Origin of the sequence: Pseudomonas sp. SJZ074 (assembly GCF_007828215.1) — a bacterium.
Classification (GTDB): Bacteria; Pseudomonadota; Gammaproteobacteria; order Pseudomonadales; family Pseudomonadaceae; genus Aquipseudomonas.
The window spans coordinates 60,501-104,866 of the sequence record NZ_VIUE01000024.1 but is presented as its reverse complement, the minus strand read 5'-3'; the positions used below and the strand labels follow the sequence as shown (position 1 = coordinate 104,866).

The window sequence follows — 44,366 nt, the reverse complement described above, 5'->3', positions numbered from 1 at the left end:
CCTCTCCAGATATCTGCACTGCCAAGAGCTGTGAGAGCTTTTGCTGCCTTGAAAAAGAATGGCTAAATAAATCATCCAAGACAGTTGCTCCCACATTGGACTTGCGGTGTACGCAACCTTTGCATACACCACCAGACCCTGTGGGAGCGGGCTTGCTCGCGAAGACGGCGGCACATTCAACACCTCTGTGACAGACACCCCGCTTTCGCGAGCAAGCCCACTCCCACTGGATCCGGAGTGCGCGCCTACCAATCGTCGAGTGTCCCCATTTTCCGCCACAGACTTTTGCTTTCTGCCAATGCCTAATGCCCCCCGACAGGCTGAATCGTTTTAGTGGGCGGAGCCCACGGACGGGCTCTGATCGCTGCTGATCAGGGTGGCCTACCACCGCAGGATCACTCTGGAGGGAACCTTATGCATGTGATCATTACGGCCGTCGGCTCAGCCGGTGACGTTCATCCTTTTGTCGGCATCGGCCGTACGCTCGTGGCGCGCGGGCATCGGGTCACGTTTTGCGCCAGTGCGGCGTTCGCGCCGTTGATCGAGCGCTGTGGTTTCAACTTCCTGCCGTTGGGTACCCGTGAAGAATATGACGAGGTGATGGCCGACCCGGCGCTGTGGCACCCGCGCACGTCCCTGCCGACCCTCTGGAAAACCATCGCCAGCACCCTGCGCGAACAGTACCGGTTGCTGGAGCAGGCCTGTGACAATGAAACGGTCATGCTCGGGTCCTTGTGGGCATTCTCAGCGCGTCTTTTGCAGGAGAAACACGGTATCCCACTGGTCACCGCGCAGGTGTCGCCGTTCGGTTTCTGGTCGGCCGCCGCGCCCTCGACCCATCCACCAGGAGCCAATCTGCCGGCCTTCGTACCCTATCCGGTGAAGCGGCTGCTGCTGGGGATGATCGAACGGGCATTTCTCGACCGGGTCATGGCACCGGAGCTCAACAACTTCCGTCAGGAGCTGGGCCTCGCGCCGACCAAGCGCATTATCAGCCAATGGATTTCCTCGCCTGACCGAGTGCTGGGGTTGTTTCCGGAGTGGTTCGCCCCCGTGCAACACGACTGGCCTGCCCAGACCGTGCTGACCGGTTTCCCATTGTTCGATGAGTCCGGGCTGCAACCGCTCGACGCCGAACTGGAAGACTTCCTGAACGAGGCATCGCCGGTGGTGTTTACCCCGGGTTCGACCATGGTCAATGGCGAGCAATACTTCACCGCGGCGGTGCAGGCACTGAAATTGATCGACCGCCGCGGCGTGTTCCTGACCAGCCAGCCGGTAGACCCTTCAGTGTCCAGCGAAGGCAGGATTCTGGTACGACGTTACGTGCCGATGAGTCGCATCCTACCCCACAGCGCAGCGCTGGTGCATCACGGCGGTGTCGGCACCACGGCCCTGGCCATGGCCGCCGGCGTGCCACAGATCGCCACGCCGTTCGCTCACGATCAGTTCGACAACGCCGCACGAATGGAGCGCCTCGGCTGTGGCTTGCGGGTTTTCCCGCCCGCCTCCGCCGAGTCGCTCGCCGCAGCACTGGACAAGATCCTGAACAGTCGGGAAGTGCGCGCCAGTTGCGACCGCTATCGCACGCTGATTCCGAGCGGTGACAGCGCCAGTGAAGCGGCGGCCCTGCAGATCGAGGCACTCGAGCGCACCGCCAGGTCACGCGCTGCCTGAGGCAAGTATTGCCCAGCGTAATCATGGATGAAACAGCCACCGACAGAAGAACGCCAGCCGTTTTTCCGTGTGGCTTTGAAAAGGACGACGAACATGGACGCGCTCTACCCGCTGACTGCCCCACAACTGGACATCTGGCTGGATCAAGTGCTGCACGGCGACAGCCCGCTGTACAACATTGGCGGGTATGCCTGCATCAACGGCCCGGTCGACGCCGCAAGGTTGAAGCAGGCAATCGATCAAGTGATCAGCCGCCACGACGCCCTGCGCATTCAACTGGTACCCGGCTCGGCGGAGCACCCCCTGCCGCGACAGCGCTTCCTGGAATCGGCCAGCGCATCGCTGACCTTGCACGATGTCTCGACAGCAGCCGATCCGCAGGCCAACGCCCTGGCCTTGCTGCAAGCCAACCTGCAAACGCCGTTTTCCTTTGACGGCGGATTGCTGTTTCGCACGGACCTGATCAAGGTTCGCGAAGACCTCCATTACTTTTTCGTCAACTGTCACCACCTGATCATCGACGGCTGGTCCTTCGCCATGATCGGCCGGGCCATCAGCCAGGCTTACACCGCCGCACTGGACCCGACGCAAGCGCCGCTGCCGGCACCGACCTACCAGGCGTATGTCGAACAGCAGAAGAACGACAAGGCCTCACCGGTCTTCCAGCGACAGCGCCAGTACTGGCTGGACAAATACCGCAGCGTGCCAGAACCCCTGCTCGCACCCCGTCACCCCGGTCGATTCGAGCAACGCCTGGCCCCCAGCCAGAACCACGCCTGGCGCTTGCCGCGGGCGCTCTACAATCGTCTCGGAGAACGGGCCAAGGCCTGCGGACAGGCGACGGTTTTCCACGCCATGGTAGGGCTGCTCTACAGCTATTTCGCGCGCACGGCACAACGCGATGAAATTGTGATCGGCATGCCGGTCCTCAACCGCGCCAATGCCACGCACAAGGCCACCTTCGGCCTGTTCGTCGGCATGAGCCCGGTGCGCCTGAGCCTGGGCACCGAACTGAGTTTCAGTGAGTTGGTGACCCGGATCGCGCTGACACTCAAGCAGGACTATCGCCATCAACGCTATCCGTTGAGCGAACTGAACCGTGAGCTGGGCCTGCAAAACACAGGCCGGCGGCAATTGTTCGACCTGGTGGTGTCCTACGAGCAGGACCAGGACACCTGGTACGGATCCGCGCCCGCCCAGCCGGTCAAGCTCAGCAATGGCTACGAACAGATGCCCCTGGCGATGCACATTCGCGAAGCCGCGCCGGACGACGACGTGTGGATGCACTTCATCTACAACGAGGCCTGGTTCGACGCGGCACAGATCGAGGCCCTGCAACAGCGCTTCATGACCGCGCTGCACGCCGTGGTCGATGATTTCGAAGTACCGGTCAACGCCCTCGACATCATGCCGCCTGTCGAGCGCTACCGGGTGGCGCATGAATGGAACCACACCCCGGTCGACTACCCCAGGGACGTACTGCTTCATCAACTGATCGAAGCCCAGGTGGCCGCGCGTCCCGGAACCACGGCGGTACGCTTCGAAGACCGGACGCTGACCTACGATGAACTGAACCGACGGGCCAACCAGGTGGCCCACGCCCTGCTCGAAACAGGTATCGGCCCCGACGCGCGGGTCGCCATCTGCCTGGAACGCAGCCTGGAAATGGTGGTGGGCCTGCTGGGCATTCTCAAGGCGGGCGGCGCCTACGTGCCGCTGGACCCGGGCTATCCCGCCGACCGCCTGAACCACATGCTGAGCGACAGCACTCCCAGCGCCCTGCTGACCACCCGCGTGTTGCTCGGCAGCCTGCCCGCCGTGACCTTGCCGGTGCTGTGCCTGGACACCGATCTCGAGCAACTGTCGCGGCAACCGCAGCATAACCCGGACGCCGTCGCCCTTGGCTTGACGCCCCGGCACCTGGCCTACGTGATCTACACCTCCGGCTCCACCGGCCTGCCCAAAGGCGTCATGAACCAGCATGACGGCGTGGTGAACCGGTTGCTCTGGGCCCGCGACGCCTATCAGGTCGACGAGCACAGCCGCGTCCTGCAAAAAACCCCGTTCAGTTTCGACGTGTCCGTCTGGGAATTCTTCCTGCCGCTGCTCAGTGGCGCGCAACTGGTGGTCGCCGCTCCCGGCGGGCACCAGGACCCCCGCTACCTGTTGGAGATCATGACCAGCGCCGGCATCACCCTGCTGCATTTCGTGCCGTCGATGCTGCAGGTGTTCCTCGATCAGGTCACGGCGCAACCATTGCCAGCCCTGGAAAAAGTCCTGTGCAGTGGCGAAGCCTTGCCCCATGCGTTGCAGACGCGCTTTTTCGAGCGCCTGCCAGGGGTGCAGCTGCACAACCTCTATGGCCCCACCGAGGCGGCCATCGACGTGACGGCCTGGCATTGCCGGCCCGATGTACACCCGGGCATCGTCCCCATCGGCCGGCCGATCGCCAATACCCAGCTGTACATCCTCGACGCCAACCTGCAACTGTTGCCGCCGGGCATTGCCGGCGAGCTTCACATCGGCGGCATCGGAGTCGCCCGGGGCTACCTGAACCGTGAACAACTGACCGCCGAACGGTTTGTCCGCGACCCGTTCCAGGCCGACCCGAAAGCGCGCCTGTACAAGACCGGCGACCTCGGTCGCTGGCTGCCCGATGGCAGCATCGAATACCTGGGCCGCAACGATTTCCAGGTAAAGATCCGTGGCCTGCGTATCGAACTCGGTGAGATCGAGGCTCACCTGGCGGCTTGCGAAGGCGTCAAGGAAGTCGTGGTCATTGCGCGCCAGGAAACCGACGGCGATGCCTGCCTCAGCGCCTACCTGGTGGGCGAGCCTGGCTGTGTGCTGTCACCCCAGGCCCTGTGTACAACCTTGCGCCAGCACGTGCCCGACTACATGGTGCCCCGGCACCTGATCCAACTCGAACAATTGCCCTTGAACGCCAACGGCAAGCTCGACCGCAAGGCCCTGCCTGAACCTGAGCAGTCCTTCGGCAGCACCGACACGACCGCGCCGCGCAACGCCCTGGAACAGGCACTGGCCGAACTCTGGGCGGACAACCTGCAACGCCCCATACCCGGCGTCCATGACAATTACTTCATGCTCGGCGGCGACTCCCTGAAAGTCATTCACTTGCAGATCAAGGCCCGTGAACAAGGGATTGCCCTGACACTGGCGCAGGTCTATCAGAACCCGACCATCGCTGAATTGGCTCAGGGCCTGCAGGCGCAAACCGTCGCGTCGGCGGACCTGTTGCCCTCGGCCCATGTCGCACCCTTCGCCCAGGTGCCGGAGGCGATCCGCCTGGCCAGCGAAGGTGAGTTCGAGGATGTTTTTGCCGCCTCGCAACTGCAGGTCGGGATGATCTATCACTCGATGATGCATCCGGATTCGGCGATCTATCACGACATCTTCCGCTACCGCCTGCGCCTGCGCTGGGATCCACTTGCCTGGGACCGGGCCTGCCGTGCGTTGATCCGCCGTCATCCGGCATTGCGCATGTCGTTCGACATCGGTCACGCCGAAACCCCCATGGCCAGGATTCACTCAAGCGTCGAGCCGCCGGTGCAGATCGTCGACGCCGTGTCGCTGAGCGCCGAAGCACGGGGCCAGGCGATTGCCGCCTATGTGGAAGCGCGCAAGCGCTACCGCGAAAACTGGCAACGGGCGCCGCTGTATCAGTTCTGTGTGTTTGTCGCGGCCCGGGAAATCGACCTGGTGTTGAGTTTCCACCATGCAATTCTCGATGGCTGGAGCGTCGCCACTCTCATGCGTGACCTGATCACGCTCTATACCTCGGAACCCGATACCGACGCACTGCCCGTGCTGACGACCACGCCCGCCGACTTTGCCGTCCTGGAACTGGACGCCATGGCGTCCGACGTCCACCGGCACTTCTGGCGCGACTACCTGCGCGACGCACCCGCCGCGTCCATGACCAGCTGGGTCTCCGTGGTCGCCCCCGATCCGGCTCCGCACCGCTCGGCCTGGCGCGAACTGCCTCCGGCCGACCTGGCGCGGCTGGAAGCGTTCTGCCACGTCCACGACCTGCCGCTGCGTGCCGTCCTGCTGGCAGCCCACGGGTTCGCCCAAGCCATCCTTTCCAACCAGACGGAAGTGCTGTGTGGCGTCATCAGCCACGGGCGACCGGAGTTCGAAGATGCGGCCTCGGTGCTGGGCCTGTTCCTCAATACCCTGCCCATCCGTTTCAACACCCAGGGCCGCAATTGGCTCGAGGTGATCCGCGCGCTGATGGCCCAGGAGCAGCAGGTGTTCGCTCATCGGCGCTATCCATTCGCACTGATCCATCGCGAAACCTCCGTCGCCCTGGACGTGGTGTTCAACTACGTCGACTTCTACGTGCTCAAGGACATGCTGGCGCAGGATGAGGAAATCCTCACCGAATGGGACACCACGGAAGCCAGTAACTATGACCTGCTGACCACCCTGGGGCGGCATCCCGCCAACGGTTCGCTGATGTTGAAGATGGACTACTGCACGGCGCGGGTCGCCACCAGCCAGGTCGAGGCCTACGCCGATTACCTGCTGCGTACCCTTGAGCTGATGATTTCCGGACCCGGCTCCACGCCGAGCATACCGGCCTGGCTGCCCGCCCCCGTCCAGGTCATGCCGACGGCGGTCACGGCAATGCCCCATGACAATCTGTCGAGCTTGTTGCTGGACAGCCTGGAGCATTACGACGAACAGATCGCCGTAAGCTTCGAGCAGACCCGCTTGTCCTATCGCCAACTGAGCGACAGCTGCGCGCAACTGGTGAGCTGGCTGCACCGGCAGGGTATCGGCCAGGGTGACCGGGTGGCGATCATGATGCCCCGCTCCCCCGAACTGATCGTCGCCCTGCTCGGCGTGGTGCAGGCCGGCGCGGCGTATGTGCCGATCGACCTGAGCTACCCCCATGAACGTATCCGGCTGATTCTCGAAGACTCGCGGCCGAGCCTGCTGCTGTTCGCCGACGCGTCGGCCACCCTGGCCACCGCCCTGGCCGGCCAGACGGTCAAACGGCATTGGAATGAAGTGGCCGCCGGGTTCGACAACGATCTAGCGCGCGGCCATGAGCTGGTCGCCGCCATTGCCGCAGGCATTGCCGGCGAAGATAACGCTTACTTGCTCTATACCTCGGGCTCGACGGGACGCCCCAAGGGCGTGGCCATGCCGCACCGTGCATTGACCAACCTGGTGCTCTGGCAGAATCGCCAGCAGGACGTCGGTATAGCGTTGAAGACCCTGCAGTACTCGCCTATTTCGTTCGACGTCTCGTTCCAGGAGATTTTTTCCACTCTGTGCGGCGGCGCAGAGCTGGCCATGATCGATGAAGGGCTGCGCTACGACTTCATCCGGCTGCTGAAATTCATCCAGTCGCAGGACATCAATCGGCTGTTCCTGCCCTACGTCGCCTTCCAGGGGCTGGCGGAAGTCGCCCAGCAACTGGATATCCGCCCCGTCTCGCTGCGCCAGATCAGCGTGGCCGGCGAACAGCTGAAGATCACCGCCGAGATCCGCAACCTGCTGGACGGCCTCGACGACTGCCGAGTGGAAAATCACTACGGTCCAACCGAAGCCCACGTGGTCACCCGCCTGAGACTGGAGGGTGCCGCCGCGTCCTGGCCGAGCATGCCGCCGATTGGCGCGGCCATCGACGGGGTCCGCATACATGTCCTGGATGCCACGGGCAACGCCTGCCCGGTCGGGGTCACGGGAGACTTGTTCGTCGAAGGCATCTGCCTGGCGAACGGCTACTGGAGTCGACCTGACCTGACTGACGAGCGCTTCATCTATCGCCAGCTGGAAGGCAAGACCCGGCGTCTTTATGAAACCGGCGACATCGGTTTCTACCTGCCTTCGGGCGATCTCGTTTACCAGGGCCGCAGCGACGCGCAGGTGAAGATCCGCGGCTATCGGGTCGAACTGGGGGAAATCGAAGTGGCCATGCTCGGCTCCAGCCGGTTCGGCGCCGACATCCAGCAGGTGGCGGTCATCGACAAGGCGGCAGCGGATGGCAGTCGCTATCTGGTGGGTTTCGTCCAGGCCATGCCGGGGCGCGAGCCGGACCTGGATCGGCTCAAGGCCGAAATGCGCCTGGCGTTGCCCGACTACATGGTGCCGAACACCCTGGTCGGCATCGCGCGGATACCCCTTGGCCCCACCGGCAAGATCGATCGCCGGCAACTGCAGAAGATCGAGGTGCAAACCACCCTGCTGCGCCCCTTCACTGGGCCCAGGAATGCCACGGAGGACTTGCTGCAAGCCTACTGGCAAGAAGCCCTGGGCCTGGAAGACATCAGCGTGCACGACAACTTCTTCGAACTCGGCGGCAATTCCCTCAAGGCCGTGCAGCTGGTTGCCATGTTGACCCGGCACCAGGGGCTGGAGCCGTCATTGTCCGACTTCATCCAGGCCCCGACCATTGCCGAATTCGCCCAGGTCCTGCAGCGAACCGAAGCCGCGTCTTCCGACACCGGTGCGCTGGTGGACTTCAAGAATGCCTGCCGGGCACCGACGCTGTTCCTGGTCCACCCCATCGGCGGGCATGTGTTGTGCTACGCCGCCCTTGCCCGGACGCTCAAAGACCAGGTTCATCTCTATGCGCTGCAAGCACCAGGAACCTGGGACGCCCGTGAGCCGCTGCAATCGGTGCAGGCCCAGGCCGTTTGCTACGCGGATGCCATTGAACAGGTCGCGCCCCAGGGCCCGCTGAACATCGGCGGCTGGTCCTATGGCGGCATCGTCGCCTACGAGCTGGCGAGCGAATTGCGGCGACGCGGACGGCGCCTGCATAACGTGTTCCTGCTGGACACCATCGTGCGCGTCAAACAGGGCGAGGTCCGGATAGAACGCAGCGAATTCATGAACTGGTTCATGTGGGAGTTGCTCAGCGGCGACGGCCAGAAGGAATACGACTACCAGGCCCTGGACTTCTCCTGCATGAGCGACGCGGACGCCTTCGATGCGATCAAGCAGCACGGTATCGAGCAAGGCATTTTCGACAACAACATCAGCCGGACCGCCTTGACGCAACTGTTCCAGGTGTTCCATGCCAACTGGCAATCGCTGCTGGGCTACCGCTTCCCGCCGCTGGACCTGCCGATCACGCTGTTCGCCGCGGATGTCGAGCTGCCCGACGTGTTGCAGGCGCCCCATGAGCTGGTGGGCACGGCCTTCCACGACCCGTATCGCGGCTGGCGGACGATTGCGCCCCAGGTGCAGCGGGTGGCCGTGGAAGGCGACCACCTGACCATGATGCGCGAGCCGTACATCGAGCGGGTGGGCGAGATCATCCGCTCACGCATGGACGCGGCCCGGGCCACACATACGGGCTCAATCGCGGCGATGGTCTAGCTGATCAAAACTGATCTGTGGCGAGGGGATTTATCCCCTCGCCACAATGATTCATACAAACCTCAAGTGAATAGCACCACGGAACAGGTGAACCAACATGACACAACCCAGGAAAGCCATCGTGGCAGGCGCCGGTATCGGTGGACTGACCGCGGCCATTGCCCTGCAACGAGCGGGCTGGCAGGTCAAAGTCTTCGAAGCGGCCCAGACGCTGCGCACCGGTGGCACCGGTTTGTCGATCATGGCCAATGCCATGGCGGCGCTGCATTCGATCGATGCCCACGTTCCGGTGGAACAGGCGGGCCAGGCGATCCGGCACTTTTTCTTCAAGAAGCACAACGGCGAGCCCATCACCCGCATGCCGATCCATGAGGTCGGCGAACAATTGGGTCACGCCAATGTGAATATCCAGCGCCCGTTGCTGTTGCGTGCCCTGGCCCAGCAGCTCACGCCGGACAGCCTGGTCACCGGGTTGCGCTGCGTGGGCTACAGCCATCGCCCGGATGGCGTAACGGTGCAGTTCGAAGATGGCAGCAGCCAGGAGGCTGACCTGCTGATCGGCGCCGATGGCCTGAACTCGGTCATCCGCCGGCAGATGCTCGGCGAGACTCCGACACGCCCCTCGGGCTATATCGCCTGGCTGGCCGTCACGCCGTTGCATCATCCGATGATGACCGAGGGCTACGTGGCGCATTACTGGGGCCGCGGCAAACGGTTCGGGTTGTGTGACGTAGGGGATGGCCACGCGTACTGGTGGGGAACCTGCAACCGCGCCAATGCGGCGGATGACGCCTTGAACGTCAGCAAACAGGAAGTGCTCGGCGCCTATGCCGGCTGGGCACCGGAAGTGGTTGCCGCCATCGAGGCCACGCCCGAGAGCGCCCTGTTGAAAATGCACGCCCGGGACCGTCATCCCGTAAAGCAATGTCGCGACGGCCACGTGGTGCTGCTGGGCGATGCCGCCCACCCGATGCTGCCCAGCCTGGGCCAGGGTGCGGCACAGGCCATCGAGGATGCCGTGGTGCTTGCCGATTGCCTGGCGCAGACGCCGGACCTTGGCGGCGCGCTGACGCAGTACCAGGCGTATCGACTCCCCCGGGCCAACGGCATCGTCAACGCAGCACGCTTCATGAGCAGCATCGAACAGGCCGAATCGACATTCGCCTGCTGGGCCCGGGAATGGTACTTCCGCCTGACGCCACAGAGCAGTTGGCGCAAGAAGAACCTCGACATCCTGTCGTTCAAACCCCGCCTACAACCGGCCGCGACCTACGTCAATGACTGAAATCGACTCACACATAGACAAAAAATGAAAAAAAATTCAAAAATAGGAGGCGTCCTACAGAATTGGAACTTTAATTCCGGACATTTCCCCCGGGAAAAAAGTGCTTTCGGGGCGCTGAAAACCAGGCACAGGAGCCAGATAACGACCCAGATACATCTGTAACATTTTGTTTTTAATAGGAATTTAAAAATCAGTCAGTCAGGCCGGATGCCCGTACTGACCAGGCATTTTGCAAAGAGAGAGGTTTTCTCTGGGAATCGTCAGCTAAAACAGGAGCGTCGAACTGTCCCTGTTTTCCCTTACAGACTTTTCCTACATGAGAATGCTTAATAGTCCCACCGGCTGAATCGTTTTTCATGTGGATGGATTCACAGGTGATTTTGATCCTCAGGTCTTAAATCCAGAAAAGGCTTCAGCATTTTAGGAAGCGATCGGATTTTTCTCCGTCGACGGTCACTGAGATGCAAAGCAGTTTCGATATGCAGGATAAGCATATGAATCGACATGCGGTTTTTGGAGGTGCGCAAAACACGCACATCTACGCGGAGCTAGGGAAGCTGATTTCAAGTGTCGGACACGAGAGTTTTTTGACCAACATGCACCAACTGATCGAAACATCGGTGCCTGTCAGTCGGCTCGAACTGAGCGAATGGACAATTGACGATGCCCAGGCGACGGTCCTCGATGTGCAGTTGCTCGGGGATGCAGGCCAGCCAAAAAGCCCGCAGATGCAATCTGTCTGCCCTACCACCGCGATACAGCGCAACGACCATCCCCTGGTGAAACGGGTGCTGGAAGTGGACGACGCCCTACTGATCCACCTGGGCGCGCGGATGAAGAATGAAAAGGACAACAACTGCCTGGGTACCTCCCATCAGTGCAGCCTGATTTCGCGCAAGGGCAATCGCCGCTGTGTGATCTCCTTGCATCGCCCCCAGGCTCAGCGCGACTTTTCCCTGCAGGAACTGTCCTTTTTGAAATACCTCTCCGAGACACTGCTACCGCTGGGAGAGCGCCATGCCCACCTCAATCGGCAGTCGTCCATCAGGAACCCGGGCAGCGCTACGTCTCATCCGCTGAACATCGCTGACCAGACACAATTGCAACGGGATTTCGATGAACGATTGAGCCCTTGTGACGTGACCCTTTCGGTGCGGGAAAAAGAGGTCTGCCTGGGACTCCTGGCAGGCGGTACCGTCCCGGAAATAGCGGAAAAGCTGCAGGTCAAAAACAGTTCCATCGAAACCTACCTCAAACGCGCCGCCGCCAAGCTTGGTGTCAGCGGACGGCATGGGCTGGCGAAATGGATGATCGGATCCTGATGCGCAGGTACCGGCGAGCACGGATCTAACCGAACCCCTGCCCGTGCCACCGGGGCCTGGCAGGCATCACGATGAGACAGGTCGATGCGTAAACTCCTGAGCCCCTTGACGGCCGCGACACTCCTGCTCGGCGGTTGCTCGCTGATCCCGGATTACCAGCGCCCCGATGCCCCCGTCGCGGCGCAATATCCCCAGACGTCAGCCTACGCCCCGGCCCTGTCGGGACCTGCCGCGGCCGATCAGGGCTGGCGCGACTTGTTCCATGATCCGGCGCTGCAGCAAGTCATCGAAAGCGCGTTGATCAACAACCGTGACTTACGCGTGGCGGCCCTGAACGTCGAGGCCTACCAGGCGCAATACCGAATCCAGCGCGCGGACCTCTTCCCGGCGATCAGTGCCAACGGCACGGGCTCGCGCCAGCGGCTGCCGGGCAGCCTGACGGGAACCGGCAAGCCGGGGATCAGCAGCTCATATTCCACCACGTTGGGCATCAGCGCCTATGAGCTGGACCTGTTCGGACGCATACGCAGCCTCAGCGACCAGGCCTCCCTCATCTACCTGTCCAGCGAAGAAGCACGCCGCAGCACTCAGTTGAGCCTGGTGGCCAGTGTCGCCAGTGCCTACCTGACCTGGCGTGCCGACCAGGAGTTGCTGGCCCTGACCCGTGACACGCTGCAATCCTATGAAGAAAGCCTGCGCCTGACGGAACGAAGCAATCAGGTGGGCACCGCCTCGGCCCTGGCCCTGAGCCAGTCACGCACTTCGGTGGAGGACGCCAGGGCCCGCCTGGCCCAGTTCCAGCGCCAGGTGGCCCAGGATTTCAACAATCTCACCTTGCTGGTCGGCACCTCGGTCGCGGATGACTTGCCCGCCCGCCCCCTGGCCTCCGAGCTGCTGAGCGAGGTGCCGGCCGGCCTGCCTTCGGACCTGTTGCAACGCCGCCCGGATGTGCTTGAGGCCGAGTACCTGCTGCAAGCGGCCAACGCCAATATCGGCGCGGCCCGTGCCGCCTTCTTCCCGAGCATCAGCCTGACCGCCAACGCCGGCACTTCGAGCAACGAGTTGTCCGGGCTGTTCAAGGGCGGGTCGGGCACCTGGTTGTTCCAGCCCCAGATCAACCTGCCGATTTTCAATGCCGGCAGCCTTCGGGCGAGCCTGAACTATTCGAAAATCCAGAAGGATATCCGCGTCTCCCAGTACGAGAAATCGATCCAGACTGCCTTCCGGGAAGTCTCCGATGGCCTGGCGGCGCGCAAGACCTACAAGGAACAACTGGTCGCGCAGTCCGATCTGGTGCAGGCCAACCAGGACTACTACAGGCTGGCGGAGCGTCGCTATCGCATCGGCGTCGACAGCAGCCTGACGTACCTCGATGCACAACGCTCGCTGTTCAGCGCCCGGCAGACCCTCATCGTCGACCGGCTGTCGCAACTGCTCGCCGAGGTCAATCTGTACAAGGCGCTGGGTGGGGGCTGGGTCGAACGTACAAACACGATCACAGTGAGGTGAATGAAGATGGGCACATTCGAACCGGGAACACTTGTCCGTTTACGCTCGGGAGGCAAGACCATGGTGGTCAAGCCTGCCTCATCGATCGCCCAGTTACCCGATACCTTGCTGCTGCTTTGCGAGTACCGGGCGAAGAATCGGCTGGTGCAGGGCTTCTATGCCGTGCGCGACCTGATCCCGGCGTCCACGGCACCCGATGGTGAAAGAACCTGACCTGGTTTGGCATGTTCACCATCCATGCAAGCTGATCCACCGCTATCGCGAGCAGGCTCGCTCCCACAGAGGATTGGCGCCAGACGCAAATAGCGGATGCACCCCGGATATTGTGGGAGCGGGCTTGCCCGCGAAGGCGGCAGCACATTCAGCATCGATGCAGGCTGATCCACCGCTTTCGCGAGCAAGCCCGCTCCCACAGGGGATTGGCGCCGGACGCAGATACCGGATACGCCCCGGATAATGTGGGAGCGAGCCTGCTCGCGATGACGGCGGCACATTCAGCATCGTTGCAGGCTGATCCACCGCTTTCGCGAGCAAGCTCGCTCCCACAGTGGGAGCTTCATCACTGTCTTACACCGTTCGCGAATACTGGACCGCCGGGGCTGCTTCCAGGTAGGCGTCGAAGGCCATGGCGACGCTGCGCATCATCAGTTGCCCCTGGGGCAGCAGTACCAGCGCGTCGGGGTGGATTTGCAGTAATCCGTCGCGCACTTGCTCCTGGAGCCCGGCCAGCGCATCGGCGAAGTATTCGCTGAAACAAATGCCGTGACCGGCCTCGATGCGACCGACATCCACGCGCCCATGGCACATCAGTTCGCTGATGACTTCACGCCGCAAGCGGTCGTCGTCGCTCAGGCGATAGCCGCGCTGCACCGGCAACAGGCCCTGGTCCAAGCGAGCGTAATACTGGGACAGCTCCTTGACGTTCTGGTTATAGCTGTCGCCGACCTTGCCGATCGAGGACACGCCCAGGCCGATCAGGTCGCAGTCGGCGTGGGTGGAATAGCCCTGGAAATTGCGTTGCAGGGTACCTTGGCCACGGGCACGCACCAGTTCATCGTCCGGCAGCGCAAAGTGGTCCATGCCGATGTAGATATAACCCGCCTCGCTCAACCGATTGATGGTCAGTTCGAGCAGCTCCAGCTTGCGCTCCGGCGGCGGCATGTCTTCAGGGCGGATCATCCGCTGCGCCCTCACCCGCTGCGGCAGATGCGCGTAGCTGTAGGCCGCAATCCGGTCGGGACGCAGGGCGATGATCTTGTCCAGGGTGATATCGAAACTGGCGAGGGTCTGCAATGGCAGACCGTAGATCAGATCGACGCTGACCGACTTGAAGCGCGCCTCGCGGGCCGCCGCCACCAACGCTGCGACCTGGGCTTGGCTTTGTACCCGGTTGACGGCGGCTTGCACCTGGGCATCGAAATCCTGGATGCCGAAGCTCAGGCGGTTGAAGCCCAATTGCCGCAATCCCCTGACCTGCTCGGCATCGATGGTGCGCGGGTCGACCTCGATGGAAAACTCATGGGCGTCGCTGTCATCCATGTCGAACGACTGGTGCAGGCAGTCCATCAACTCGGCCAGTTGCCCGTGGGTCAGATAGGTCGGCGTGCCACCCCCCAGATGCAGTTGGGTCAGCTTGCGCGTGCGATCGAACAAACTCGCCTGCAGGACGATTTCCCGCTTGAGGTACGTCAGGTATTCGGCGGCGCGATGGCTCTTGCGGGTGATGATCTTATTGCATGCGCAGTAGTAGCACAGGCTTTGGCAGAACGGGATATGGATGTACACCGACAGCGGCTTGGGCACCAGGGCCTGGTTGCTGCGCCGGGCGGCCTCGCGGTATTCGTCCATGGCAAACGCCTGATGAAACTGCGGAGCCGTGGGATAGGACGTATAGCGTGGGCCCGGGCAGTCGTATTTCTCGACCAGGGCCCGATTGAACGCGGATGGGGAATTCATGATGGATTCAACCTTTCAAAAAGCCTGGTCGGTGTAGGTTCGAAGGGCACGGCGACTGTATCGTCAAAGCATGGGTCGAACAGATTACAGATCGCGTCCACGCTCAACCGGCCGGCCGGCAGGATGCCGATGAAACGGCTCGACAACTCGATCAATCCATCGCTATCCAAGGCTTCCAGTTGCGGCCAGATCGACGCGAAATGCTCACGGAAAACCAGTCCGAAACGGGCTTCGATGGCCCGAATGTCCAGTTCCAGGTCACAGGACAGCTGTTCAGTCACCGTCGCCTTGACCTGATCCTCGGCCTCACAGCGCCAGCCACGACAGACCGGCAGTTGCCCGGCCCCGAGTTGCTGGCGGTACTGCAACAGATCGTCGGTGTTCTGCACGTACAGATCGTCGATCTGGGTGATGGCCGCCAGCCCGAACCCCACATGATCACAGCAACCATGCCGGGTGAACCCCTGGCAGTTATGGTGCAAGCGTCCATGTTCCTGGGCGACCGCCAGGTCATCGTCAGCCCGGACGAACAGTCCTTGGCCAATGTAGTGATACCCCGCGCCGATCAATTGTTCGCAGCTGACCCGACGCATGGCCTCCTTGTCCGCCTGGCTGCAAAAGCTGCCGGCCATTGCGGCGTCCGTCGAACGGTAGCGACACGGCGCCCGGGCATAGTCGAAGACATGCAGCCGGTCCGGCTCCAGTTCGATCAAGGTGGCCAGCTTCAGCGCGAAGCTGTGGGGCGTCTGCCAGGCGTGACCATAACCGAGGTCGATGCTGATGGAGCGAAAGCCGAAGGTCCGCGCCGCGTCGATCAATGAATGGATCGGTGCCGGGTTCTGGTAGCTATCCACCGACAGGTCCCGGTCGGCGCCCATGTCGGGGACACCGATACTGACGTGGGTAAAGCCCTGGTCGCGAATCAGGCCCATGGTTGACCAGTCGGTGTGATGCAGGTCCAGCTCGATGCCCTGGTCGCCGCTCTCGGAAAAGTCGAAGCGCTTGCGCAATTCGTCCATCAGCCGCTGTAAATGGACGATCACCGGTGTGCCGCCGGTCAGCCAGAACTGATCGACCCGTCGGCCCGTCCCCAGGTGACAGCCGACCAGGCCGATCTCGTGCATCAGCGATTGCAGATAGACGTCGATCCCGGCGCACTGGCAAACGCTGGCAAGGGAGGAACACGACGCGTGTCTCAGGCGCGACGGCAGGTGCACCGCCAACGAGAGCGGTCGTCGTTTCTGGCGACTGTGGCGCAACCCCCGGAGCAGATCGAGGGAGCCGACGCCTCCGTGGAATTTATGTAGCGGGTCGAACATGACAATCTCCGAGTGGCTGCGCGGGGATATTGTCCGGCTTCACCCGCCACGCCACCTTGACCTGTATCAAGCGCCTTGGACCCACACCAGCGCTGTTACCAGTTGATGTAGAACATGCCCTTGGCCAACAGCACGATTGCCACCAGATGCAGGAACACCCGGGTGTGGATGACCTGGACGTAACGGGCGTTCATGCGTCCACGCCTGAACAGCCACATGGCCCAGAGAAAATGCCCCAGCACGCTGCCCGCCAGCAGGATCTTCAACCCCAGCAACAGACCGAACGACGATTGCCACGGCGCTATCAACACCGGCCAATAGCGCATCCAGACCATCCCGCCACCCGCACCGAACAGCACCAGCAATACCCAGGGCATCAACTGGCGGGCGCGTCCACTGATGCCCTGTTCAAGCAGCACCATGACTTTGGCGGGCAGTTGCCGGCGGATGCTCTCCAGGAACAGCACCTCGAAGAACACCGTGCCGATGAACACCAGGGCGGCGAAAAGGTGCAGGGTCAGGAGCAGCGGATAGATCATGGGACGCTCTGTCAGGCGCGTGGGCTTTATTCGAGGCTACCGCCCAAGACAGATGTTGAGGTTGATACCAATCAACAAAGCCGTAAATGCCATGCGGCGATTCCTCCTGTGGGAGCGGGCTTGCTCGCGAAAGCGGTGGATCAGCCAATCCAGCAGTGACTGACATGACGCTTTCGCGAGCAAGCCCGCTCCCACAGAGGAAACGGCGTCAATGAAACGTAACTTTCCCGAACAAGGTTCCCGACCGCTGATCAGGTAGTTCAGCTTTTTGACACTTGCCCGACATTCGGTCACAACTTTCCCGCTCCGTCAGGTCATAACCCTGTGGTCGCCGATGGAATATTGGCATCTACCGTGGTTCCAGCCCGATACGGAGATAAGCTCATGATTTTCAACGTACAAAATTTTGGCGCCAAAGGAGACGGTATTACCGATGACACCGCGGCCATCCAGGCAGCGATTGACGCGGCGGCAGCGGCAGGTGGGGGCGAGGTGTATGTGCCGGCCGGAACCTACATCGTTTCGGGGGGTGAGGAACCTTCCGACGGTTGCCTGATGCTCAAGAGCAACGTCCACCTGTATGGCGACGGCATGGGCGAGACCACCGTCAAGGTGGCCGACGGCTCCGACACCAAGATCACCGGCGTCATCCGCTCCGCCTATGGCGAAGAAACCCATGATTTCGGCATCAGCCAACTCACCATCGACGGCAACCGCGACCACACCACCGGCAAGATCGACGGCTGGTTCAACGGTTATATTCCCGGCGAAGAAGGCTACGACTCCAACGTCACCATCGACAGCGTCGAGATCAAGGACTGCTCCGGGTACGGCTTCGACCCCCACGAGCAGACCGTCAACATGGTCATCAAGAACAGCGTGTCCCATGGCAATGGCCTGGACGGCTTCGTGGCCGACTTCCTCAGCGACAGCACCTTCGAAAACAACGTCGCCTACGACAATGACCGGCACGGCTTCAACGTCGTCACCAGCACCCACGATTTCACCCTCACCAACAACGTTGCCTATGACAACGGCGGCAACGGCATCGTGGTGCAGCGCGGCAGCGAGAACATCCCCTCCCCTAGCAACATCACCATCACCGGCGGCGAGGTGTACGGCAACGGCGCCGAAGGCGTGCTGATCAAACTGTCCAGCGAAGTGACGGTCACCGGCGTCGACATCCACGACAACGCCAGCGCCGGGGTACGCATCTACGGCAGCAACCACGTCGAGATCCTGGACAATACCCTCAACAACAACTCCCTGGGCGGCGCGGTCCCGGAGATCATCATCCAATCCTACGACGACACCCTGGGCGTCTCCGGCAAGTACTTCAACGGCAGCGATAACACGATCCAGGGCAACCTCATCAGCGGCAGCGATCTGTCGACCTATGGCGTGGCCGAGCGCAACGAGGACGGCACCGATCGCAACGCGATCATCGCCAACACCATCAGCCACACCAGCAAGGGCGCGACGCTGATCTATGGCGATGGCAGCTACGTCAGTGCCACGGAACCGATGACCACCGTACAAGGCACGGCCGGCAACGACACGCTGCTGGGCACCAGCGCCAGCGAGATCTTCTATGGTGGCGCCGGCAACGACACCATCAACGGCGGCGCCGGTGGCGACATCCTGGTGGGCGGCGCGGGCGTCGACAAACTCACCGGCGGCACGGGCGCCGACACGTTCCGCTTCGCCAGCCAGTCCGACAGCTACCGCAACGCGACCACCAGCTTCGATGACACCATCACCGACTTCGACGTCACCCAAGACAAGATCGACCTCGCCGGCCTGGGCTTTACCGGCCTGGGCAACGGCCGGGGCGGCACCCTGCAGGTCAGCTACAGCGCCAGCAACGACCGCACCTACATCAAGGACTTCGACGCCGATGCCAGCGGCAATCGCTTCGAACTGATTCTTTCCGGCAACCTCGCCAGCACCCTGACGGCCAACAACTTCATCTTCAACCGGGTGATCACCGGCACCAGCGGCAACGACTCGCTGGCGGGCAGCGACTCGGCCGATACCCTGCTCGGCCTGGCGGGCAACGACAGCCTCAGTGGCGGCGCCGGCGATGACAAGCTCGACGGCGGGGCCGGCATGGACACCCTCACCGGCGGTGCCGGGGCGGACACCTTCGTGTTTTCCAACCGTCTGGACAGCTACCGCAACTACAACACCGGCGGCGTCAACCTGGGCGACCTGATCACCGACTTCAATGTCGCCTCCGACAAGATCGACCTGTCGGCCCTGGGCTTCACCGGCCTGGGGGACGGCAAGAACGACACCGTGTACCTGGTGCTCAACAGCGCCGGCACCAAGACCTACATCAAGTCCCTGACCGCCGACGCCAATGGCAACCGCTTCGAAGTGGCACTGGACGGTAACTACCTGAACACGCTGACCAGTGCCAACTTCGTCTTCGCAACGTCATCGCCGACCAACCATGCGCCGGTGGTGGCGACCCCACTGCTGGACCAGAGCGCGACGGAGAACACACCGTTCAGCTACGTAGTGCCGGCCAACAGTTTCAGCGACCCGGACAACGACAGCCTCAGCTACACCGCCAAACTGGCCGACGGCAGCGCCCTGCCCAGCTGGCTGGTGTTCGATGCCGCCACGCGCACGTTCAGCGGGACACCAAGCGACACCGCTTCGGGCACCTACTCCATACAAGTCACCGCCACGGATGGCAGCAACGCCACCGTCAGCGACAGCTTCACCCTCGCCGTGCAGGATGTACCCACCTCCGTCGTCATCAACGGCACGCCGAACAACGACACGCTGACCGGCACCGCGGCCAACGAACAATTGTTCGGTGGCGCCGGGAACGACACGCTCAATGGCGGCGCCGGGAACGACATCCTGGTCGGTGGTACCGGGGTGGACAAACTCACCGGCGGCACGGGTGCCGATGTGTTCCGCTACACCTCGAAGCTCGACAGCTACCGCACCAGCTCCACCAGCGCCAGTGACCAGATCCTCGACTTCGACGTGGCCGCCGACAAGATCGACGTCTCGGCGCTCGGCTACACCGGCCTGGGCAACGGCCTCAATGGCACCCTGCAACTGACCTACAGCGCCTCGTCCAACCGCACCTACCTCAAGGACCTGACCGTCGATGCCAACGGCAACCGCTTCGAAGTGTCGCTGGCGGGCAACCTGGTCAGCAGCCTGACGGCCAACCACTTCGTGTTCGCCGACCAGAACAGCCCCGGTAACGTGGCGCCGGTGGTGGCCATTCCGCTGCTCGACCAGACTGCCAGCGAAAGCACGCCGTTCCGCTACACCGTGGCCCACGACAGCTTCACCGACGCCAACCAGGACGTGTTGACCTACACCGCGACCCTCGCCGACGGCAGGGCCCTGCCCGCGTGGCTGACGTTCAATGCCACTAGCCTGACCTTCAGCGGCACGCCGACCAGCACCGCATCCGGTAGCTATGACGTGCTGGTCAAGGCCACCGATCCTTCGGGTGCTTCGGTCAGCGACAACTTCGCCCTGGTGGTGGCCGACGCACCGGCCAACACCATCACCGGGACCAGCAGCGCCGAGACCCTCAACGGTACCACCGGCGCGGACCTGATCCTCGGCCTGGGCGGCAACGACACGATCAAGGCCGACACCGGCGCGGACATCGTCGACGGCGGCGCCGGACGCGACTCGCTGTACGGCGGCGATGGCGCCGATACCTTCCGCTACACCAAGGTGCTCGACAGCTACCGCGACTACGACACCGGTGGCGTGACGGCCACCGACACGGTCTATGATTTTACCGTGGGCGTGGACAAGATCGACGTGTCCAGCCTGGGCTTCACCGGCCTTGGCGACGGCACCAACGGCACGCTGTACATGACCCTGAACTCGGCCGGCGACAAGACCTACATCAAGTCCGCCGAAGCCGACGCCGATGGCAACCGCTTCGAGATCGCCCTCAACGGCAACTACCTCAACACCCTGACCGCCAGTGATTTCGTGTTCGGCGAGCGCGCCCAGCAAGACATCCTCTACCTGCCGACCCTCGGCCAATCCAATGCACGCCTACTGCGCATGACCGAGGATGACGATCAATCCGGCACCTCGATGCTGGTCAAGGACCTGGACCGCTACACCACCTATGACGTACGCAGCCAGTTCACCGACGCCGACGGCAATGGCATCGATATCGCGGTGGGCGGCAGCACCGTCAACGGCTTGTCGACACTGAGCCCCGAAGAGCTGAAGCTGTGCTGGTGGCTGACCGACACCAACCAGCCCGGGCCCGCGCTGTTGCGCGCCGTGACATTGCTCAAGGACCAGCTCAGCGAACTCAAGGCCATCGATAACGTCACCATGGGCATCATCTGGGGCCAGGGCGAAGAAGGCGCCCAGGAGATTGCCCGCGCCACCGACAAGCAGGCAGCGGCCGCTGCCTACAAGGCCGCGACACTGAAGGTGTTCGACTACCTGCATGCCCAGCTCGGCAATTTCAACGTGTACCTGATGGAAACCGGTCACTACGAGCAGGATGCGGCGCGAGCCCGTGGCTATTCCGAGGAAAAGATTGCCGCGATTGTCGAAGGTGTCGGCTATGTCCGCGCCGCCCAGGAAGCCATGGCGGCCGAGCGCGCCGACGTCAAGCTGGCGGTGGACTACACTGACCTGCCGTTGCGCTACGAAGTCGATCCGCTGGTGTACCCGGACGACGTCTGGCATCTGCACGAGGAATCGGCGGAAGTCGTCGGCCAGCGACTGGCCGACTACATCGCCGACGACCTGGGCTTCCATGGCGATCCCAACGACAACAACAGCGTGCAGGACATTTTCGACCACGCCAACCAGGGCGGGATGATCTCAGGTACCGACCAGGCGGACACCCTGGTGGGCAGCTCGGGCAACGACACCCTGGATGGCGACCTGGGGGCGGACTCCCTGACCGGTGGCGATGGCAATGACATCTACGTGGTCGATAACGCCTTCGACAGCGTGGTGGAAACCAACACCTCGACCTCACAGATCGATACGGTAAAGGCCTCGGTCAGTTGGACACTGGGGGCCAATCTCGAGAACCTGGTGCTCACCGGCGTCTCGGAGATCGATGGCACCGGCAATGAACGACGCAACTTCATCACCGGCAATATCGCCAACAACGTGCTCGACGGAGCCGCCGGCAACGACAGCATGAGCGGTGGCGATGGCAATGACACGTACTATGTCGACAATACCGGCGACACGGTGATCGAGACCAACAGCAATGCACTGTCCGGGGGCATCGACAGTGTGCACAGCCGCCTGGCGACCTACACCCTCACCAGCAACGTCGAGAACCTGTATATCGACACGCCCGATGCGGCCAACGGCACGGGCAATACGCTGGATAACACGTTGTTCGCCGGCGCCGGAAACAACGTGCTGGACGGGCGTGAAGGCAACGATACGGTGTCCTTCGCGCAGGCGCTGGCGGGGGTGACCGTGACGCTCTCGACGTCGGCGCAACAGAACACCGTAGGCTCGGGCCTCGATACGTTGAAGAACTTCGAGAACCTGACTGGCAGTGCCTACGCCGACACCCTGACCGGCAACAGCGCCGGGAACATCCTGGATGGCGGCGCGGGCAACGATACGCTGGTGGGTGGCTCGGGGGATGACCGCTTGATCGGCGGCGCCGGGACCGACAACCTTACCGGTGGCACCGGCGCGGACACCTACGTGTTCGGAGCACTGGCGGACATGGGCACCGGAACCTTGCGCGATGTGATCAACGGCTTCAAGAGCGCCGAACTGGACCACTTGGATCTCACCGGACTGGACGCCAACCCGTTGACCGCCACTATCGATGCCTTCACCTTCATTGGCAGTAACGCCTTCGACGCCACCAATGCCACCGGTCAGTTGCGCTTTGCCGACGGCATTCTCTACGGCAGCGTCGACGCCGATGCTACCGCCGAGTTCGAGTTCGAACTGGTCGGCGTCAAGGAACTGCACGCCAGCGACTTCACGGCGTGAACCCTTGGGTGAGGGCTGGGTTGCCCGCGATGGCGGTGGGTCAATTGGCATCGAGGCTGAATGTGCCGCCGCCTTCGCGGGCAAGCCCGCTCCCACAGGGGATCAGTAGCGTGTGCAAATCCTGCATTCACCCAAGACAATTGTGGGAGCGGGATTGCTCGCGAAAGCTGTAGATCAGCTTGCACTGATGCTGAATATTCCGCCGCCTTCGCGGGCAAGCCCGCTCCCACAGGGGATCAGTAGCGTGTGTAAATCCTGCATTCACCCAGGATCAAATGTGGGAGCGGGCTTGCTCCGGGCGGCGTTCCGACGATGGCGGCAGTCCATCGAACCTCAATGGAACTGCCACCCTGCGACGGTCAAAGCGCTTCGCGGCCCGGGACTCCGTCCACCAACCGCAGGATCCCCAACGGGTTGGCATTTTTCAGGGGTTCCGGCAGCAGGTTGTCGGGGTAGTTCTGGAAGCATACCGGCCGCAGGAAGCGGTCGATGGCCAGGGTACCCACCGATGTGCCGCGGGCATCGGAGGTGGCCGGGTAAGGGCCGCCGTGGACCATCGAGTCACACACCTCGACACCCGTCGGGTAACCGTTGAGCAGGATCCGGCCGACTTTCTGCTCCAGCAACGGCGTCAATTCGCTGAACCGCTGGAAATCATCCGGCTCGCCGATCATGGTCGCGGTGAGTTGACCATGCAGGCCGTTCAGCGCGGCACTGAGTTGCGCCTGGTCGGCCACTTCGACGAACACGGTGGTCGGGCCGAACACCTCCTCCTGCAACGCCTCGTCCCCCTCGATCAACAGGCTGGCGTCGGCCTTGAACAGCTGCGGCTGGGCCTGGTTGCCCTGCTGTGGGCGTCCGGCCAGGTGCTCGATGCCCGGGTGAGCCAGCAACTTCTGCAAGCCCTTGCCATAACTCTGCAAGGTACCGGCATTGAGCATGGTCTGTGGCGCCTGGTCACCGATCAGCGCGGCGACCTGCTGGGTGAAGGCCGTAAACTGCGGCGAGCGGATGCCAATCACCAGGCCCGGGTTGGTGCAGAACTGACCGCAGCCCATCACCACCGAGGCGGTCAGGTCGCGAGCAATACTGTCGGCGCGGGTCGCCAGCGCTTCAGGCAGGACGATCACCGGGTTGATGCTCGACATCTCGGCAAACACCGGGATCGGCTGCGCACGCGCGGCGGCCATGTCGCACAGGGCCCGCCCACCCCGTAGGGAACCGGTGAAACCCACGGCCTGGATGGCCGGGTGCTTGACCAGCCACTCACCGACGCCACCGCCGTAGATCATGTTGAAGACCCCGGCCGGCATCGCGGTTTTTTCGGCGGCACGGATGATCGCATCGGCCACCCACTCTGCGGTCGCCATATGGCCGCTGTGGGCCTTGAACACCACCGGGCAGCCGGCCGCCAGGGCCGACGCGGTGTCGCCGCCAGCCGTGGAAAAGGCCAGCGGGAAATTGCTGGCGCCGAACACCGCCACCGGGCCCAGGCCGATGCGGTACTGACGCAGGTCCGGGCGCGGCAGCGGTTGGCGCTCCGGCAGGGCCCGATCGATACGCGCGCCGTAGAAATCGCCGCGGCGCAGGACTTTGGCGAACAGGCGCATCTGCCCGCTGGTACGACCCCGCTCACCCTGGATCCGTGCCGCAGGCAACGCGGTTTCACGGCAGACCACGGCGACGAACGCATCGCCCAAGGCATCCAGCTCATCGGCGATGGCCTCGAGAAACTCGGCCCGGCGCACGGCGCTCAGGCTGCGGTAAGCCGGGTAAGCCGCGGCGGCCGCCTTGGCGGCTGCATCGACCTCTTCAGCCGTGGCCTGCATGAAATCACCCGGCAAGGCTTCGCCAGTGCTGGCGTCGAGGCTCTGCAAACGCGTCTGGCCGGCCGCACTGCGCGCCCCACCGATGTAGTTGTGACCAAGGATCTGGTTCATCGCAAGTCTCCTCTTAAAGTGTGCCGATAGTACCCGGGTTGAACGCCGCGTCCACCGGGGCAATGCCGTTGACCAGCGGCGCGCCGAATTCGGCCTGGCTGATTTCGAACACGTCCCCCGGCTGGGTACGGATGCCATCGGCGAACGACAGGGTCGCGGTGCCGAAGAAGTGAACGTGCACATCCCCCGGACGCAGGAACTGACTGTACTTGAAATGGTGGAATTCCAGGTTTTCGAGGCTGTGGCACATGTTGGCCTCGCCGCTGAGGAATTCGTTCTGCCACAGCACTTCGCCGTTGCGCAGGATACGACTGCTTCCGGAAAGATGTTGAGGCAATTCACCGACACGAAGTTCCGGACCAAAACTGCAACTGCGCAGTTTCGAATGGGCCAGGTACAGGTAATTCTTGCGCTCCATCACATGATCGGAAAATTCGTTGCCCACCGCGAAACCCAGGCGATAAGGCTTGCCGTCGAGGCCGATGACGTAGAGGCCGCTGATTTCCGGCTCTTCGCCGGCGTCTTCGGCGAACGGCGGCAACGGGAACGGATGACCCGGACGGACGACAATGCTGCCGTCACCCTTGTAGAACCATTCCGGTTGCACGCCGGCCTGGCCGGCCTGGGGCTTGCCGCCCTCGACGCCCCACTTGAAGATGCGCATGGTGTCGGTCATGGCGGCTTCGTCGCCAGCCTGCTGGTGCATCTTGTCCCGGGCCGAGGCGCTGCCCAGGTGGGTCAGGCCGGTGCCGCTGACCAGCAGGTGCGCCGGGTCCGGGTGATCCAGCGGCGGCAGGATCCGCAGCTCGGCGAGCAACCGCGGGTAATCATACTCGGCGCCGAATCCCAGGCCATTGACCTGCTCTGCAAGCTTCACACCCGCCTCGATGGCCGCCAGCGCCAGCTCACGCACGGTCTGCGCCCCCAGCACTTCGCGCACCTGATCGCCCTCGACCACACCGACGCGGCGTTCACCGTTGGGTAATTCGAATTGAACTAAACGCATGGATCTCTCCTTGTAAACAAACCTTGAACACACCGCCAATCCCCTGTGGGAGCGGGCTTGCCCGCGAAGACGGTGGCACAGTCAATATTTATGCAAGCTGACCCACCGCTTTCGCGAGCAAGCCCGCTCCCACAGTGACCGCCACAGCCATCAAAATCAGGTACGCGTCGCCCCCCGCGCACTGGCCGCGAACTGGTCGGCCGGCAGCACATGCCTGCGCTCCAGCAGGCGATACACTACGCCGGTCAACACCAGGCCGAACACCATCACACAGGACAGGAAGTACAGCCCAGAGGCCAGGTTGCCGGTGTATTCCTTCAGCGCGCCAATCACGAACGGCCCGATGTAGCCACCCAGGTTACCCACCGAGTTGATCAAGGCGATGCCCGCCGCCGCACTGGCGCCGGCAAAGAAACGTCCCGGCAAGGTCCAGAACACCGCCGTGCAGGAAAACAGGGCAAACGCCACCAGGCACAGCGCCGCCAGTTGCAGCACCGGCACCGACAACCACGCACTGAGGAACAGCCCCATGGCGCCCAAGACATAAAGCACGGCCAGGTGACCATAGCGATCATTCAAGCGGTCGGAGCTGCGGGGTATGATCAGCAATCCGACAATGCCGAAAATATACGGCACTGAAGACACGAATCCGGTCACCAGATCACTGCCACCGAACTGCTTGATCAGCGTCGGCAACCACAAGCCCAGGCCATAGATACTCAGGGTCACCGGCAGGTAGAACAGCGCCAGCAGCAAGACCCGTTTGTCCTTCAGGGCATGCAGCGGGTTACCGTGGCGGGTCTGGCCGTACTCCTGCAGATCCTTTTTCAGCTCACCGGTCAGCCAGTCCTTCTCGGCCTGGTCCAGCCACTTCACCTGTTGCGGGCCATCCGGCAGGTAGCGCAGCACCGGCCAGGTCAGCAACACCGCCGGCAGGCCGATGACAATGAACAACCACTGCCAGCCGTGCAGGCCCAATACGCCGTCCATGCCCAGCAAGCCGCCGGACACCGGACCGGTGATCATCATGGCGATGGGCTGCGAAAGAATGAACAGCCCCAGGATCTTGCCGCGATGGCGAACCGGGAACCATTGGGTGATGTAGTACAGCACGCCGGGGAAGAATCCGGCTTCGGCGGCGCCGAGCAAAAAGCGCATCACATAGAAGCTGTGGGGGCCCTGCACAAACGCCATGCCGATGGTGATCGCGCCCCAGGTGATCATGATCCGGGCGAACCAACGCCGGGCACCGAACCGTTCGAGCATCAGGTTGCTGGGAATCTCCAGCAGGAAATAACCGATGAAAAACAGCCCTGCGCCCAGGCCGTAGGCGGCATCGCCGATACCCAGGTCGGCGCCCATGTGCAGCTTGGCAAAGCCCACCGCAGAGCGGTCTACATAGGCGATCAGGTACAACAGGATCAGGAAGGGAATCAGTTTCAGCGTGATGCGACGGATAAGCCGCAATTCCTGGCTCATGGGACCGGTCTCCGATTGTTGTTGTTATGGAACCACGGGGGATTTCTCTCGCGAATGCACGCCAGGACAATCCCTCCATTGAGCTGGACTATATAGTAATACTATTTACCCAACAACACTTCCAAAGCGTGCAAATTGCGCTTATGTTACGCTTCATCCGGAACAATATAGTCATACAATAAGAGAATCGATCATGTCTGATAAAAAACCCTCCCTGCGCTCGGCCCAATGGTTTGGCACTGCCGACAAAAACGGCTTCATGTACCGCAGCTGGATGAAAAATCAGGGCATTGCCGACCATCAATTCCATGGCAAGCCGATCATCGGCATCTGCAACACCTGGTCGGAGCTGACCCCGTGCAACGCGCATTTCCGGCAGATTGCCGAGCACGTCAAGCGCGGCGTGATCGAAGCCGGGGGCTTCCCGGTGGAATTCCCGGTGTTCTCCAACGGCGAATCGAACCTGCGCCCTACCGCCATGTTGACCCGCAACCTGGCGAGCATGGACGTGGAAGAGGCGATTCGCGGCAACCCGATTGACGGCGTGGTGCTGCTCACCGGTTGCGACAAGACCACCCCCGCCCTGCTGATGGGGGCCGCCAGTTGCGACGTACCGGCCATCGTCGTCACCGGTGGCCCCATGCTCAACGGCAAGCACAAGGGCCAGGACATCGGTTCCGGCACGGTGGTCTGGCAATTGAGCGAGCAGGTGAAGGCCGGCACCATCACCCTCGACGACTTCCTCGCGGCCGAGGGCGGCATGTCCCGCTCGGCCGGCACCTGCAACACCATGGGGACCGCCTCGACCATGGCGTGCATGGCCGAAGCCCTCGGCACGTCGTTGCCCCATAACGCCGCGATTCCGGCCGTGGACGCGCGCCGCTATGTGCTGGCCCACATGTCCGGCATGCGCGCGGTGGAAATGGTCCGTGAGGACCTGAAGCTGTCGAAGATCCTCACCAAGGAAGCCTTTGAAAACGCCATCCGCGTCAACGCCGCTATCGGCGGCTCCACCAACGCGGTGATCCACCTCAAGGCCATCGCCGGGCGCATCGGCGTGCAGTTGGACCTGGACGACTGGACCCGCATCGGCCGGGGCATGCCGACCATCGTCGACCTGCAGCCGTCCGGGCGCTTCCTGATGGAAGAGTTCTACTACGCCGGTGGCCTGCCTGCCGTATTGCGTCGTCTCGGTGAAGCCAATCTGATCCCTCACCCGAATGCCCTGACCGTCAACGGCAAGAGCCTCGGAGAAAATACCAAGGATGCGCCGATCTACGGCCAGGACGAAGTCATCCGCACCCTGGACAACCCGATCCGCGCCGACGGCGGCATCTGCGTGCTGCGCGGCAACCTGGCGCCTTTGGGGGCGGTGCTCAAGCCCTCCGCCGCCACCCCCGAGCTGATGCAGCATCGAGGTCGCGCGGTGGTGTTCGAGAACTTCGACGAGTACAAGGCGCGGATCAACGATCCGGAACTGGATGTGGATGCCGACTCGATTCTGGTAATGAAGAACTGCGGACCCAAGGGTTATCCGGGCATGGCCGAAGTGGGCAACATGGGCTTGCCGGCCAAGCTGCTGGCCCAGGGCGTGACCGACATGGTGCGGATTTCCGACGCACGCATGAGCGGCACCGCCTATGGCACCGTGGTGTTGCACGTGGCACCGGAGGCTGCGGCCGGCGGTCCTCTTGCAGCGGTGAAAGAAGGTGATTTCATCGAGCTGGATTGCGCCAGCGGCCGCCTGCACCTGGACATTTCCGACGCCGAACTGGCCGCCCGCCTGGCTGACCTGGCCCCGCCACAGCAACTGCTGGTGGGCGGCTACCGTCAGTTGTACATCGACCATGTCCTGCAAGCGGACCAGGGCTGCGACTTCGACTTCCTGGTGGGCTGCCGCGGCGCCGAGGTGCCGCGACACTCCCACTGACCCTGCAAATCCCATGTGGGAGCGAGCTTGCTCCGGGCGCCGATCCGACGATAGCGCACTGTCAGCCAGCATCCATGTCGGCTGACTCGCCGCCATCGCGAGCAGGCTCGCTCCCACAGGGGGATCTGCATCTCACATACAATCGCACTAGCGACCCGCCCTCGCTGCGCCTGCTATCATGCGTAGCATCTCCTCCACAGGATCGCGCCGCACCCCATGGATTACCGCAAACCCTCCGACCGCAAAAGCATGCACGCACGCATCGTCCAGGAACTGGGCATGCAGATCGTGTCCGGACGCTTCAAGCCCGATGACAAGCTGCCCGCCGAAGCCTTGCTCTGCGAAGAATACGCCGTGAGCCGTCCGGTACTGCGTGAAGCCACGCGGGTGCTGGTCGCCAAGGGCCTGGTGTATTCGCGGCCGCGCGTGGGGACGGTGGTCAAGGCCCGGCGGGAATGGCACATGCTCGATCCGGATGTATTGCACTGGCTGATGCAGAGCAGCCCGCAGAACGAGTTCTTCGGTTTGCTCACCAGCGTGCGTAGCATCATCGAACCGGCCGCAGCCGCCCTGGCCGCACAGTTCGCCACCGACGCCGACATCGCCGCCATCCGCGAAGCCTACGAGCGCATGGACGCGGCACCGACGCCCGAAGCCCTGCTGCAACCGGACCTGGATTTCCATAGCCGGATCGCCGACGCCACCCACAATGACCTGCTCGCCAACCTGTGCAACATGTTGTCGGTGGCCATCGCCGAAGCGCTCAAGCATTCCAACCAACGGCCCAACCTGCATGAACTGGCGATGCCACGGCACAAGGCGATCCTCACCGCCATCGAGAACCGTGATGCCCTCGGCGCCCGCCATGCCACCCTGGTGCAACTGGACGATGCACGCAGTGCGCTGAACGTCGTGCTGGGCAACGATCCGTCCTGATCAACCGATTGTAGCGAACCGGTCATTCATCCCGTCGATGCCAGCGAAAGGACCTTTCACAACCGCTCTTCGGTAGGGTGGTATTTATGTACCACCCGCTCAGGGCAGAGAAGTCGATACTTTTCTCACCGTCATCCCGACGGCCATGTTTTGTGAAAAGGACTTCTCATGACCGCCCCCTCCTCCGCTGACGCCATCCCCGCGTTGACGCAAAGTGTCAGCCTGCAATTCGCCAGCCACCCGACCTTCGAACAGGTCGTGCAACGCATGCTTGAACAAGCTATCAAGCGGACATATCCCTGGCTGGATGTCGACCTGGCCACGGTTCAATTGGCGACCCCGGACACTACCAGACGTACCTGGCATTTCCAGCCGTTCATGCCCGTGGTGCTCGATCATCTGGCCGTCGGCACGCCCGTGGACTTCAGCCCACAGGGCCACCTGGACTGTTTTCTATCCGACATCCCACCGCGCCGCCTGCGGGCAGGCAACCGCGAGGTGGACATCCAGATCATCAAGCAATCGCTGCTGGAACTGGCCTGGAGCGTACCGCTCGGGCTGGAGGATGCGCTGGTCCGTTATTGGGGCGACGACATTGACGCAGCCGATACGAAGCGCCGCGGCAACCGCTGGCGCTGGCTCAGCGATGTGCTGAGGAACATGCTGAGCATCCGCGGGCTGCAACAGCCCGACCTTGCTGACACGGCACGCGAGATGCTCGATCAGGTCGTCCGCTGGCCAGACCGGGAGCGGCGCTTTCGTCTCGACCGACAGGCACCTGTGTACGCCTATAACCTGGAAACCCGGGTCACCCGGGGTACCACCAGTACCGTACTGGTGGGCAGCGAGATTCTCCTGGTCCGCACCACAAAAGGCGCCACGGAGTTCCTGCTGTGCAGCCCCGGCAGCGCGGTGCAATCCTTTGCCTCTGTGGAAGCTTTTTATCAGCATTGGGGCGCATCGATCGCCAGCCGTTACACCGTCGACACCGTCACCTGCCAACGCTACGAGATAAGCGGCGACGTCTTCGAGAGCCAGGCGGCAATGTTGCTGGAGCAGCAACTGGCCGAGTTGAAGGCGGTACGGCTGCCAGCCGGGATCGGCCTGCAGAACCTGAAGGATCTCTATAACGACCTGAGCGACCCGGCACGCTACCTGCTGGAAGCCCCTCGGCTCTCACCGCAGACCTCGGCACGCCTGGCCCCCTTGCTGCCCCGCTGGCTGAAAAAAGCCTCCATCGTCGACCAGACGAAGCTCCAGCACCACAGCCTGACCCTGGCCAGCGCCAAAAAACGCCATCAGGGCCAGACCTTTCTCAGCGGCATCGAGGACATCAAGGCTTTCACCGCCAGCGCCTTGTCCGGCCGCATGCGGCAAGCCAATGACAGCAGCCCGGACAAGGTGCCATCGGGCCAGTACCAGCCCGACGATGTGCTGCTGAACTTCACCGTTTCCGCAGGCTATCCCGGGACCATCGGCCTCAGCGAGAAGCGGCAGATGAGCCTGACCGAACTGGCCATCCACAACCTGGTCGCCCGCCCCAGCGGCCGCTTCACGCTCAGCCATCGTCGTAGCCTGACATTGCCGGCCTGGTTGACGCCGGGCTTCGTGACCGGGCTGATCGAACAGGTCGACATTGGCACCACCTATCCGCGCTACCTGCAACAGCACCTGCTCGGTAGCTCGTCCCAGGCAAAGAGCCGTCAACGGATCTTCGCCGAACAGATTCCTGCGCAACTGGCCCTCGACGCGCTGAAACAGCGGCTGAACAACGAAAACGGCATGACTCTCCAAGGCCAGCGCCTGCTGGAAGCCGTTCTTCAACCTGACGTGGCGAGCCAACAGGTCAACGGTCGCCCGGTGGTCATTCGCCACCTCGGTCTGGTGCGCAGGCCCCAGGCCCAGCCCGACATCGTGGCCAACATGTTCCTTATCGAAGCGCAGGACACCACCACCGGCCCGCATCTGCTGTATCGGCCGCTCCATACCCCCATGCTGCAAGCGTTCCCGACAAGGGAGGCGCTGCTGCAAGCCATCGCCACCGCCGGAGACCTGCAGGATAGCGTCCTGACCTGGCTGTCCGACTCGGCCCGCCCGGTGTACGCCAACGGCGGCTTCCTGGAACCGCACATCGTGCGGTTCTTCCCCGGCGACGAGTTCAACGTTCCCGACAAACCCGCCCCGGCCACGCTCGCCACGGCAGACACCCACGGCGAACTGCTGCAAGCGCTGCACAACGGCGAGCTGATGCAGTATCTCTATGGCTGCAACGCCCAGGCTTTGATCACCCAGGCCGACCGAGACTCGGTGTCCAACAGCGAGAGCCGCTGGGCGGTGTTGCTCCGGGGCGGCAGCCTGTTGTTCAACACGCTGTTGTTCCCCTTGCTGCGCGGCCCGGTCATGACCACTGTCTGGCTATGGAACCTGATGGCCAGCGCCCAACAGGACATTCCAGCCCTGATCAGCGAGGATCCAGTGACACGGGAGCTGGCCGCCGTCGACCTGCTCGTCAACCTGGCCATGCTGGTGGGCCAACTGCCCACCGGCCATGCGCCGGTCACCCGTGCGGCAGTGCCCGAATCGGTGAAGAAGCAAGCCATGCTCCCCCCGGCACCTCAGGCCATTGCCGAGCAGTGGCCCGTGCCGGCACCGCCCACCGTCGTGGAGGGAACCATCGCCATGCCTGGCGCCCACGCCGATGCTGCCAGTAGACGCCTGGACTTCAGCTTCGCCAGCGCCCGCCAGCGCCTGACATCGGAACAACGCACCCGGCTGCTGAACTTGCAGACAACGCGCCCTGCGACAATGCCCGAACCCATCGGATATGGCCCGTACAAGGGTTTGTACGTGATCGCCCAAAAATGGCATGCCGAGGTGGAAGGCGTTCTGTATCAGGTCACCCCTGAAGCGGACGGCAGCGCGACCATCGTCGACCCACTCGACCCCAGCCGGAACGGTCCGCCGTTGAAAGCCGACAGCGAGGGGCGCTGGTCCCTCGATCTGCGCCTGCGCCTGCTGGGCGGCTCGCCCCCCAAACGGTTGCAAGCACAGCGCGACCTCAATCTGGAGCGAAGGCGGGTACTACAAGAGGAATACAATCAGGTGGTCAAGGGAGACGCAGCTCGAGGCAGAGCCCTGCAAGTGGCCCAGGAAGTGATGATCAGGCTCGATAGCGGAGCGAACTATACCGAGGCACAACGCACGGCGAAGCGCAAAGTGTACTATGACCTGCTTCAGGAACAGACCGACCTTTATCTGAAGCTGGTGAACAGCGCGCCCGAGCGGGCCAGCCTGGGCATCGAGCTATCCCCGGCAGCCTTGCGCGGGATGATGGAAAACGTGGTGAACAATGCCCGCAAAGCCGTCATCGTCACCGAAAATCAACGCACGGCCGTCATCAATGCCCATCCTCAGTTTAAAGGGGAGGTCAATCAGATGGAGGCCGTCCTCATTAACCTGCAGGAATACCTGAAGTATCTCGAGACCCTGAGCGATCTCAATGATCAGGCGATCCATTGGCTGGAGCTCAAGGACGATTTTCTCGATCGACTATTGAATCTGGATGAGGCCGGCGCCCAGGCGTTCGAGCGCCTCACCAAAGACCGGCCGCACGACGAAATAAACTCAATCAGCAGCAAAGCCCTGCAATTCGCTACGCTTCCGATGCTGTCGGTCAAGAACTCCAGTTCCAACCTGTCCGAGAGCCTGCTGCACATCGTCGTGCCCTTGGGGGAACAAGTGCGCTCCCATTGCGAACTGCGAATGTACGAGCTCCCCGCCTCGGAACAGCTTGAGGTGCTGACCAGCCTGACCGAGCAGTACGGCAAGTCCCTGGACGCCTTGCAGGGGATCAAGACCCTCTACCTCGACCACCTCAACGAAGCCTATTTCGACAGGTTACTCAGGCTGGTCGACAGCCTGTATCAGGAGGTCTCCAGCAAACTCGCCGCAGAAATCAAACCCGAGCCAACGCCGCGCAGGCGTGCGCCAAAACAGTCCAGGGTGCCCGCCGGACGCCCACAGAAAAAGGTGATCAGGACCCGCAACAGAGGCGTCCTGATCGGTGACTTGAAGCCGGCCGGCACGGCCCTGCCGATTGAAGTCGTCGAGCTGCGTTTCAACGATACGCTATTGTCCACCTACTCGCGTCACGACGATGTGTGGGATGCCGTCGATATACGCAAACCAACCCCGGCGCCCAAGACGAGATCGGTCAAGGCGATCAAGGGCGATGTGCACCAAATGCTCGATGAGCTGGACGAACGTCTGCGCCGTGCTGAAAGCTACAAGAAACACTGCCGTCATCCTCAGGAAATCGAGGAGATCATGAACAATGAGGCGAGTCGTTTCCGTAAGCTTTCCGAAGAGCTTGACCGGGCCCTCGCCGCGTCGCAAACCCCACGCACGCCGGCAGATCAGGCACTGAGCAAGCAGCTGTCGGACGCCATATCGAGCCTGACCACCAGGGGCAACGCCCTGCGCACCGAATTGAGTCTGAAACTGCCGCCTACCGACGGCAACCTGCGGTTTCTGTTCGAAAAAAACCTGATACAAGTCGCACGGCTCGGCGATCGCAAGGCCTTGAAAGGGAGCCGCAAGGACTTCCTCCAGGAATACGCCATCAACGACCGTGATGGCTTCCCCCTCTGGTACGCGCATTTCCACTACGAAACGGCTGATACACCGAAGGCGGACTACAGCGTCGCGCACTTGAAAACCAAGGAGCAGCGCCGGGAGCACTACCACTCGTTACTCGCCAAGGCCGATAGCCCTTATGCGGTGGTGAATGTGCATCGGGGGCAGCTCAGCAAGTCCCTGGCGCAGGGCAAGTTCTTGCCGTTGGCGCCGTGATCACTGGCTAAGGTAATTCTTGTGGCGAGGGGATAAATCCCCTCGCCACAAAACTGTGTTTGGCAGTGGCCCCATCAATGGGCAAACAACGAATTCCCCTTCTGCCCCGCCAGCTTCTCAGGCTTGATCAGGAACCGCGCCAGCGCCGGCAACAGCCACAGCGCGCCGAACATGTTCCACAGCAGCATGAACGTCAGCATCAACCCCATGTCCGCCTGGAACTTGATGGCCGAGAAGATCCAGGTGCACACGCCGATGGCCAGGCACAGGCCGGTGAACAGCACCGCCTTGCCGGTGGATTTCAGCGTCTGGTAATAAGCTTCCTGCAACGGCAACCCAGCCCTCAGGAAGCTTTCCAGGCGGCTATAGATGTAGATACCGTAGTCCACGCCAATCCCCACCCCCAGCGCCACCACCGGCAGGGTCGCGACTTTCACGCCGATACCCATGAACGCCATCAGGGCGTTGCCCAACACCGAAGTCAGTACCAGCGGCAGGACAATGCACAGGGTCGCGGCCCAGGAGCGGAAGGTGATCATGCACATGGTCGCCACGCAGATGTACACCAGGATCAGGATGGTCAGTTCCGACTCCTTGATCACTTCGTTGGTGGCGGCTTCGATGCCGGCGTTACCGGCGGCCAGGATGAACTCCAGGCCATCGCGGTTGTTTTCCTTGGCGAAGGCCTGGACCGCTTTTACCGCACGATCCAGGGTCTCGGCCTTGTGGTCGTTGAGGAATACCAGCACCGGTGCCAGGGAGCAGCTGTTGTTATACAGGCCATCGGCCCGGGCGATGGAGTTGTTCAGCACGTCGGGGTTGCGCGAAAGGGTTTCCCATTTCAGGTTGCCCTCGTTCATGCCCTTGATCATCTGCTTGGACACGGTCACCAGGGAAATCGCCGATTGCACGCCCTCGGTGTTCTGCATCTTCCACATCAGCTCATCGATCGGTGCCATGGCTTCGTAGCGCGAGCAGCCTTCGGCCTTGGTCTTGACCATCACCACCAGCACATCGGAACTGGTGGAGTAATTGCTGATGATGAAGTTGTTGTCCTGGTTGTAGCGCGAGTCGGGACGCAGTTCCGGCGCACCCTGGTCCAAGTCGCCAATCTTCAGGTTCTGGCTGTACCACAGGCCACCACCGAAGGCGAGCACCGCCAGGGCAATGGACACCGGCGCGACCTTGGCACTGGCGAAGTTCGACAGTGACCGCCAGAACGGATGCTCGCGGTTCGCGTCTTTCTTGCTGCGCTCGACGGCGCGCTTGCTGATGCCGACGTAGGAAATCGCCACCGGCAGCAGGATCAGGTTGGTGAACACGATCACCGCCACGCCGATGGACGCTCCGATGGCCAGCTCGCGGATCACGCCGATGTCGATGATCAGCAAGGTAATGAAGCCTACCGCATCCGCCAGGATCGCGATCATCCCCGGCAGGAACAGTTGCCGGAACGTGCGCCGCGCCGCCGTCAGGGCGTTATCCGCCTCGCTGGACTGCAAGGCGATGCCGTTGATTTTCTGCACCCCGTGGGAAATCCCGATGGCGAAAATCAGGAACGGCACCAGCATCGAGTAGGGATCGAGGCCGAAGCCGGCCGCGTGCATCAGCCCCAGTTGCCAGACCACCGCCACCAGCGTGGTGCTCAACACCGCGATGGTGCTGCGCATGCAGTGGGTGAACCAGTACAGCAGGACCAGGGTGATGACGAAGGCCACGCCGAAGAACATCACCACCATGATCAAGCCATCGATCAGGTCGCCGACCTTCTTCGCGAACCCGACGATGTGGATCTGTACGTTGGGGTTCTGGGCTTCGAACTTGTGGCGGATCTTGTCTTCGAGCTCGTGGGAGAATTTCTGGTAGTCCAGTTTCAGCAACTTGCCCTGGTCCTGGGGATCCGGGTAGGACTCCAGCAACGGGATGTCGACGATGCTCGATTTGAAATCGTTGGCCACCAGCCGCCCGACCTGGCCGGACTTGAGCACGTTGTTGCGCAGCAGTTCGAGACTGTCGGCCGAACCGTTGTAGCTCTGGGGGATCACTTCGCCGCCGGCGAAGCCCTCTTCCGTCACTTCGGTCCAGCGCACGCTCGGGCTCCACAACGACTTGAGGCCGGAGCGGTCGACGCCGGAAATGTAGAAGACCTCGTCATGGATCTGGCGCAGGGTCTCCATGTAGTCCTTGGAGAAGATGTCGCCGTTGGTGGCTTCCACGGAAATCCGCACGGTGTTGCCAAGGTTCGCCAGGTCGTTGCGATGTTCGAGCATCTTCTCGATGAACGGATGCTCGAGGGGAATCATTTTCTCGAAGCTGGTGGAGGGACGGATCAGCGTGGCCTGCCAGAACAGGAAAATACTGACCAACAAGCAAATGACGATCACCGCCGGGCGGTTGTTGAAAATCAGGCGCTCGAGGAACGTCGCCTTGTCTTGGTGATGACTGCTCATGGGGTCCGCCTTCTTGTTATTGTGCCCGACTCATATGCGCGGCTCATTTGTTCAGTTCAGCGCCGCTGGCCGTGGTGACTCGCACGCCCCCCTGTCCGGCCAGGATCAGGTTGCCATTACCCGCCGCCGTGACGGCCGCCACGGAAATCCGGTCCGGACGGTTGAAGACGCTGAAGGTCACGCCGTCGTCGGTGCTGCGCACCACGCTGCCGCCGTTGCCGACGATCACGATGGAACCGTCCGGCAACAAGGTCGCCCCTGACAGGCCGAACTCCAGGGCGCCCCGGGCGGCCTTGAGCTCGACCTGCTCCCAGGAGCCGCCGAAATCGGTGGAACGATAGAGGTTGCCGCGCAAGCCGTAGGCCAGCAGCGTCGAAGGTTGGGCGGTGCCGATGACGCCGAACAGCGAACCTTCGTAAGGGCCTTCGAGCTTCTCCCAGGTCTGGCCCCAGTCGGCGGAGCGGAACATGCTGCCGGCCTCGCCGACGATGAACAGCCCGGCATCCTTTACCGCGGTGATGGCGTTGAGGTGGAACTGGTCTTCGTTGTCGAGACGGTCACTGGCGTCTTCCCAGTGCTTGCCACCGTCGGTGGTTTCGAGCAACGCACCGTAGGCACCCACGGCGAACCCCTGGCTGGCGTCCTTGAACCAGACGTCCAGCAACGGCGCTTCACGGGTGAGGTCTTCGTATTGCCGGGTCCAGGTGCTGCCGCCGTCTTCACTGGCGAGGATCTGCGCGTCGTGCCCCACGGCCCAGCCGTGTTTGTCATCGACGAAGAATACGGCGGTAAGCAGTTGGCGGGTCGGCACCTTGGCCTGGGTCCAGGTGTTGCCCTGGTCGTCCGAATAGACAATGTGCCCACGATCACCGACGGCTACCAGGCGCTGGCCGGCGTGGGCCACGTCGAGCATCAGGGTCTTGCTGGCCTTGGCCGATTCGACCGCATAGATGACGTCGGTTGTCGTGGCTGCAACGGCCAGCGCCGGCGCCGACAACACAACAGAGCCCAGCAGCGAGAGCGCCGAGACCAGCAACGCGACTCGCCGCAGCACAGGCTGGCGGGCGCGACCCACGGCCATGACAGGCTCGTTCATAGACCTTTTCCCCCATTATTATTGTTCGGCCATACGGCCTTTCAGGGCGCCGTAGGCAGCTCGATCGGGGCGCAAACCTGCAATCTAGAGCCACTTCGGAAGCTGACCTATCCTATCGGGCTTTCAGAAGGCCTGACAATCGACGCCGCGTTATCTTTTGTTAACCAGGGGGGTTGGCGCAGGGGGTGAATGGCGGGGTATTCGGTGGGGTGATGGCTGTATTCCAAAGGTAGATCGATGTTGCTCCATTCGCGAGCAAGCCCGCTCCCACAGGGATCTGCGGCGGACACAAAGCTCGTGCACACCACAGCTCCTGTGGGAGCGGGCTTGCTCGCGAATAAAGGCACCGCGGTCTAAAAGACAAACCGCGGCATCAACCTCAAGCCAGGCTCTTGCTCACCACCTCGAACACATCGCTGGACAGCGCGCCGGACGCCAGGATGCGCTCAAGCTCGGCTTTCATCAGCGCCTGGCGGGCGTTGTCGTATTTGCGCCAGCGGGTCAGCGGCGCCAGTTGTCGCGAGGCGATCTGCGGGTTGAAGCCGTTGAGCTGGATGACCAGGTCCGCCAGGAAGCGGTAACCCGAGCCGTCGGCGGCATGGAAGTTGATCAGGTTCTGCCCGGCGAACGCACCGATCAGTGCCCGCACCTTGTTCGGGTTCTTGATGTTGAACGCCGGGTGCTCCATCAGCGCCTTGACCCGCGCCAGGCCACCCGGCAACGGGCTGCCGGCCTGGACGCTGAACCACTGGTCCATGACCAGCGGGTTACCCTTGAAGTTCTCCGCGAATACTTCCAGCGCCCGGGCCTTCTCGGTTTCGAATGGCGAATTGACCAACACCGCCAGGGCCGTGAGGCGTTCGGTCATGTTGTCGGCGCTGTCGAACTGCTCCAGGGTCGCGCTCAGCACTTCGGGCTTGTCGGTCAGCATCAGGTACGACAAGGCGATGTTCTGCAATGCACGGCGGGCAAAATGCTCGGCTTCGGCCACATACGGCGTGCGCTTCGACAAGTCGCGGTTGGCCTCGTAGCGCAGCCACAGAGCTTCGAACAGGTTGTCGGCCAATTGCTGGCGGGCGAACTCACGGGCGGCATGGATCGCCTCGACATCGGCCACTTCGCTGATTTCCGTCAGATAGGCTTCGCTTGGCAGCGAGAGCATTTCCGCGACCATGGCCTGATCCAGGGATTCGTCCGACAGCACCGTGCGCAAGGCAGTCATCAGACGCGGGTCCAGTACCAGGCTCGCGCCTTGCTGATGCTGGGCAATCAGTTCCTGCAACACCTGCACGGACAGTTGCTGGCCGGCATCCCAGCGGTTGAAGCCGTCGCTGTCGTGCTGCATCAGGAACATCAATTGGTCGCGGTCATACGGGAAGCTCAGCTTCACCGGCGCCGAGAAGCCACGCAGCAAAGACGGCAGCGGTTTTTCGACGATGTCGACGAAAGTGAAGGTCTGCTCGGCTTCGGTCACCGAGATCACTCGGGACGTGCCGTTTGCCGCCGCTTCGCCGCTCAGGCGCAACGGGATCTCGGCCCCCTGGCTGTCCAGCAGGCCCAGCTCGACGGGAATCACGAACGGCAGTTTTTCCGCCTTGTCCGGAGTCGGCGGGCAGCTCTGGCGGAAGGTCAGGCTATAGGTCTTGGCGGCGGCATCGTAGGATTCGCTGACCGCCAGCCGTGGCGTACCGGCCTGGCTGTACCAGCGCTTGAACTGGGTCAGGTCGACACCGTTGGCATCTTCCATGGCCTTGACGAAATCGTCGCAGGTCACGGCCTGGCCGTCGTGGCGCTGGAAGTAGAGATCGCTGCCCTTGCGAAAGCCTTCAGGGCCCAACAGGGTGTGGATCATGCCGACCACTTCCGAGCCCTTTTCGTACACAGTCAGGGTGTAGAAGTTGGAAATCTCGATGAAGCTGTCCGGGCGCACCGGATGGGCCATGGGGCCGGCGTCTTCGGCGAACTGGTGGGTACGCAGGTAGGCCACGTCCTGGATGCGTTTGACGGTGGCGGAGTTCATGTCGGCCGAGAACCCGGCGTCACGGAACACCGTGAAGCCTTCCTTGAGCGACAGCTGGAACCAGTCGCGGCAGGTCACGCGGTTGCCCGACCAGTTATGGAAATATTCGTGGGCGACGATGGCCTCGACCCGCTGGTGCGCGGCGTCGGTGGCGGTCTCGGCGCGGGCCAGTACCGCGCTGGAGTTGAAGATATTGAGGCCTTTGTTCTCCATGGCGCCCATGTTGAAGTCGTTGACCGCGACGATCATGAAGATATCCAGGTCGTACTCACGGCCGTACACCTCCTCGTCCCAGCGCATGGACTTCTTCAGGCTGGTCATGGCGTGCTGGCATTTGTCGATGTTTTCCGGCTCGACGTAAATGCGCAGCGCCACGCTGCGTTCGGTCATGGTGGTGAAGGTGTCTTCGACGCACCACAGGTCACCCGCCACCAGGGCGAACAGATAGGCAGGCTTCTTGAACGGGTCTTCCCAGGTCACCCAGTGCCGGCCGTCTTCGCCGGGGCCGCTGGCAATCGGGTTGCCGTTGGACAGCAGCACCGGATAGCTGTGCTGCTCGGCCACCACGGTGGTGGTGAACTTGCTCATGACGTCCGGACGGTCGAGGTAGTAGGTGATCTTGCGGAAACCCTCGGCCTCGCACTGGGTGCAGAACATGCCGCCGGACTTGTACAGGCCCTCCAGGGCGGTGTTGGTTTCCGGGTGGATCCGCACCGTGGTGTCGACCGTGAAGGCCTGGGTCTTGGGCTGCAAGGTCAGGTGGCTGTCGTCCAACTGGTAGTCGCCCGACGCCAGGTCGGTGTCGTCGAGCTTGATCGAGACCAGCTCCAGATGTTGCCCGTCGAGCACCAGCGGCGGCAGCCCGGCACCCCGCTCGGGGTTACGACGCATCACCAGTTGCGCATGGACCAGGCTGTGGTCCTCGAACAACTCGAAGGTCAGGTGTGTCTCGTCGATCAGGTACTCGGGGGCCTGATAGTCCTTCAGGTAGATCATCTTCGGTTGTTCGGTGCGCATGGGTCGAATCCTTCTACTGATGCTGATGCACGGCGAGCTGGTAAGCCGTGTATTTACGAATGTTGATCACGCCGGTGTCGAAAATCAGGTACTGGCCCTTGATCCCCAGCAGTGTGCCTTCGGCAATCGGGTCCTTGTCCAGGTTGAAGCTGACGATCTTGGCCGGGTATTGCTCCACCGGGTAACGGATCTCGAGCGGTTCGACGTCCGCTATGGTCTGGATCGCCTGCAGGCCGAATCGTTCCTGCAAGCCCTGCAATCCCTGGGCGCAACTTTCAAACAACGCGTCGCGGATCTTCGGCAGGTCAATCGCCACCGCATCGCCCTTGAGCAAGGCACGCCAGTTGGTCTTGTCCGCCACCTGGCTGCGGAACAGGTCTTCGACGAACCCCGACTGTTGGCGCGTGGCCACCCGCAGGATCGGCAATGCCTGGCTCGCGCCCTGGTCCAGCCAGCGAGTCGGTAGTTGCGTGGCGCGGGTGATCCCGACTTTCACGCCCGAGGAGTTGGCCAGGTACACCACATGATCGGTCATGCAGAACTGCTCACCCCACGCCGGCTCGCGACAGGTACCCGCGTCGAAATGGCAGCGCTCGGGGCTCATGATGCACACATCGCACTGCGCCAGTTTGGTCATGCAGGGGTAGCAATAACCCTGGCTGAAACTGGTCTTGGTCCGGCGTCCACAGTGACTGCAGTGGATCGCACCGAGAAACTCCAGGCGCACCGTGCTGCCGATCAACGGGTTGACTGGCACCTCGACATCACCCAGGCGAAAGGCATATTGAACGGTCGGCCCGTCCAGGCGTGCCGACATCTTGCTGATTGCACCGCGGCCGATCTCGATCAATGGATGGCATCCGACTTGAACAGGATGTTCGGCACTTCGATCGATTTCGACTGGCACTCCTGGGGGCCCATGTAACCGGTGCGCTCTTCTTCGGGCAGGTTCTGGATTTCCCAGGCGATCATCGCCTGCAACGACAACTCGCGTTGTTCGGCGGTGAGCTTGTTGCCATCGGCCCATTTGCCGATTTCCACGGCCAGCTTCAGGCTCCTGTAGATGTCGGGGGTGATGTTCTGGATCATTTCGTTGAACGAGGACATGGGGTCTCCGCGCGTTCGTTAAAGTGTCAATAATGAAAAAGGTAAAGCTGACTACCGGGGCATTCGTGTCATTACCGGAGCATTTTACGGCGAGCGAAGAGCCCGCCCAACAAGCCCGTGAAGCAGCCGACGAGCAGGCCGCCGACATGAGCGCCGTTGGCGATTTCGCCGAAACCGATCATCGAGACCAGCCCGGACAGGCACAGCGCCAGCCATACCAGCATCATCACCAGGACCCCACGGGGCAAGTGATAGGCCGGGTTCGGCGCCAGCAGTTGATAGATCCAGCAGTGGCCCAGCAGGCCGTACAACACACCTGACAAGCCACCGAACAGCGTCGCGCCGCTGACAGCATACTGAACGAAGTTGGACACGAGGCTGAACAGCAGCGTCAGCCCGAGCAGGTTGATGCTGCCCTGGCGCGCTTCGATCCGCCGCCCCAGCTCCCAGTACCACATGCCATTCATGGCGATGTGCAGGAAGCCGAAGTGAATCAGCATCGGCGTCACCAGGCGCCACCACTGCCCTGCCGCCAGGCTGTCGGCCAGGGGCGAGAACTGGATGTAGTCACCGACCACACGAAATTCCAGGAAGGTCAGCCATCGCAACACCTGGAGATTATCGCCCAGCAGGGTCACGGCGCTGACTATCAGACTCAGCAGCAATACCAGGGCGGTGACGGGGCTTCGGATCAGTTGTTCGACGACCCCGGGCCGTCGCGTGTCGGTGCCCATGGTTGGAAGCTCCAACGTCTGCTCCGGATCGCCTACCGGAAAACGCGCGTACAGGGAGCGCACGTCTTCACCGATTTCGTCCGGCACCCAGAGCACCTGCTCGCCCGCCTCTTCGCTGACGCGGTGAGGCACTTGCATGCGCTGCAGGAGCTTGACGAAACCGCTCAGGTCCACCGCCAAAGGCAGGCGCAACACCGCGACAAGGTTCATTTCACCATCTCCGGACGCTCCACATCGACCCAGACGAATTTATGCGGGTCCAGCTGGGTTTCCTGGTCCAGGCGATAGGCGGCCAATTTGCCGTAGAGCACCGCACTGTAGTCCAGGCAGGCCAGGTTCGCGCGGATCGGCGCGGGTTTTCCGCTGCGCCAGTAGTGACCGACAAACAGTAGTGGCTCATCGGCACCATAGCGCAGCAGGTTGTTCTTTTCATCCGGGGATAGCGGCCTGCGGGCCACCGGCTCGGGCAAGGCATCGGGCTGGAACACGATGTCCCCGTAGGTTTTCGGATCGTCCTCCCAGAACTTGGTGCGAAAGAACGAACGGGTCAGGCCATCGCCCCCGGTCAGGGTCATGCCGTGGGGCAGGCGCATGTCGGTGCCGCGCAGCAAGCGATCGAACACCGTGCAGGCGAAACTGCCCGCCTGCGCCGAAGCCTGGAGGAAGGGTTCGTCGACCCGACCATCCGGGAACAGGCCCCGCAACGGTTCTATCAAGCCGGCATCCCAGCAGGCGTGCACCACCCGGAAGCGACCGGCATCGACGAACAGCGGCAGTTCATAGAACCACTGGAGGAAGTCATGCCATTCGCCAGGGTATTGCTCGAACTGGGTCAGGGTT

The 44,366-nt window shown here is 62.4% G+C and carries 23 protein-coding genes (1 of these 23 only partly in view); 10 read left to right on the top strand and 13 right to left on the bottom strand.

What is annotated here, in order from left to right; genetic code table 11:
* The first annotated feature begins 414 nt into the window (after positions 1–414).
* The 6 genes from FBX99_RS21920 to FBX99_RS21895 all read left to right on the top strand — a co-directional run bounded on the left by FBX99_RS21920 (position 415) and on the right by FBX99_RS21895 (position 13,365).
* Complete coding sequence (locus FBX99_RS21920; protein WP_144929910.1) at positions 415–1,677, top strand: glycosyltransferase; 1,263 nt, start codon at positions 415–417, stop codon at positions 1,675–1,677.
* Between the two features lie 93 nt (positions 1,678–1,770).
* The gene (locus tag FBX99_RS21915) at positions 1,771–9,036 is read left to right on the top strand and encodes a non-ribosomal peptide synthetase (RefSeq protein WP_178112027.1); all 7,266 of its coding nucleotides are present in this window, start codon (positions 1,771–1,773) and stop codon (positions 9,034–9,036) included.
* Between the two features lie 97 nt (positions 9,037–9,133).
* Positions 9,134–10,321, top strand: coding sequence for an FAD-dependent monooxygenase (locus tag FBX99_RS21910; RefSeq protein ID WP_145132876.1), 1,188 nt, complete (start codon positions 9,134–9,136; stop codon positions 10,319–10,321).
* Positions 10,322–10,815: 494 nt separating this feature from the next.
* Positions 10,816–11,643 (top strand): helix-turn-helix transcriptional regulator, encoded by an 828-nt coding sequence (locus FBX99_RS21905; RefSeq protein ID WP_144929907.1) that lies wholly within the window; start codon positions 10,816–10,818, stop codon positions 11,641–11,643.
* Positions 11,644–11,727: 84 nt separating this feature from the next.
* On the top strand, positions 11,728–13,152 hold the full coding sequence (adeC, locus tag FBX99_RS21900; protein WP_145132874.1) for an AdeC/AdeK/OprM family multidrug efflux complex outer membrane factor: 1,425 nt from the start codon (positions 11,728–11,730) through the stop codon (positions 13,150–13,152).
* A gap of 6 nt (positions 13,153–13,158) precedes the next feature.
* Complete coding sequence (locus FBX99_RS21895; protein WP_047701039.1) at positions 13,159–13,365, top strand: hypothetical protein; 207 nt, start codon at positions 13,159–13,161, stop codon at positions 13,363–13,365.
* A 354-nt stretch (positions 13,366–13,719) separates the two neighbouring features.
* On the opposite strand, the gene hemN is transcribed toward FBX99_RS21895, so the two are convergent.
* The 3 genes from hemN to FBX99_RS21875 all read right to left on the bottom strand — a co-directional run bounded on the left by hemN (position 13,720) and on the right by FBX99_RS21875 (position 16,966).
* Complete coding sequence (gene hemN, locus FBX99_RS21885) at positions 13,720–15,108, bottom strand: oxygen-independent coproporphyrinogen III oxidase (RefSeq protein ID WP_144929904.1); 1,389 nt, start codon at positions 15,106–15,108, stop codon at positions 13,720–13,722.
* Positions 15,105–16,427 carry a coproporphyrinogen III oxidase gene (locus FBX99_RS21880; protein WP_144929903.1) on the bottom strand — a complete coding sequence of 441 codons (1,323 nt, stop codon included), beginning with the start codon at positions 16,425–16,427 and terminating at the stop codon, positions 15,105–15,107. Before FBX99_RS21880 ends, hemN begins: the two co-directional genes overlap by 4 nt.
* Before the next feature lie 95 nt (positions 16,428–16,522).
* Entirely contained in the window at positions 16,523–16,966 is a 444-nt protein-coding gene (locus tag FBX99_RS21875; RefSeq protein ID WP_144929902.1) for a CopD family copper resistance protein, read from the bottom strand.
* A gap of 384 nt (positions 16,967–17,350) precedes the next feature.
* On the opposite strand from FBX99_RS21875, the gene FBX99_RS21870 reads away from it, so the two are divergent.
* The gene (locus FBX99_RS21870; RefSeq protein WP_145132869.1) at positions 17,351–22,960 is read left to right on the top strand and encodes a putative Ig domain-containing protein; all 5,610 of its coding nucleotides are present in this window, start codon (positions 17,351–17,353) and stop codon (positions 22,958–22,960) included.
* 359 nt (positions 22,961–23,319) lie between these two features.
* Here the strand turns inward: FBX99_RS21870 and FBX99_RS21865 are convergent, their stop codons facing one another.
* From FBX99_RS21865 to FBX99_RS21855, 3 genes are all read right to left on the bottom strand, one after another.
* Positions 23,320–24,900 carry an aldehyde dehydrogenase (NADP(+)) gene (locus FBX99_RS21865; RefSeq protein ID WP_144929899.1) on the bottom strand — a complete coding sequence of 527 codons (1,581 nt, stop codon included), beginning with the start codon at positions 24,898–24,900 and terminating at the stop codon, positions 23,320–23,322.
* Between the two features lie 13 nt (positions 24,901–24,913).
* Positions 24,914–25,906 (bottom strand): AraD1 family protein, encoded by a 993-nt coding sequence (araD1, locus tag FBX99_RS21860; protein WP_144929898.1) that lies wholly within the window; start codon positions 25,904–25,906, stop codon positions 24,914–24,916.
* Between the two features lie 156 nt (positions 25,907–26,062).
* Positions 26,063–27,385: an MFS transporter gene (locus FBX99_RS21855; RefSeq protein WP_144929897.1), complete on the bottom strand. Its 1,323-nt coding sequence runs from the start codon at positions 27,383–27,385 to the stop codon at positions 26,063–26,065.
* A gap of 193 nt (positions 27,386–27,578) precedes the next feature.
* Between FBX99_RS21855 and FBX99_RS21850 the strand changes: the two genes are divergently transcribed.
* The 3 genes from FBX99_RS21850 (at position 27,579) to FBX99_RS21840 (ending at position 35,102) form a co-directional block, all read left to right on the top strand.
* Complete coding sequence (locus tag FBX99_RS21850; RefSeq protein WP_144929896.1) at positions 27,579–29,315, top strand: IlvD/Edd family dehydratase; 1,737 nt, start codon at positions 27,579–27,581, stop codon at positions 29,313–29,315.
* 216 nt (positions 29,316–29,531) lie between these two features.
* The gene (locus tag FBX99_RS21845) at positions 29,532–30,251 is read left to right on the top strand and encodes a FadR/GntR family transcriptional regulator (protein ID WP_041024160.1); all 720 of its coding nucleotides are present in this window, start codon (positions 29,532–29,534) and stop codon (positions 30,249–30,251) included.
* A 168-nt stretch (positions 30,252–30,419) separates the two neighbouring features.
* The gene (locus tag FBX99_RS21840; protein WP_145132867.1) at positions 30,420–35,102 is read left to right on the top strand and encodes a dermonecrotic toxin domain-containing protein; all 4,683 of its coding nucleotides are present in this window, start codon (positions 30,420–30,422) and stop codon (positions 35,100–35,102) included.
* A gap of 74 nt (positions 35,103–35,176) precedes the next feature.
* On the opposite strand, the gene FBX99_RS21835 is transcribed toward FBX99_RS21840, so the two are convergent.
* From FBX99_RS21835 to FBX99_RS21805, 7 genes are all read right to left on the bottom strand, one after another.
* Entirely contained in the window at positions 35,177–37,552 is a 2,376-nt protein-coding gene (locus FBX99_RS21835) for an RND family transporter (RefSeq protein ID WP_144929894.1), read from the bottom strand.
* 43 nt (positions 37,553–37,595) lie between these two features.
* Entirely contained in the window at positions 37,596–38,648 is a 1,053-nt protein-coding gene (locus FBX99_RS21830) for a YCF48-related protein (protein WP_145132865.1), read from the bottom strand.
* A 379-nt stretch (positions 38,649–39,027) separates the two neighbouring features.
* A complete protein-coding gene (gene pepN / locus FBX99_RS21825; protein ID WP_144929892.1) occupies positions 39,028–41,685 on the bottom strand; it encodes an aminopeptidase N in 2,658 nt (885 codons plus the stop codon).
* Between the two features lie 13 nt (positions 41,686–41,698).
* Positions 41,699–42,535 (bottom strand): DUF2797 domain-containing protein, encoded by an 837-nt coding sequence (locus FBX99_RS21820; RefSeq protein ID WP_144929891.1) that lies wholly within the window; start codon positions 42,533–42,535, stop codon positions 41,699–41,701.
* The gene (locus tag FBX99_RS21815; RefSeq protein ID WP_144929890.1) at positions 42,532–42,792 is read right to left on the bottom strand and encodes a YeaC family protein; all 261 of its coding nucleotides are present in this window, start codon (positions 42,790–42,792) and stop codon (positions 42,532–42,534) included. The genes FBX99_RS21820 and FBX99_RS21815 overlap by 4 nt, the downstream gene beginning before the upstream one ends.
* 71 nt (positions 42,793–42,863) lie before the next feature.
* Positions 42,864–43,736, bottom strand: coding sequence for a rhomboid family intramembrane serine protease (locus FBX99_RS21810; protein WP_144929889.1), 873 nt, complete (start codon positions 43,734–43,736; stop codon positions 42,864–42,866).
* On the bottom strand, positions 43,733–44,366 hold the 3' portion of the coding sequence (locus FBX99_RS21805) for a metallophosphoesterase (RefSeq protein ID WP_178112028.1). The gene runs 341 nt beyond the window's last position; 634 of the gene's 975 nt are visible here — the last part of the coding sequence; the start codon falls outside the window, past its right edge — the gene reads right to left on this strand; its stop codon occupies positions 43,733–43,735. The genes FBX99_RS21810 and FBX99_RS21805 overlap by 4 nt, the downstream gene beginning before the upstream one ends.

What these genes read in the sequence shown, in the direction of transcription:
- FBX99_RS21920 (WP_144929910.1), top strand. Translation starts at nt 415, where the DNA reads ATGCATGTGATCATTACGGCCGTCGGCTCAGCCGGTGACGTTCATCCT.
- FBX99_RS21915 (WP_178112027.1), top strand. Translation starts at nt 1,771, where the DNA reads ATGGACGCGCTCTACCCGCTGACTGCCCCACAACTGGACATCTGGCTG.
- FBX99_RS21910 (WP_145132876.1), top strand. Translation starts at nt 9,134, where the DNA reads ATGACACAACCCAGGAAAGCCATCGTGGCAGGCGCCGGTATCGGTGGA.
- FBX99_RS21905 (WP_144929907.1), top strand. Translation starts at nt 10,816, where the DNA reads ATGAATCGACATGCGGTTTTTGGAGGTGCGCAAAACACGCACATCTAC.
- adeC (WP_145132874.1), top strand. Translation starts at nt 11,728, where the DNA reads ATGCGTAAACTCCTGAGCCCCTTGACGGCCGCGACACTCCTGCTCGGC.
- FBX99_RS21895 (WP_047701039.1), top strand. Translation starts at nt 13,159, where the DNA reads ATGGGCACATTCGAACCGGGAACACTTGTCCGTTTACGCTCGGGAGGC.
- hemN (WP_144929904.1), bottom strand. Translation starts at nt 15,108, where the DNA reads ATGAATTCCCCATCCGCGTTCAATCGGGCCCTGGTCGAGAAATACGAC.
- FBX99_RS21880 (WP_144929903.1), bottom strand. Translation starts at nt 16,427, where the DNA reads ATGTTCGACCCGCTACATAAATTCCACGGAGGCGTCGGCTCCCTCGAT.
- FBX99_RS21875 (WP_144929902.1), bottom strand. Translation starts at nt 16,966, where the DNA reads ATGATCTATCCGCTGCTCCTGACCCTGCACCTTTTCGCCGCCCTGGTG.
- FBX99_RS21870 (WP_145132869.1), top strand. Translation starts at nt 17,351, where the DNA reads ATGATTTTCAACGTACAAAATTTTGGCGCCAAAGGAGACGGTATTACC.
- FBX99_RS21865 (WP_144929899.1), bottom strand. Translation starts at nt 24,900, where the DNA reads ATGAACCAGATCCTTGGTCACAACTACATCGGTGGGGCGCGCAGTGCG.
- araD1 (WP_144929898.1), bottom strand. Translation starts at nt 25,906, where the DNA reads ATGCGTTTAGTTCAATTCGAATTACCCAACGGTGAACGCCGCGTCGGT.
- FBX99_RS21855 (WP_144929897.1), bottom strand. Translation starts at nt 27,385, where the DNA reads ATGAGCCAGGAATTGCGGCTTATCCGTCGCATCACGCTGAAACTGATT.
- FBX99_RS21850 (WP_144929896.1), top strand. Translation starts at nt 27,579, where the DNA reads ATGTCTGATAAAAAACCCTCCCTGCGCTCGGCCCAATGGTTTGGCACT.
- FBX99_RS21845 (WP_041024160.1), top strand. Translation starts at nt 29,532, where the DNA reads ATGGATTACCGCAAACCCTCCGACCGCAAAAGCATGCACGCACGCATC.
- FBX99_RS21840 (WP_145132867.1), top strand. Translation starts at nt 30,420, where the DNA reads ATGACCGCCCCCTCCTCCGCTGACGCCATCCCCGCGTTGACGCAAAGT.
- FBX99_RS21835 (WP_144929894.1), bottom strand. Translation starts at nt 37,552, where the DNA reads ATGAGCAGTCATCACCAAGACAAGGCGACGTTCCTCGAGCGCCTGATT.
- FBX99_RS21830 (WP_145132865.1), bottom strand. Translation starts at nt 38,648, where the DNA reads ATGAACGAGCCTGTCATGGCCGTGGGTCGCGCCCGCCAGCCTGTGCTG.
- pepN (WP_144929892.1), bottom strand. Translation starts at nt 41,685, where the DNA reads ATGCGCACCGAACAACCGAAGATGATCTACCTGAAGGACTATCAGGCC.
- FBX99_RS21815 (WP_144929890.1), bottom strand. Translation starts at nt 42,792, where the DNA reads ATGTCCTCGTTCAACGAAATGATCCAGAACATCACCCCCGACATCTAC.
- FBX99_RS21810 (WP_144929889.1), bottom strand. Translation starts at nt 43,736, where the DNA reads ATGAACCTTGTCGCGGTGTTGCGCCTGCCTTTGGCGGTGGACCTGAGC.